The sequence below is a fragment of the Microbacterium sp. JZ70 genome (genome assembly GCF_053903225.1).
The window spans coordinates 282,351-338,475 of the sequence record NZ_CP096405.1 but is presented as its reverse complement, the minus strand read 5'-3'; the positions used below and the strand labels follow the sequence as shown (position 1 = coordinate 338,475).

The window sequence follows — 56,125 nt, the reverse complement described above, 5'->3', positions numbered from 1 at the left end:
TCTCGCCGAAGGCGGAGAGATCGAGCGTGACCGAAGCCGCATCCGCGCTCGTGTTGCGGTGGACGACGGTCGCGCCCGTTCCGTCACCGCGGATGGCCGCGGTGCTCGAGGTGTCGTCGACGGGCACGAGGCGATCGCCCTCGTGGATGAACTTCGTGAAGTTGCGGATGGTGTTGAACTTCGAGTTGACCTCGACGCCGCACGGCTCGACGGCGGTCGAGTCGCCGCCCGCGTCTGCGACGCGTCGCGCCGACTTCCACACGGTGCGGCCATCCTCCTCGTAGGGCTCGCAGTCGAGGTCGATGAAGACCGAGCCCCAGTTGAGGTCCTCGCCCTGCGGCTGCATGTTGTAGAGGTCTTCGACGGGCTGCCAGAGCACCCACGCGCTCGGCTCGAGCTCGCGCAGGTCGTCCATGATCCGGCCCGCGATGCCGAGACCGTTCTCGATGTCGACGGGGTCGTAGCCGTCGACCCAGCTGCCCTCGATCTCGCTCATCCAGAGCGGGGTGTCGGCCTGCTTCGCGAGGTCGCGCACGACGAGGCGTCCGCTCGTGCCATACGTGTGCACGTTCATGCGGTTGACGTCCTCGCGCGTCTCCGCGGGGTATGCCGCCCAGTTCCGCGCGAAGATCCCGGGGTTCGTCTCGTCCATGGCCGAGATGCGCGCATCCGTCTCGGCCCCGTCGAGCACGGCGGCGAGCGCCTCGACGACCTCGACCTGGCGCTGCGGCCCGACGTGCATGCCCTCCTGGCGACCGCCGACCGGAACGCCGTTCTCGAGCCGCGTCCCCCAGTAGTTCGTGTTCGGCTCGTTGAACGGGTCGATCGTGTCGACCTCGATCCCGTGCTCGGCTTCGAGGTGCTCCGTGACGTTGACGAGGTACTGGGCGAACGCCTCGTCCGCCTCGGGCTTGAGCTGCTCGGCTGCCGCGTCGAACCCGCCCGAGACGTAGCCGCTCTCGGTCATGAAGTAGGGCGCCGAGTTCGCGAAGGTCTCCCAGTGCGTGATCTGCCCGTCGGCGACCAGCCGGTCGACCCACCAGCGCTGCGTCTCGTCGGCGTCCCAGTCATAGTGCGCGGGGTCATCCGCGTCGAACGCCTCGAGAACCGCGTCGCGATCGGCGTAGGTCGTCGCCGCTCCGCCGTAGATCCCCTCGGAGCCGTCCGGATCCGGTGCCCACCAGCCCTCGACGGCGCCGCCTGCGCGCAGGTAGTCGGCCACGTCCGAGGCGTTGCCGCCGCCGATGTTGTAGCGGGCGATGTTGAGGTCGAGCCCGTCCTCGCCGAAGACCGCCTGGTAGAGCTCCTCGCGGAGTTCCTCGGGGTAGTTGCCGGTCGCATTCGCGAACCAGACGAGGCTCGTGCCCCACCCCTCGAACGCCTCGCCCGCGTAGGCGGGGTTCGGCGTGATCGTGACGGATCGCTCCGCCGCCTCGGCCGCGCTCGCGGCGGGTGAGGCGACCGCCGCCCCTCCCACGAGCGCGGCGCCCGTCGTGAGCGCCGCGGCGCGCCGCAGCGTGTGCGATGTCGGCATCGACACTGCCCCTTTCGTCGTCGAAAGCGTCGCGCGGCGCCCGGCTGGGTCGTCCGCTGCGACAGACCATGTTTGCGCAACCATAGCGGATACGGCGCGACCGTCGCAGGGCGCGTCCACGCCACGACCTCGCGATTGGCCCGAGACGGAGGGCCCACTTCTCTGCGAGCCTGCTCGGATGGGCGTGCCATGCACACGCGAGAAGGGAACGAGATGACGACGACGGCGACCGGATACACGGCAGGCGACTTCGCGGTGCGGCGGAATGCCGCCCCGACCTCGGTCGGCGAGCGTGAGCGCATCCTCGAGGACCCGGTGTTCGGCCAGCGTTTCACCGACCATATGGCGATCGCGGAATGGAGTGCCGACAGCGGCTGGCACGACCTGCGCGTGGAGCCCATGGGGCCGCTTCCGCTCCATCCGGCAAGCGCCGTCCTGCACTACGGCCAGGAGATCTTCGAAGGCCTCAAGGTCTATCGCCATCCGGATGGCCGGCTCGTCACGTTCCGCCCGGAGATGAATGCACGGCGGATGGCGCGCTCTGCGGAGCGGCTCGCCCTGCCGGTCCCGCCGGAATCGCTGTTCCTCTCGGCGGTCGACGCGCTCCTCGCGCAGGACGCGGAATGGGTTCCCGGGCGCCCCGGCGCGAGCCTCTACCTGCGTCCGTTCGTCATCGCATCGGAGGCGTTCCTCGGCGTGCGACCGGCGAAGCAGGCGCTCTTCGGAGTGATCGCCTCGCCCGCGGGCGCCTATTTCTCGGGCGCGAGCGAGGGCGTCTCGCTCTGGCTCTCGACGGACTTCTCGCGCGCGGGGCGCGGCGGCACGGGAGCCGCGAAGTGCGGAGGGAACTACGCGGCGTCGCTCGCCGCCCAGCGCGAGGCCGAGGCGCACGGCTGCGCACAGGTGCTCTTCACCGACGCCGAGACGCACACCTGGGTCGAAGAAGCCGGCAGCATGAACATCTTCTTCGCCTTCGCCGACGGCTCGATCGTCACGCCCCCTGCCGAGGGGACGATCCTCGAGGGCGTCACGCGCGACAGCGCGCTCGCGCTCGCGGCCGACCTCGGCCACCGGGTCGAGGAGCGCCCCGTGAGCGTCGACGAGTGGGCCAGGGCGGCCGCGGACGGAACCCTCGTCGAGGTGTTCGCGACGGGAACCGCCGCCGTCGTGACGCCCATCGCCCGCCTCGTCTCGCCCGCCCGCGTCATCGAGACGCCGACCGCGGGCTTCGGCCCGATCGCCGCCCGGCTGCGTGACGAGCTGACCGGCATGCAGTTCGGCATCGTCCCGGATCGATTCGGATGGCTGCGGGAGGTCGGTCGCGCGCCGGCCGCTTGACGGCGGGCCATCCGCCGCGCGTCTCGCGAGCGGCGGATGACCCGATGCGCGTCAGGCGCGCTCGACCGGGAGCCAGAGCTCGCAGCGGGCCTGCGTGAACGCGGCGTCGTGCTCGAGAACGGCCACGATGGAGGGCCCCGGGCGCAGGCGCCAGGGGTTCGACGGGAACCACTCGGCGGCGGTCGCGGCCCACATGTCCTGCAGGGCCTTCGGATGTGGGCCGTCGCTCGTGAAGACGGCCCAGCTGCCGGCGGGCACCGCGATCGCATCGAGGTCGTCGGGAGCGTCGACCTCGTTCGAGATCGCGACACCGTGCAGGTAGGTCAGCTCGCTGCCCTCCGCGCTGTCCTGCTCGATGTCGTCGGTCACCTGGAGGATGCCCGCGGGCTCGGTGTCGCCGAGCGCCTTGAGACGCACGTGCTCTTCCATCGGGATGCGGGCGATGTGCTCCTGGATGTGGGGGTTGACCCCCTCGTAAATGAGCGGCACGCGCGTGGCGTGGCCGACCAGCCGGAGTGCGGGGCGTTCGATGAGGCGGACGTGCATGGGGGTGCTCCCTTCGACGGTCAGGCGGAACCTGAGGTGCTGTTGACTGCGGAAGGGGCCGCCGTCGCGACGGGCCTCGCTCGGGCCGACGCCGTGCACGCTGCGGAACGCCCGCGCGAACGCCTCGGTCGATCCGTAGCCGTACCGCACCGCGATCGCGAGCAGGTCGCCCGACGACTCCGCGACATCCGCCGCGGCCAGGGTCATGCGCCGCCGCCGGACGTATTCCGACACCGGCATGCCCGCGAGCGACGAGAACATCCGTCGCAGGTGGTGCTCCGTCGTGCCTTGGGCGTGCGCGACGGCGGCCACGTCGATCTCGTCGTCGGGCGTGCGCTCGACGGCGTCGATCAGGTCGTTGAGTGCGGCGATCATGGCCCCTCCTTCCGCATCGAGTCTCGTTCGCACGACCGCTGCTCCGCCCGACCGTTCCGGACCGATCCGGTCGGGTGCTACCGCAGCGCCTCGCGCGCGAAGAGGGCGATGTCGGCGCTTCCCTCGCGCGTGAGTCGCTCGCGCCATCCGAAGAGCACCCCGAGCAGGTCCTCCGTCCGCCCGGCGACGCTCGCGATGTCGTCGCGGTCGAACTCGCCGCTCGGGTGCTGCCATCCCGCCATCGTGAGCCCGAAGGCGATCGCGCGCCACCGCTCATCCGCCGGGGTGCCGTCGGCGAGCGAGAGGAACAGGAGCACGGCCGCGTCGACCTCGGCGTCCTGCAGCTTGCGGTAGAGCCCGCGCGCGACGAGTCGCAGCAGCCGCCGCGGATGGCCGAGCGCCTTCTTCGCCTCTGCGCCCAGCAGCAGGCGCCCCTTCTGCACCCGCACGAGCCCGAGGCGCTGCGCCGTCTCGCGCAGGTTCGCGATCGGCGGCGTGAGGTCCTCGCGGTTGCCCTTGCCGATCCAGTCCTCGATCCAGCCGAGCGCGGTCATGCCGTCGAGCACGACGTCGGGCGGCAGCCAGCCCGCCGAGGTGAGGTCGATGCCGCCCGCGCCGACGGCATCCACGAGCCACGCGAAGGGGCGGATCAGCCGCTCGGCCGTCGCATCGTCGAGGTCGGTGGGCGCGAGCACGCCGGTGCGATAGAGATGCTGGCGGAGCTCGGAGCGGATGGCCGGAGGGAGCGTCCCCGCGAACGCGACGATGGGCGACTCGAGGTCGACATCGCCCGGCGGGCGCAGCTCGTCCGCCTTGACGAGGCCCGACATGTCGTACGGGTGGACGCCCGAGCCGCTGGGGTTGAACAGCAGGTTGAGCTCGGCCTGGATCGACGGCGGGTCGAAGAACGTGGGGTCCGCGGGCGCCCAGGGACCGACGGTGTCGGCCACCCACTGCCGGATCTCGTCGTGCTCGGGATGGTCGGGGTCGGCCCAGATCGCGCACTTCTCCTGGTACCCCTCCGCGCCGCCGGAGTCCTCCCACGGCCCGCGATTGCGCCCCGTGCGCAGAAGCACGGGCGGGGCCTCGGCGATCGGCGTCATCTCGTGGTTGATCTCCACGAGGTGGTGCCACGTGTCGCCGAAATCGTAGATGTAGGCGAGCGGTGACTCCTCGAGGGCCCCGAGGATGGTCCACTCGTCCTCATCGAGGATCTCCGGATCGTCGGACGACGGCTGCCCCCACCGCAGGGGCGGGCGCGGGGTCAGGTCCTCGGTGAGGGGCAGCCCCTCGAAGGTCTCGTGTCGGTGGGTCTCGCGCCAGCCCAGCATCACCTGGATCGCCATATGCAGCTGGCGGATGGTCATCTGGCCGTCGATCTCGAACTCGCGCCAGATCTCCGGCTCGACGTCGCGCAGGGTGACGCGGAGGTAGAGGCGCTCGTCCGGTTCCATGGGTCGATCGTACGGACAGCCCGCGGCCCAACGTTGGGCCGCGGCCCTTGCCGCTCGTGCGCCGCGGCCCTACCGTGCTGTGCGAGAAGCCGACGCGCTCGACGCCGGAGGAGGGCCCATGACCGCCATCACGCCCCGGAGCCGGCCCTGGCTGCTGCGCCGCTGGGCCGCCCTCGCCGGGATCGTGTTCGGAGGGGCGCTCGCCCTCGCCTTCGCGCGCGGCTTCTCGGACTCCGCCGAGGTCGCTCAGGTGCTCACGGCGGCCGGCTTCGTCTACCTCGGCGCCGCGGCGCTCGGCCGGCCCAGCCTCGCGTGGCCGCTCTTCGGCGTCACCTTCGTGCTCATCGGCGCAGGAGCCCTCATCGACGGATTCGGCCCGTTCTGGGCCCTCGTCGTCCTCGCGATCGCGCTCGCCGTCGTCGGCGTCGTGCGCGGGGCCATCCGGCCGCCGTGGGGGCTTCCGCTGCAGGCCGCTGCGATGGCGGTGATCATCGGGATCGCGCTCGTCGTCGCGGCGCTCGGTCAGCCGTGGGCGGGAGTGCTCGTCGGGCTCGGGCTGCTGGGGCACGCGGCGTGGGATGCGCGGCACCTGCGCGCCCGGCGCGTTGTCGCGCCATCCATGGCCGAGTTCTGCTGCGCTCTCGACGTGCTGCTCGGCGTGGCGGTGATCGGGATGTCCGTGGCCGCGTGAGTCACGGTGACTCGGACACGGTGGTCGACGCGCGCACGAGGAGCTCGGGCGTCAGCAGCGAGGACTCGGGTGTCTCGCCGGCGACGACGCGCAGGAGGGTCTCGAGAGCACGTCGCCCCATCTCGTGCATCGGCGAGCGGACGGTCGTGAGCGGGATGCCCACGGAGGCCGCGAGCGGCGTGTCGTTGTAGCCGACGAGGGCGACGTCGTCTGGCACCGACATACCCCGCGTGATGAGGGCGCCGAGGCTTCCGATCGCGGCGAAGTCGTTGGTCGCGAAGACCGCGTCAGGGCGGATCCCGGCGTCGAGCGCCGCCATCGTCGCCTCCTGCCCGGCGGCCGCGTCGAATCCGCGATAGACGATGCGCTCGGGCGGCACGTCCACGCCCGCGTCATGGAAGCTGTCGATGAGCCCCTGCGTGCGGTCGCGGGCGGTGGAGGCGAACGTGAGGCCGGCGAGGATCAGGACGTCGGTGCGGCCGATCTGGAGCAGGTGCTCGCCGACGAGGCGGCCTCCCAGATAGTCGTCGCACGTGACACCCACGTGCGGAGGGCGTCGTCGCGAGGTCACGACGAACGGCACTCCCTGCTCCGCGAGCTCGTCGAGGAACGGGTCGTCGAGGTGGGCGTCTCCGAAGATGATCCCGTCGACGCGGCGGTCGAGCATCTGCTGGGTGCGGATGCGCTGCTGCGCGACGTCGTCGAGCGAGTTCGTCACGAACGTCGAGATGCCGCGCTCTCCGGCGGCCTCGTCGATGCCCTCGTAGATCGTGGCGAGCACGTAGTCCTGGAGTCGGGGGACGATCACGCCGATCTGGTTCGATCGCGCCGTGCGCAGGCTCGCCGCGTGGGGGTTGCGGCGGTAGCCGTGCTCCTCGGCGATCTGCCGGATCTCCGCGACCTTGCCCGGTGAGGCCCAGCGGAGGGCCTCCTCGCCGGGGGCGCCCAGGACGCGGGAGACGGTCGTGATGCTCACGCCGGCGAGGTCGGCGATGCCGCGCTGGGTGATGGGGCGCCGGCCCGGTGGTGGTGTCACGCGTGCTCCTCGTGGGACGAGTCCATTGTGGCGCACGGCGCCGTCGCCGCCGACGCGATGTCGCGTCGGTTTGCCGCAAACTCCTGTAACACGATCTTCACACAAACGATTGCGTTTAACGATTGTGTGGGAGCAGTATGGACGGCAACCCGCTCGCTCGACCCTCGGAAGAAGCTCATGCCCCACCTCGTGCTCCTCGGTACCGGAGGCACCATCGCCTCGCGGCGCATGCCCTCCGGCGGGTCGAAGGCGACCGACTCCGCGGCCGAGCTCGCCGCCGCCGCGGGAGATCTCGACGGCGACATCACGGTCGAGGTGCACGACGTGCTGGCGGTCAACTCGTTCAACCTCGAGCTGTGCGACCTGCGAACCATCTCCGACGCGGTGGCTCACGCGCTCTCCCGAGACGACGTCGACGGCGTCGTCGTCTCGCACGGCACGGACACGCTCGAGGAGACGGCTGCTCTGCTCGACCTCGTCCACGACGATCCCCGCCCCGTCGTGCTCACCGGTGCGCAGCGCTCCGCCGACGCGCCGGACACCGACGGTCCGCGCAACCTGCGAGACGCCCTGGTCGTGGCCGCCTCGCCCGACAGCCGCCGTCGCGGGGCCCTCGTGGTGTTCGCGGGCGAGGTCTTCAGCGCGTTCGGGCTTCGCAAGGCGCACACGCTCGCGGCCCAGCCGTTCGCGAGCGTCTTCGGAGGGCCGATCGGGCGTGTCCTCGAGCGACCGGAGTACGCGTTCCGCCCCGACGCCCGCGCACCCCTCGCCCGACCGGGTGCCGCCTTCGACGCCGTCCGCGTCGACCTCGTGCTCGCCTATCCCGGCGCCGACTCCGCGCTGCTCGACGCTGCGGTGCGTGCGGGGGCGCAGGGCGTGATCGTCCTCGGCGGCGGCGCCGGAAACCCGGGGACCCGACTGACCGAGGGGATCGCGCGCGCCTCGAGGGCGGGCGTCGTCGTCGGGCTCGGAACGCGGACGGGGGCAGGCGCCGTCGTTCCGCTGTACGCGGGAGGCGGCGCGGTCGACGCCGTCCACGCCGGCGCGGTGCCCCTCGGCGCGGTGCCGGCGACCCAGGCGCGCATCCTCCTCGCCCTGATCCTCGCGGAAGCCCAGGACGCGGCGGACGACGGCGCCGCGGAGACCGCGCGCAGCCGATTCGCGCGCATCTGCACGCATGCGGACGCGCGGTCTGCGCCGTCCGCTGCCCTCTGACCACCCACACGAAGGACATCCGTCCTCACTGAGAAAAGGAGATCCACCATGGCCAAGGAAATCTTCGTGGCTTTCGGAGTCGACGTCGACGCCGTCGGCGGATGGCTCGGCTCGTACGGCGGGGAGGACTCGCCCGGCGACATCTCGCGCGGCCTCTTCGCCGGCGAGGTCGGCGTGCCGCGGCTCAACCGCCTGTTCGAGCGGTACGACCTGCCGAGCACGTGGTTCTGGCCCGGGCATTCCATCGAGACGTTCCCCGAGCAGTTCGACCAGGTCGTCGCCGCGGGCCACGAGATCGGGGTCCACGGCTACAGCCATGAGAACCCCATCGCCATGACGCGCGAGCAGGAGTCGGAGATCCTGACCTACTGCATCGACCTCATCGAGCGGCGCGCGGGCAAGCGGCCCACGGGCTACGTCGCGCCGTGGTGGGAGTTCTCGCCCGTCACGAACGAGCTCCTCATCGAGCAGGGCATCCGCTACGACCACTCGCTCATGCACCGCGACTTCGAGCCGTACTACGTCCGCGTCGGGGACACCTGGGACAAGATCGACTACGACAAGCCCGCGAGCACGTGGATGAAGCCGCTCGTGCGCGGTCAGGAGACCGATCTCGTCGAGATCCCCGCCAGCTGGTACCTCGACGACCTGCCTCCCATGATGTTCATCAAGTCGAGCCCGAACAGCCACGGCTTCGTGAATCCCCGCGACATCGAGCAGATGTGGCGCGACCAGTTCGACTGGATCCACCGCGAGAACGACTACGCGGTCTTCACCATGACCATCCACCCGGATGTCTCGGGGCGCCCGCAGGTGCTCCTCATGCTCGAGCGCCTCATCGAGTACATCAACTCGCACGACGGCGTGCGCTGGAGCACCTTCGACGGCATCGCGACCGACTTCCTCGCCCGTTCTCCGCGTCAGCACTGACGCGCACCCGAAGGACACGACATGTCAACCATCACCCCCGCGCTGCGCAGAGTCGGCGTGAGAGAGACCCGCCGGGCGACCGGCATCGCCTTCTTCGCCTGGACCATCGCGGTCTACGACTTCATCCTCTTCGGCACCCTGCTGCCGCGCATCGAGGAGGGATTCGGCTGGGAGCCGAGCTTCGCCCTCCTCGTCTCGACGTTCGTGAGCATCGGGACGTTCATCGTCGTGATCCTCGTGGGTCCGCTCGTCGACCGGCTCGGGCGCCGCAAGGGCATGGTGATCTCGGTCGGCGGCACCGCCGCCTCGTCTGCCGCGACCGCGATCACCCAGGGCGCCGTCTCGCTCGTCGGCGTCCGCGCGATCAGCGGCCTCGGCCTCGCCGAGCAGTCGGTCAACGCGACCTACCTCAACGAGCTCTACAGCGTCACCGACGACGAGAAGATCAAGCGCAACCAGGGCTTCGTGTACTCCATGGTGCAGACGGGCTGGCCGCTGGGCGCCCTGCTCGCTGCGGGCTTCGTGGCGATCATGACCGCGATCGTCGGCCCCGAGAACTGGCGCATCGTGTTCCTCGTGGCGACCGTCCCGGCGATCATCGTCGCCCTCCTGTGCCTCACGCTCAAGGAGAGCCCCCAGTTCGTGGCGATGCGCCACATCAAGAAGCTCAGCGCGGCCGGCGACCACGAGGGCGCCGAGCAGTTCGCCCGCAGCGTCGGCCTCGACGTGCAGAAGCACGCCCCGTTCCGACGCATCTTCCAGGGCCGTCACCTGCGGAGCACGATCGTGCTGTCGCTCGCGTGGCTGTTCAACTGGTTCGGCATCCAGACCTTCTCGGTGCTCGGCACGACCGTGCTCGAGAGCGGCAAGGGCTTCGACGCCTCGAACGCGCTCATCATGATCGTCCTGTCGAACATCGTCGGCGCGCTCGGCTACCTCACGCACGGATGGCTGGGCGATCGGCTCGGCCGACGCAACGTCATCGTCGGCGGATGGCTGCTCGGCGGCATCATGTTCGCCGCGATGCTGCTCGGGCCGAGCAACCCCGTGTTCGTACTCGTGACGTACATGCTCGGCCTGTTCTTCCTGCTCGGCCCGTACGCCGCGATCATGTTCTTCCAGGCGGAGTGCTACGACGCAGACTGCCGCGCCACGGGCTCGACGTTCATCGGCGCGATGAGCCAGCCCGGAGCCGTGATCGCGGGGTTCATCCTCACCGGCCTCGTCGCGGCCGCCGTGCCCTTCTCGATGGCGGCGTTCATCGTCGGCGCGCTCGGAACGTTCCTCTCCGGCCTCATCATGCTCTTCGTCAAGAAGGGCGCGGGCGCCGTCGAGCCTCGCGCGGGGGAGGTGCCCGCATGACGGACGCACCGGTCACGATCATCTCGGGTGCCGCCAGCGGCATCGGCCGGGCGACGGCCGTGCGTCTCGCGGGCGACGGGCACCGCGTCGTCATCGGGCGCTTCCCGGGCGACCCGCACGACGCTCACGAGACCCTGCGCGGCGCGGAGTCCGCGGGTGGCGAGGGGATCGTCGTGGACCTGGATGTCGCGAGCACCGCGTCGACCGACGCCTTCGCCGAGGCGGCGCTCGCGGCCTTCGGGCGGATCGATCACGTCGTCGCGAACGCCGGCATCCTCCGTCGGGCCGCCTTCGCGGACATGACCGACGAGGCCTGGGACGCCATGCTCCAGGTCGACCTGCACGGCGTCATGCGGCTCGTGCGCGCGGCCATCCCGCACCTCTCGGAAGGCAGCTCGATCGTCGCCATCTCGTCCATCGCGGGCGGCGTGTACGGCTGGGAGGAGCACGCGCACTACGCGACGGCGAAGGCGGGCGTCCTCGGACTCGTCCGGAGCATCGCGGTCGAGTTCGCTCCGCGCGGCATCCGCGCGAACGCGATCATCCCCGCCCTCATCGAATCGCCGCAGTCTCTCGACGCGGCGAACTCGCTGGGCCCGGACGGCCTGCGCGCCGCGGGCGACTACATCCCCTGGGGGCGCGTCGGTCGCGTGGAGGAGGTCGCGAGCGTCGCGGCGTTCCTGCTCTCGCGCGACGCGGCCTACGTGAGCGGCCAGTCGATCACCGTGGACGGCGGGCTCACCGTCGCGATGAGGAGCTGAGGATGACCCTTCCGGACTACGGCGGAGTGCTCGCCGGCCGCACCGCGCTGGTCACCGGCGCGGCGAGCGGGATCGGCCTGGCCACGGCCATCCATCTCGCCGCAGCGGGGGCACGCGTCGCGCTCGCCGACCGCAGCCCTCGTGTCGCAGACGCAGCGGCCGAGATCTCGCGCGGCGGGTCGGCCGAGCACGTCGGCCTGACCTTCGACGCGGCGGAGGAGGCGAGCATCGTCTCCGTTGTCGCGGAGGCGGAGCGCGCGCTGGGGCGCATCGACGTGCTGGTCACCTCGCACGGGATCCTGACCGAGTCGCCGGTCGAGAGCATGGGCCTCGCGCAGTGGAACGAGACCCTCTCGATCGATCTCACCAGCGTCTTCCTGCTGTGCCGCGAGGTGCTCCCGGGGATGCGTGCGCGCGGGCGCGGTCGCATCATCAACGTCGCATCGCAGCTCGGGCAGAAGGGCGGAACGGGCATGGCGCACTACGCGGCGGCCAAGGCCGGCGTGATCGCTCTCACGAAGTCGCTCGCTCTCGAGGTGTCGCGCGACGGCGTGCTCGCGAACTGCATCGCGCCGGGCCCGATCGAGACGCCGCTCGTGGCCGGCATCAGCGATGACTGGAAGGTCGCCAAGCGCGCCGAGCTGCCCCTCGGGCGCTTCGGGCAGGTCGACGAGGTCGCACCCACGGCCGTCATGCTCGCGTCCTCGCCGTTCGGAGACCTCTACGTCGGCCAGACGCTGGGGCCCAACAGCGGAGACGTGATGCTCTGATGTGCGGAGGGTGCGGGGCAGCGCAGGCATCGTGGGCCGATGCCGTGCTGTCCCGCGCCCACGCGCGCGGCGTGGTCGCGCGGATCGCATCCGCACTCGGACATCGCCTGAGCGTCCGCGCGTCGCCGAGCGGATGGACGGTGTCGCGCGCCGGATCCGCGCCCGCCGTCTGCAGGACCGCTCGCGAACTCGCGCACGCCCTCCGGCCGGAGGTCGAGGTTCTGCACGCACGGGATGGCGCCGACGGTCTCCTCCAGTGGATGCTCACTGAGGGCGAGCACCGGCCGGTGACCGTCGCCCGCGGGGACGTGCCGGCCGGGATGGTCCAAGCCGCGCCGGATGATCGCGCTCGCCCCGTGCGCCCCGAGGCGGTCATCCCCTCGGTGCTCCATGCGTGCCTTCTCGAGGTCGCGGGCGTCGCCGCTCCGCGTCTCCTGCTCTCCGACGACGAGGGCCGCTGGATTCTGGACCCGTCGTCACATGCGGGCGGCTGAACGGCGATCTGTGACGAACTCCCCTGCTGCAGGGGGGGCTGACCGCCGTTCGGAAACACAGGGCCCTGCTCGGTCAGTGCGCCGATATCGTCGGTGGTCACGGTGCCTTGGCCGAGCGGTGAGGCAGCGGCCTGCAAAGCCCCGCAGGCGGGTTCGACTCCCGCAGGCACCTCGTCCCCGTCGAAGGAGAAGCCCGTGAAGCGCGCGATCATGACCGACCCCGAGCAGCTGCGATCGCTCGAGGGCCAGCAGTACGTCGTGCTCTGCCCGACGGGCCCGGTGGCAGCGTTCTTCGACTCGACGCAGGAGGAGCTCCGCGCGTCGGTGCCGACGGCGCCCTTCCCGACGGTCGGGCACGTGACGCTGCGCGGCTTCTCGGAAGCGCGTCGCGTCGGAGAGCTCCGCGATGAGATCCGGGCCTGGGCGGCGGGGATCCCTCCCATCGAGCTGCAGGTGGACGCCGTCGACGCCTTCCCTGCGCCCTTTCAGATCGTCATCACGCGGCTCGCCCGGACCGCGTCGCTTGTCGACGCCTACTCGAGCCTCACCGATCGCCTCGACGCCACGGACTTCAGTCGGATCGGCGAGCTGCCCCTCGAGCAGTGGGTCTTCCATCTCTCGCTCATCTACGGCGCGGTGCTCTCCGCGGAGGAATGGGAGGCGCTGCGTCGCGGAGCCGTCCGCGACATCCCCTCGGGCCCCAGCGAGACGGTCGCGAGCGTCGAGTTCGTGTGGTTCGAGGGCGGTGCCGAGCACTCCGAGACGATCGCGCTCGGGGCCTGACCGCCCTGACTCACGCGCCGCCCGCGGACGTCAGACCGCGACGAGCCGTCGCAGCCCCTCGACCGTCTCCCGCTGATGGTCGAGCGTCTCGATGCGCTCGTCGATGGACTCGAGATGATCGCGCAGGTAGTCGGCGACGCACGCGTCGAGTCTGACGCCATCGCCGATGAAGCAGGGCAGGATCTTCGCGACGATCGCGAGCGGCAGGCCGGCGTCGAGCAGACGCCGGATGCGGAGCACCGTCTCGACGGAGGCGCGATCGAAGCGGCGGTGCCCCGCCGCGGTGCGAACCGAGGTGATCAGGCCCTGCTGCTCGTAGTAGCGGATCGAGCGGACGCTTGAGCGCGTGCGCTCCGCGAGCTCGCCGATCCCGATCGCATCGAGACGCTCCATGTCGATCTCCTCTTGCATCTGACACTGATGTCAGGTCCTACGGTCGCCCCATGACCACGACACACGACGCAACCGCTGCCCTGACGCAAACCTTCCCGCTCGGAGGCGACCTCGCCATCCACCGGATCGGGTTCGGCGCGATGAGGCTCACGGACGCGACCGGTGATGGCACCCAGGCCGGAGCGCGGATCTGGCAGGCACCCGCTGATCCGGCTGCTGCCATCGCTGTGCTTCGCCGGGCCGTCGAGCTCGGGGTGCAGTTCATCGACACGGCCGATTCCTATGCCCTGGGCGAGAACGAGGAGCTGATCGCCCGGGCCCTGCACCCCTACGGTGAGGATCTCGTGATCGGAACCAAGGTCGGCAACCTCAGGCCCTCGCCGGATGAGTGGGTCCCGCTGGGGCATCCCGTCTACCTCCGTCAGCAGGTCGAGCTCTCGCTCCGACGGCTCCGTCTCGACCGGATCGATCTCGTCAGCCTCCACCGCCTCGACCCGGCGTACCCCGTCAGCGACCAGGTCGGGGCTCTCGCCGAGCTGCGCGCGGAGGGCAAGATCCGGCACATCGGTCTGTCCGAGGTGTCGGTCGCCGAGATCGACGAGGCCCTCGCGGTCGCGCCGATCGCCGCTGTTCAGAACCTCTACAACGTGGGCGCGCGCGATCACGACCCCGTGGTGGACTACACGGCCGCACACGGGATCGCGTTCGTGCCGTTCTTCCCGCTCGCGGTCGGCGCCCACACGCGCGCCTCCGGAATGCTCGACGAGGTCGCGCGCAGGAACGGCGTGCTGCCGGGTCAGGTGGCGATCGCCTGGCTCCTCCGTCGCTCTGCGAACGTCGTCCCGATCCCCGGGACCACATCCATCCGCCATCTGGAGGAGAACATCGCGGCCTCGAGCGTCGAGCTGAGCGATGACGACCTGATCGCGCTCGGCGGCTGAATCACCGTGATTCAGCCGCCGCGTGGATGACCTCCACGAGCGGTCGGGGCAGTTCGTCGGGGCGGAGGATCGCGACGAGAGCGGACGCGTAGCGGAGCTTGCGCCCGCCGATCGACCCCATGAAGCGGTGAAGCACCTCCTCGACGGGGTGCTCGCGGTGGAAGGGCTGGCCGCGCAGCGCGCGCCACGCGGGCAGGTCGCCCTCCGCCTCGATGACGTCGAGCACGCGGTCGGCTCCCGCCGCGCGGATCAGCTCCTCCTCGAGATCGCGCTCGCACGCGAAGAGAGCGGATGGCTGCGCCGACGAATGCGCGAGCGCGCGCTCGACACGGTGGTGCTCGGGCGCGTCGTAGAGCACGACGACGCGGTCGGCCGCGTGCTCCTCAAGGTGACGAAGGAGGTTCGTGATGCCGTACATGACGACGATCTCGGCCGAGAGCGGGCGACGCAGGGCCACCGCCGCGGCCTGCAGCGCCGCGCGGTCGCTCTCGCCCTCGACGAGGATCACGGTCCGCGACATGAGGGGACCGTAGCAGGGCCGGAGGGCTCTGTCGCGGCGCGACGACAGGCGGTCGGAACCTCCCTCTTGCGCCGACCGCGGCGCATCCGCTAGCTTCGAACCGGTTCGAAGTCGAACCGGTTCGAAGTGGAGGACAGCATGGTCACCATCGGGGACGTCGCCCGCGTCGCAGGCGTCTCGCGGAGCACCGCCTCGTATGCGCTGTCGGGGAAGCGGGCCATCTCGCCGGAGGTCCGCCAGCGCGTGGAAGAGGCGGTCCGGTCACTTGGCTTCACCCCGAACGCCGGAGCCCGTGCTCTGGCGACATCGCAGACGAAGGTGCTGGGGGTGCTCGCCCGGTTCCTCTCAGACGAGTTCGCGCCCGCCATGCTGCAGTACATCCTCGGAATCTCTGACTGCGCTCGCGCGCGCGGCTACGACACCCTGCTGATCTCCGAGGAGGACGGGGTCGCGGCTCTCAAGCGCATCTCGGACTCCCGCATGGTCGATGGGTTTGTCCTCCTCAACGTCGCCGAGAACGACACCCGCCTCGCGCCGCTGCGCGCTGCGCAGCAGCCCGGTGCTCTCGTCGGACTGCCCGCCGACACATCGGGCGTCGACGTGTTCGATCTCGACTTCGTCGCGACCGGCCGTCTCATGGTCGACCGTCTTCACGAGCTCGGTCATCGCGACCTGATCCTCGTCTCTCAGCCGGAGCACGTCGTGGAGCGCGGCGGCGCGTACGTATGGCGCCTCGCCGACGCTGCAGCTGGGCGCGCCGAAGAGCTGGGGATCACGCTGCACCGCTACTTCGGCGCATCGAGCCAGCCCGACATCGGGCGCGATCTGGTGTCGTTCCTCGACGCGCATCCGGACGTCACGGGGTTGCTGTTGAACAACGAGGCGGCGGCGGCGGCCTTGCCCAGCGTCCTGTGGGAGCGCGGTCTCAGGACTCCCGAGGACCTCTCCGTCATCGGACGCTACTCCGATGACTTCGCGCGCACGTTCTCCCTTCCGTTCTCTTCCGTCGACAGTGCGGCGGCCGAACTCGGCCGACGTGCCGTCGAGCAGCTCGTCGCCCGGATCGAGGGCGCCGACGTGCCCCACACCGTAGAGCTCATCCCACCCGTCATCCACGATCGCGGCTCCATCGCCGCACCCCCCGCTCGCGCCTGACAGCATCCGCCCGCACCCGACGGGCATCCCGTTCAAGGAGGAACCCCATGATCATCAGGAACCTGCGCAGGCCGCTCGCGCTCGCGAGCGCCCTCATCGCCGTCGGCGCGCTCGCCGGCTGCGCGGGCACGACCGGCACCGAAGCCGGCTCGGGCTCATCCGACACCTACACCTGGTGGGATCCGTACCCGCAGCACGAGGAGGGATCCGACTGGGCCGACCGCGTGCAGGCCTGCGGCACCGAAGCGGGCGTGACGATCGAGCGCACGGCGTACGACACGACGGCCCTCACCAACCAGGCGCTCCTGGCCGCTCAGGAGAACAATTCGCCCGACATCATCCTGCTCGACAACCCCGCCGTCTCGACGCTCGCGGAGACCGGCATGGTGTCCACCGTCGATGAGCTCGGCCTGGACGTTTCCGGCGTCGACGAGAACCTCCTCGCTGCGGGCGAGCTGGACGGCGAGACCTACGGCATCCCGATCGGGGCGAACACACTTGCCCTCTACTACAACGCCGTCATCCTGGCCGAGGCGGGCGTCGACCCCGCCTCGATCACCGACTGGTCGAGCTTCGAGGAGGCGCTGGCTGCCGTATCCGAGACCGGCAAGCGCGGCATCACCTTCTCGGCGCTCAACACGGAGGAGGGCTCGTTCCAGTTCCTTCCGTGGTTCTGGGGCGCAGGGGCAGAGCTCACGGAGCTGAACTCGCCGGAGGCAGTCGAGGCCCTCGAGCTCTGGAAGGGGTGGCTCGATGCGGGCTACGCCCCCAACTCGGTCATCACCAACTCGCAGAACACCGTCTGGGAGGAGTTCCTCACCGGTGAGTTCGCCTTCGCCGAGAACGGCACGTGGCAGGTGAACAGCGCTGCCGAGGCCCCCTTCGAGACCGGAGTGATCACGCTGCCTGCGAAGGACGGCGGTGCCGCTCCCGCTCCGACCGGCGGCGAGTTCATCATCGCCCCCGTCCAGGCGGACACCGCGCGCTATGAGGTGACGCGCCAGATCATCGAGTGCATGACGACGTCCGAGGGGTTCGTCGAGACCGCGACGACGTTCGCGTACTACATCCCGCCCACGGCCGAGGGACAGGAGGCGCTGCTGGAGGAGAACCCGGAGCTCGAGACGTGGGTCTCTGCGGTTCAGTCGGCGAAGGGCCGCACGAGTGACAACCTCGGCACGGACTATCCGATCATCTCGGAGCAGCTCTGGACCGCTGTCCAGAGCGCGCTCTCGGGAGTCGAGTCTCCGCAGGACGCCCTCGACGCCGCGCAGGAGGCCGCCGCGGCCGAGACCGGGGGCCAGTGACCCCGTGAGAGACGCCGGGGCGGAGCCTTCTCCGCCCCGGCCCGAAACGAGAGCATCATGACCCTCACAACCTCCGCACGCACCGCCGGCGCACCGCGCGACACGGCCGCGTTCGTCGTCCCCGATCCGCGCAGGCGCCGGCCTTCGCCGCTGCTCGGATCGCGCTGGGTCGCGTTCGCCTTCGCGTTGCCTCTGCTGGCGTACCTGCTGATCTTCTACGTCTTCCCGCTCGTCCGCAGCGTCGACCTGAGCGTCCACGATTACACGATCCGCGCGTTCGTCCAGGGCAATGCCGAGTTCGTAGGCCTCGCCAACTACGTCGACATCGTGCAGTCGCCGCTGTTCGCTACGGCACTCGCGAACACGGCAGCATTCGTCTTCGTCTCGCTGCTGTTCCAGTACGCGATCGGCTTGGCGCTCGCCGTCTTCTTCCGGACGAGCTTTCCGCTGTCAGGCATCCTGCGCGGACTCTTCCTCGTGCCGTGGCTGCTCCCGCTCATCGTGTCGGCCTCGACCTGGTCGTGGATGCTCAACAGCGACAGCGGCATCGTCAACTCGGTGCTCGCCGCGTTCGGCGGGCCCCAGATCAACTGGCTGACGTCGCCCGAGACGTCGCTCACCGCGGTGATCATCGCGAACATCTGGCTCGGCATCCCGTTCAACCTCGTCATCCTCTACGCCGGCCTGCAGAACATCCCCGGCGACGTCTACGAGGCGGCGTCGCTCGACGGAGCCGGCCCGTGGCGACAGTTCTGGAGCATCACGTTTCCGCTCCTGCGTCCGGTCTCGGCCATCACGCTCCTGCTCGGGCTCGTCTACACCCTCAAAGTCGTCGACATCATCTGGATCATGACGGCCGGCGGGCCCGCGAATTCCTCGACGACGCTGGCGATCTGGTCCTACCGCGAGGCGTTCGGGACCGGCCAGCCAGACCTGTCGCCCGCGGCCGCGATCGGCAACCTCCTCATCGTGATCGCCCTCATCTTCGGATTCCTCTATCTGCGCGTGCAGCGACGCGAGGTGAACTCATGACGGCCCGACACAACTGGTGGAAGGTCGCGCTGGGCGTCATCTTCACCGCCCTGATGCTCTTCCCCGTCTACTGGATGGTCAACGTCTCGCTGACGCGCACGAGCGACCTGCGCGCGAACCCGCCGCACGTCTTCCCGTTCGACCCGACGTTCGAGGGTTTCGAAGCGGTCTTCCGCCAGCAGCTCCCGAACCTCGGCACGAGCCTGCTCATCGGCCTCGGCTGCGTGGTGCTGACGGTCGTCATCGCAGCACCGGCGGCCTACGCGATCGCGCTGCTCAACCTCCGCGGAGGGCGCACGCTGAACTTCCTCCTGCTGGTGGCGCAGATGATCCCGGCCGTGGTCATGGCGATGGGCTTCTACGCGATCTACGTCCGCCTCGGACTGCTCAACAGCGTGTGGGGCCTCATCCTCGCCGACTCGACGGTCGCCGTGCCGTTCGGCGTGCTGCTCTTCAGCGCGTTCATGATCGGTCTGCCACGGGAGCTGCTGCAGGCGGCTCGCGTGGACGGCGCGGGAGCGTGGCGTACCTTCGTGTCGATCGTGATGCCGATGAGCCGCAACTCGGTGCTCACGGTGTCGCTCTTCGCCTTCCTGTGGGCGTGGTCCGACTTCGTCTTCGCATCGACCCTCGCGCGCAACAGCGACCTGCGGCCCGTGACGCTCGGCATCTTCGCATACATCGGCAACAACACCACGCAGTGGAACGCCATCATGGCGACCGCCGTCGTCGCTTCCATCCCCGCTGCCGTCCTCCTTGTGATGGCTCAGCGCTACGTCGCCGCCGGTGTGACCGCCGGCGCAGTGAAGGACTGATCCGTGACCTCATTCTCGACCTCGACCGAGCCGTCCCCGAATGGCCTCCGCGTCGGCAGTCGTCCCGTGGCACCCGCGAACGCGCGCATTCACGGCGTGGACGTCTCGTCATACGCGCTCGACGGGGCGGGCTTCTGGGGCTCGCGGCAGCGAGTGAACGGCACGGCGACCATCGCGCACTGCCTCGAGTGGATGGAGCGGCTCGGCTGGATCGAGAACTTCGACCGGATCGCCCGCGGCGACGTGACGCGCGAGCGAGCGGGATGGCAGTTCTCCGACTCCGAGGTGTACAAGCTTCTCGAGGCGATGGCCTGGGAGCTGTCGCGCCGGGCGGACGACGAGCTCGCGGGGGCTTACGCGCGTCTCGTCGCGCGGGTCGCAGCCGCCCAGGACGACGACGGCTACCTCTCCACGGCGTTCGGCCATCCTGGACTCCCGCCCCGGTACTCCGACCTGGCGATGGGGCATGAGCTCTACAACATCGGGCACCTGCTCCAGGCGGCCGTCGCGCGGGTGCGCACCTATGGCACCGACGATCTCGTCGCCGTGGCGCGCCGTGCCGCCGACCACGTCTGCACCCGATTCTGGGACGACGAGGACGGCCTCTGCGGGCACCCTGAGATCGAGGTCGCGCTCGCGGAGTTCGGACGTGCCCTCGGCGAGCCGCGCTACGTCGAGCAGGCCCGTCGCTTTCTCGAGCGACGTGGCAGGGGGCGGCTGCCCGTGCGACCGCTGCTGTCGGCCGATTACTTCCAGGACGACGCGCCGATCCGTGAGGCCGACGCGCTGCGCGGGCATGCCGTGCGCGCGCTGTACCTGTCCGCGGGCGCCGTCGACGTTGCGGTGGAGACGCACGACGGCGACCTCCTGGCCGCGCTCGAGCGTCAGTGGTCCCGCACGGTGGAGCGGCGTACGTACCTCACAGGAGGGATGGGGTCGCGTCATCAGGATGAGGGCTTCGGCGACGACTGGGAGCTGCCGGCCGACCGTGCGTATTGCGAGACGTGTGCCGGCGTGGCCTCGGTCATGTTCGCGTGGCGGCTCCTCCTCGCGACGGGCGATGTGAAGTACGCCGACCTCATCGAGCGCACCCTCTTCAACGTGGTGGCGACGTCACCGAGCGCGGACGGCCGTGCCTTCTTCTACGCCAACCCACTCCACCAGCGGGAGGAGGCCGGTGAAGCGGCGGACGGGGTCAATCACCGCGCGGAGGGCGGTGTCCGGGCGCCGTGGTTCGATGTGTCCTGCTGCCCGACCAACGTCGCAAGGACGCTCGCCTCCCTGCCGGCCTACCTCGCCGCCGAGGAAGGCGACGCGCTCATCCTCCTGCAGTACGCCGCCGGGGAGCTCACCGGGCGAGGGCTCGTGCTGCGGATCGAGACCGACTACCCGTTCGACGGTCGCGTCCGCGTGCACGTCGTCGAAGCTCCCGACGAGGAGCGCACGTTGCGGCTGCGCGTCCCGTCATGGGCCGAGCACGCAACGCTTGCGGCACCGGACGCCGCACCGACGTTCGTCGAAGCCGGATGGGCGCAGGTGCGGCGCGTCTTCTCTCCCGGGGACGTCGTCGAGCTCGTGCTGCCTGTCGGCCCGCGCTTCACGTGGCCCGACGCCCGCATCGACGCGGTTCGGGGGACGGTGGCTGTGGAGAGGGGGCCGCTGGTGCTCTGCGTGGAGTCGCTCGATCTCCCGCTGCAGACGCGCATCGACGGCGTCCGCGTCGATACCCGCTTCGAGCCGCGTCCGGACGCCGACGGCGCCGTCGTGAGCGTCGCCATGGCACCGGAACGGGATCCGCGCGGATGGGCGTATGGCCCGGTTCCGGCGGAGAGCCCACAGGAGCGTCGATCAGAGGTCCGCCTCATCCCCTACCACCGTTGGGCCGAACGCGGTCCGTCGACCATGCGGGTCTTCCTGCCCGCGCTCACCGCCCGCAGCTGACGGCGGGCGTCACCACGCTCTCCGCCATCGGAGGGCAACGCACATACACGAGACAGAGAGGTCTTCGACCATGCGCATCACCACCAGATCCGGGCCCGCCGTGTTCCTCGCGGCGGCCGCAGTGATCAGCACGGGGCTCACTGCTCCCGCGTCCGCAGCCGAGGACGGCCCCGCGCCCGTCCTCGTCTACACGATGGACGACGTCGCCGACGGGAACGTCCCCGACTCCTCCGGCAACGGGTGGGACGGAGTCATCGTCGGCGATGTCCCGACTGTCGAGGGTGCAGAAGGCGGCGCCATCGACGTGCGCTCGGGGAGCGTGCGGGTCCCACGGCCTGCGCTCGAGGGCGCAACCGACCTGACGGTGTCGGCGAGGATCCGTTGGGACGGATCCGGCGGAGCGTGGCAGTGGGTGTTCGGTCTGGGATCCGACACCACGCGGTACCTCTTCGCGACGCCGTCGAACGGAGAGGGCCGCATCCGCGCAGCCGTGACGACTTCGGGGGCCGGCGGCGAGGCGAAGGTCACCGGCTACGGCGCTCTGCCTGCAGATCGTTGGAGCACGCTGACGCTGACGCTCGACACCGAGGCCGACATCCTCACCGCGTATGTCGACGGAGTCGCCCTCTCCCGAGCTTCGACGACGGCAACGGCGAGCCAGCTCCTGTCGGCAGGGGCGGCAGACGCGGGCGCTATCGGCGGCTCGTTCTACCCGGATCCCGCTTTCCGCGGAGAGGTCGACGACTTCCGCGTGTACCACGACGCTCTCTCCGCCGAGGAGGTCGGCGCGCTGGTCGGCGGGGAGCTGCCCGGCCTCGACGCCCTTTCCCAGACGGCGTTCGAGGTTCGGACGGCTGTCGGCGTCGCGCCGGACCTGCCCGCGTCGATCCGCGCCTCGTTCACGGACGGCGTCGACCGCGACGTGCCCGTGGAATGGGAGCCGGTCGACCCCGCTCAGTACGGACAGACCGGCACCTTCTCCGTAGACGGGACGGCGGCCGGCCAGCCCGTCACCACAGAGGTGACCGTGCACCGCGGCGAGGTCCGCATCGACCTCGGAAGCAATACCGGTCCCGTTCACGGGGGCGCGTCGGGGGTCCTGTACGGCCTCTATGGCGATGGGATGCCGACGGACAACCTCCTCGAGGGCATGAACGTGCGCAGTGTCGCGACGAAGGCGCAGGACGGCTCCCAGCACCCTGGCTCGGACGCCCTCGAGATCCTTCCGGCGCTCTCCGAGACGACGGGCGGCGACGTCTACCTTCGCGTCACCGACTGGTATCGAGGGTTCCCCTATCAGTGGCCCGGCGACACTCCGGAGGAGAAGCTCGCGGACTATCGCGACGTGCTCCGGAAGCAGCTCGACATGATCGCCGAGATCCCCGACGAGCAGCGGGCGCACCTCGTCATCGAGCCGTTCAACGAGCCCGAGGGAAACATGTTCGGCACCGGGCAGTGGAGCCTCGACGGCACGAGCTGGCTTGACGACCCGACTGCCTACTTCGCGGCCTGGGACGAGACCTATCGGACGATCAAGGCCGCGTTCCCCGACATCCGCGTCGCCGGCCCGGGCACGAGCGTCCTCTTCGATCAGATGAAGGGCTTCCTCGCGCACACTGTCGAACAGGACACGGTGCCCGACATCATCACGTGGCACGAGCTGTCGCACCCCCAGGCCATCCGCGACTCGGTCGAGCGATTCCGCGCATGGGAGGCCGCCGCCTTCGAGGGCACGGCGCGCGAGGGGACCGAGTTGCCCATCAACATCAACGAGTACGCCTTCAACTACCACACGTCAGTCCCCGGCCAGATGATTCAGTGGATCTCCGCGATCGAGGACGCGAAGGTCGACGCCATGATCGCCTTCTGGAACATCAACGGCAACCTCGCCGACTCGGCTGTGCAGTCGAACCGGGGCAACGGCCAGTGGTGGCTCTACAACTCCTACGCGCAGCTGAGCGGGCACACCGTGGAACTCACCCCGCCCTCGCCGGGCGAGAACTACTCCCTTCAGGGCGTGGCCGCTCTCGATGAGGAGCGTCGCGTCGCGCGAGCGCTCATCGGGGGCGCGTCTGGTGCGGCACCCGTCGACTTCGCCAACATCCCCGCGGACGTCTTCGGCGATCGTGTCGAGGTCACGGTGCGCGAGATCGAGTGGACGGGTCAGCTCGGCGACTCGGAGGGCCCCGCAGTGATCGGCGATCAGGTGCTCGAGGTCGTAGACGGCGTCGCGACGCTGCAGTTCGGCGGTGACGAGCTTCCAGCTCTCGAGGAGTCGTCGGCGTACGAGCTCGTCGTGACCCCGGCGGACGAGGCCACGGAGGCGTCCGCGCCGACCGCTCCGTGGTCAGCCGTCTACGAGGCCGAGGACGCCGACTACGCCGGCTCGGGGTACAGCCTCAACGGCCCCGAGGGCTCGCCCTCGGACGTCAGCAAGTTCTACACCTCCGGCGGGTACAACGTCGGCGGCCTGCGCACGGGCTCGGATGGCCGTCTCTCCTTCACGGTGGAGGTCCCGGAGGACGGCTCCTACGATCTCTCGGTCTACGCGAACAGCCTCAACACATACAGCCTCGTCGCGGAGAACGGCCCGACCAACGTCTTCCTGACGGTCGACGGGGCCGCTGAGCAGGAGATCCTCCTCCCGCTCGGCTACAAGTGGGTCGTCTGGGATCACGCCGACACCACCGTCGAGCTTGCTGCCGGAACGCACACGATCACGCTCGCCGCGAAGAGCCTCGACGGCTCACGCGCGACGCAGGGCGACGCACTCGTGGACCGCATCGTCCTCACCCGCCAGGACAGCGGCGTCGACGAGTACGAGGCGACGCTGTCGGACCACGACGGCACGGCGACCTACACGGGCAACGGCACGGTCGCGCTTGCGGCGGATCAGACGGCGACGTTCTGGGTGCACGGTGCACGCGATGGTGAAGCGCTGCTCGAGGTCATCGGCTCGGGCGACGGCCGCGTCGCCGTGAACGGCGAGGAGGTGCTCGACCTCGCCCGGTCGACCGCCGGGGCTGTGCACCTGGCGGGCGGCATCAACAAGGTCACCGTGACGGGCGAAGCCACGATCGACGGCCTGCGGGTCTCGTCCGGGGCGGGAATGCTCACCGCGACCGAGTACCAGGCGGAGGACGCGACGCGGTCCGGTGTCGCTGAGATCGTCGACCTCGCGAACGCCGAGGGCGGAAAGGCCGTCTCGGGCGTCGGCGGCGAGCCGGGGAACGACAACACGCTGTCGTTCACCGTCCAGGCGGAGGAGGCCGGGCGCCACGCCGTGGTCGTGCGGTTCTCGAACCCCGAGCAGATCCCCGCGACGCACTACAACCCGAACCCCATGGCACGCCACGCCGACATCTCGGTGAACGGCGGTGACCCGCTGCGAGTGCTCTTCGTGCCGACCTTCCACCGGAACAGCTTCTGGGAGCGGACGATCGTGCTCGATCTCGAGGCGGGGGAGAACACGATCACGTTCGCCGCCGAGGAGCAGCCGAATTTCGACGGCGTGACCTACGCGGAGGACAACTGGCCGGGTATCCCGCTTCGCGCCCAGGACGCCCCCATCCTCGACCGGATCACGGTCTCGCCGCTCGCGGCCGAGATCGTGGAGGAGGAGCCGTCGGTGACCGCCCCCGAGCGCGCTCGGGCCGGCGAGACGATCCAGGTCGCGCTCGACGGTGTCCGCGAGGGGGCCGATGCCGTCATCAGCATCGGGCGCGGCGACGGCTCCCGGGCCGAGGAGATCGCGTCGGTGTCCGGAGCGGGCGCCCATGAGGTCGCCCTTCCCGGTGACCTGAAGCCCGGCAAGTGGACGATCGTCCTCTCGCTCGATGGCGAAGTCGTGGCGAGCACCCGGATTCACATCACGCGCTGATCCCCGGTCGGCGCGACGCGATCGCAGTTCCGTGATCCGGACGGTGCGGCGGCAGAGCTCCTGCCGCCGCACCGTCCGGATCTCTCATGCTGAGAAGGGCCGCGGCGGCCCCACCGACTCCCGCTCGATGAGCGGCATGGGCACAAGCTCGTGGCCGAGCTCGCGCTCGCCGAGGATCATCGACGCGCCGAGTGCGCCGATCTCGGGGTAGGGGAGCCGCGCGGTGGTGAGCCCTGGTCGCTGGTAGCCCGCGAGCACCTCGTCGTCGAACGAGATCACCGAGACGTCGTCGGGGATCCGCCGACCGCGCTCGAGGAGCACCTGGTAGACCCCGAGCGCGACCGCGTCGTTCGACGCGAGGATCGCCGTGAGGTCGGGTTCCCGCGAGAGAAGCGCCGCCGCGGCGTCGTAGCCGAGCGCAGGCTGCCAGTCGGCGATGTCCACGCGCGCAGGGACGACCCCCGCCTCGTCGAATGCGCGCTGGATGCCGTCGAAGCGCAGCGCGATGGTCGCGCTTCGCCGGAGGTCCGACACGATCTCATCGGGCAGGTCGCCGACGAGGCCGATCCTCCGGTGCCCGGCGTCCAGCAGGCGTCGCGCCACGGCGTACCCCGCTGCGCGCTCGTCGGGCAGAACGCTCGGATGATCCGAGGACGATCGCCCGTTCACGATCGCCACGGGCACGTTCGTCGAGGTCTCCGGCAGGTCGATCATGCGCGCACCCATGAGCCCGATGAGGATGCCGTCGACGCGGTGGTCGATCATCGTCTCGAACGCGTCGGCGAGGGCGCCGTCGCCACCGCCGGTCTCGGCGATGAGCACGGTGTGCTCGTGCGCCTTGGCGACCTCGAGCGCTCCGCCGATGAGCCCCGAGGCCTGACGCGTCAGCGTGACCTGATCCGAGATGAATCCGATCGTCTGGGTCCTGCCGCGGCGGAGCACGCGGGCAGCCGGATTCGGCCGGTAGTCGAGCTCGGCCGCGGCCGCCCGCACGCGATCCGCCGCGGCGGCGGAGAGTCTCGAGCCCGGCCGGTCGTTGAGGATCATGCTCACGGCGGCCTTCGACATGCCCGCGCGCTCGGCGACGTCCGCGAGCGTGGCGCGGCGGCTCTGCTTCGGCATGGCACTCCTCGCTGCGTCCTCACCGACGCCCGGTTGCTGAATTGTTTCAGCATATCCCTCGCACACGGTTCCCGACCATGCTACGGTGCATCTGCTGAACGCATTCAGCACCCCATTCACGGCACACGGTCTGCTCGCGCGAGCCGCCCGTGGCCCCATCCGCAGGAGCAACAACGTGGTTGAACTGAGTCGCAGGGCTGCGCTCGCCCTGCTCGGCCTCGGGATCGCCGGCACGGCGATCTCCTGGCCGCGCCTGACCGGCGCCGACATCCCCGGTCGCGGCGACGACGCGCTCACCGTCGCCCTCTTCGGGACCGCCCAGGACGCGGCCGCCCGCCAGTCGCTCGTCGAGGGCTTCCAGCGTCTCCATCCCGGCATCACCGTCCGCATCGTCGCGGTCCAGGGCCAGGACTGGAGCAACTTCTTCGCGAAGATCCTCACGATGGTCGCCGCGGGCAACCCGCCCGACGTCGTGTCGGTCGCGACCGAAGGCACGCAGCTCTTCGCCGAGCGGCTCGCCCACCCGATCGACGACTACGTCCAGCGTGACGCCGCCGACCTCCAGGAGTACTTCGACGACGTCCATCCCTCGCTCATCGAGTCGTTCATGTACAAGGGGAGCCTCTTCCAGCTGCCCGACAACTTCAACGCCGCGAATGTGTACTACAACACGGCTGCGCTCGAGCGGGCAGGTCTCGAGCGGCCGCGCGACGACTGGACGGTCGACGACTTCTTCACCGTCGCGCGCACGATGAAGGACTCGGCCGAGGGGAGCTTCCTCCCGTACTTCTGGAACAACCGCCTGTGGGGCGGCGTCGTGCCGTGGCTGTACGTCAACGACGCGAGCTTCCTCACCGAGGAGAAGGCGCCGGGCGGCGACTGGCTCTGGTCGCGGTTCTACCCCGGCGAGGCGCCGCGCGGCGGCGGCTATCTGTGGCAGAACGCCGACGCGCTGAACGAGCGCACGATCGAGAGCTTCGAGGTGCTGCAGCGGATGGTCGGCGAGGGCATCGCGGCGAACCCCGCGCAGGGCGGCGGCAACGAGCTCGTCTCGCTCTTCGCCCGCGGCTCGGTCGGGATGACGCCGGCCGGCGGGTTCTGGGTGCAGGGTCTGCATGACGCGGGCTTCGCCAACGACGAGTACGACGTCACGTACTTCCCCCGGATGCGCAGCCAGCGCCACCAGTTCGGCGCGGGTGGGTACGCCATCATGCAGACGTCGCCCCGCAAGGACGAGGCGTGGGAGTGGCTCAAGTACTGCATCTCGACCGAGGGCATGGCGCTCGCCCACCAGAAGCCCGACTCGTCGCTGCCGCGCCGCACCCTGAACGCCGAGCTGTACGGCGGCGAGATCGGACCGAAGCACTGGGAGGTGTTCTACGACACCCTCGACCGCCATCCCGACACCGGGCCCATGCCCGCTCCGCCGCAGCAGGCCGCTGTGGAATCCGCGCTCATCAAGAACGTCGTCTCGACGATCACGAACGGGCCCGGCGGCGTGCGCCGCGGGCTCGAGACGATGCAGCGCGACCTCGAACTCGCACTGAAGGGACGCTGATGTCCACCGTCGTCACTCCGCCGCCGAGCACGCGCGCGGCCGTCCTCCCTCGGGGCGTGAAGGGCGTTCGCCCCGAGGCCACGGCCAAGAAGGGCAGTCGCCTGCTCATCTGGGTCTTCCTCGCGCCCACCGTCATCGGCCTGGGCCTGTTCAGCTTCGTCCCGATCGTCGGGTCGTTCCTTCTCGCCTTCTTCCGCTGGGACGTGATCACGGCCCCCGAGTTCGTCGGCGTGGACAACTTCGTCGAGCTCGCCGCCGACCCGACCGTGCGCGTGTCGTTCCTCAACACGATCGGCTTCGTCGTCGTCGCGGTGCTGCTCCAGCTCGCGGTCGCCCTCTTCCTCGCCGTGCTCGTCCAGTCGAAGATGCCGAGCTGGCTGCGGACGTTCTTCCGCTCATCCCTCTTCTTCCCGCTCATCCTCTCCGCGGCGTCCGTCTCACTCGTCATGGCCTACCTGTTCAACCAGGAGTTCGGGCTCGTGAACCAGGTGCTCGGATGGTTCGGGGTCGCGAATATCGGATGGCTCACGACGGGGTTCGGCGCGAAGATCGTCGTCCTGCTCGTCTACGTCTGGCAGAACTTCGGGTTCACGTTCCTGCTCTTCCTCGGCGGCGTCTCGGCCATCCCGAAGGAGGTCTACGAGGCGTCCTCGCTCGACGGCGCGACCGGGTGGACGCAGTTCCGCCAGATCACGCTTCCGCTCGTGAGCCCGACCATGCTCGTCGCCTCGGTGATGGCGATCATCAACGCGCTGCAGATCTTCGACCAGCCGTACGTGCTCACCCGCGGCGGCCCCGGCGACGAGACCCGCACCGCGGTCATGGTGATCTACGAATCCGCCTTCCAGCAGCTCGAGTTCGGGCTCGCCTCCGCGATCGGCATCGTGCTGACCGTCCTGATCATGCTGGTGACGCTCGTGCAGTTCCAGCTCAGCAAGCGCTACGTCTTCTACGGATGAGGAACGACGATGTCCATCCACGCAGTTGAAGCCCGCTCCCCGCGGCAGGCCCTCGCCCAGGTCGGAAAGTACGCGGTGCTCGTCATCGCCGCGTTCTTCACGCTCGCTCCGGTCGTCTGGACGCTCATCACGGCGCTCACGCCGTCGAACCCGGAGACGAACGAGACCGAGTTCGGCCTCGGCGCCTTCGCCGACGTCTTCGCGCAGATCCCCGTCTGGCTCTACACCTGGAACAGCGCGCTCGTCACGCTGCTCATCGCGGCCGGGCAGATGCTCACCGCCGCGATGGCGGGCTACGTGTTCGCGCGGTTCGAGTTCCGCAGCAAGAAGGTCCTCTTCGCGCTCATCCTCGCCACGATGATGGTGCCGATGCAGGTCACGATCGTGCCCGTGTTCATGCTGATCCGCGGCATGGGCCTGGCCGACACGCTCCTCGCGCTGATCGTGCCGATGCTGCCGACCGCGTTCGGGACGTTCCTCATGCGGCAGTACTTCATGGGGCTCCCACCCGAGCTCGCGGAGGCCGCCGAGATCGACGGCGCCGGGCCGTGGCGCGTCTTCTTCGGGGTCTACCTGCCGCTCGCGGCACCGGGTCTCGCGATCGTCGGGATCCTCGCGTTCAACTACCACTGGAACGAGTTCTTCCGCCCGCTCATCCTGACGATCAGCGAGCAGAACTTCACGCTCCCGCTCGGGCTCGTCACTCTCCAGGGCAACCTCGGCACCGGCTCGATCGCGACCGTCCTCGCAGGCGTCGTGCTCTCGATGATCCCCGCGCTGCTCGTGTTCATCTTCGGCCAGAAGCCGCTCCGCGAGGGCCTCACGGCCGGCGCGGGCAAGTAGCAGCTCCGCGCGGCTTCCCGCGTCCTGCGGGAAGCCACGCGTCATCCCCTCACGAAAGGACCCCATGTCGGACATCCTCGCCCCGGCCGTCGACCACCCCGATCGAAGCTTCCCGCGGCTTCACCCCCGCCCCGCGCGCGGCTGGGTGAACGACCCCAACGGCATCCTCTTCACGGAGGGGCGGTGGCACCTGTTCTTCCAGTACAACCCCGATTCGGCGCGGCACGAGCGCATCTGCTGGGGCCACGTGAGCTCGCCCGACCTGCTGCGGTGGGACGAGCATCCGATCGCCCTGCGCCCGCAGGAGGGCGGGCCCGATGCCGCCGGCTGCTTCAGCGGCGTCGGCGCGCTCGACGACGGCGTCCCGACCGCGATCTACTCGGGCGTCGTCGGCTTCGACGGTCGCTCGGAGGTCGTGATCGCGCGCGGATCCTCCGACGCCGAGACGTGGGAGCAGACCGGACACGTCGCGGCACGGATGCCGGCCGACCCCGCGATCACGATGGTGCGGGATCCGTTCCTCTTCGAGCTCGGCGCCCGCCGCTGGGCCTTGCAGGGATCGGGTCTCGCGGGGGATCGCGGCGCATTGCTGCTCTATGCCGCCGACGACCTCGACGCGTGGGAGGAGCACGGCTTCCTGCTCACCTCGGACGACGAGGTGGCGGCGCAGCTGCCGGCGTGCGAAGGCTGGGAGTGCCCCCAGCTCGTGCGCAGCGGCGACGACTGGGTCGTGCTCGTGTCGCTGTGGCGCGACGGCCAGCCGCATCTCGGTGTCGGCTACATCATCGGCGCGCTCGCCATCGATCCCGCCTCGGGCCTGCCCGCGTTCCGCGGGCGCGCTTCGGGGATCCTCGACGAGGGGGCGGCGTTCTACGCGCCGCAAGCCGTGCAGGATGAGCGCGGCGACCGCGTGCTCCTGTGGGGATGGGCGCAGGAGGTCGCGGAGGACGGCGCCCGCGCGCGCACCCAGGAGGACAGCGACGCGCAGGGATGGTCGGGGCTGCTCACGTTCCCGCGCGAGCTGAGCGTGCGCGGCGACGACGTCGAGCTCGCACCCGCACGCGAGCTCGACGCGCTCCGGGCCCAGGAGGTCGACCCCGCAGCGCTCCCGGATCAGGCGGAGATCCGGCTCTCGGGGGAGGGGGCGGCGGACCTGCGCCTGGGCGAGCAGGTCGTGTGGCGGGGTGAGCTCGAGGGCGACGACGTGCGCATTCTCATCGACGCGTCGATCGTCGAGGTGCACCCGCGGGGACGCGCATCCGTCACCCTGCGTGCGTATCCCGCGGAGGGGGAGCACTACGCCGTGTCGGCTGAGCCGGGGGTGTCGACGACCGCGTGGCGGCTGGCGCTGCCCCAGGAGTGAGGGCGGGCCACCGTGGCAGACAGAGAGACGGCCGGCCATCCTCTCGGATGACCGGCCGTCTCTCATCGGGTCAGGCCGCGTCGCGCTCGCGACGACGGCGGACGACTATCAGGGCCGCACCGCCGGCCGCGGCGACGAGCGCCGCCAGGAGCGCGCCCACCGTGATCGACACGCCCGTGGGCGACAGCGAGCCGTCGTCCTCCGGCTGCGGGGCCGGCGTCGGGTCCGCCGGCGCACTCGGCGCGGGGTCGGCGGGGTCGGATGGCGCGGGCTCCGCGGGCTCGCTCGGCTGAGGCTCCGCGGGCTCGCTGGGCTGAGGCGCCGGGTCCGTCGGTGTCGGCTCCGGGGTCGGCTCGGGTGCCGGGTCGGTCGGAGTGGGCTCCGGGGTGGGCTCGGGTGCCGGGTCGGTCGGAGTGGGCTCCGGGGTCGGCTCGGGTGCCGGCTCCGTCGGCGTCGGCTCGGGCGTGGGCTCGGGTGCCGGGTCCGTCGGAGTGGGCTCGGGGGCCGGGTCCGTCGGCGTCGGCTCCGGGGTGGGCTCGGGGGCCGGGTCGGTCGGAGTGGGCTCCGGGGTCGGCTCGGGCGTCGGCGTCACCGTCGGGTGCTCCGTGCACAGGCGCGAGTCGGCGTCGCACGCGGTCGGCGGCTCCTCGCCCGTCCGGGTGAGGTGGTTCGCCAGCGTGTGATCGCCCTGCTCGTCATACGGGCGCACCTCGACCGTGTAGGTCACCGCGGCGGTGGCCTCCGCGTCCAGCGTTCCCGTGACGTGCAGCACGTCTCCGTCGAGGACGACCGTGAGGCCATCCGCCGTCGGGCCCTCGACGAGCTCGGCGTCGTCCAGCACGTCGGCGAGCGAGTCAGCCCAGTCGACCGCGGTCGCTGCCTGGCCGTCGTTCGCGAACGACAGCGTGTACGTCACGCGGTCGCCGGCGTCGACGGCCGTGCCCGATGCCGGGTCGGCCGACTTCTCGGCCGTGATGCGGCCGATCGGCGTCACGGTGCAGTCGGCCCCGTCGCACGTCGCGGGCGGCTCCTCGCCCGAGGGCACGAGGAAGTTCGCCGCGACGTCGTTCCCGCGCTCGCCCTCGGCGTTGACGACGACCGTGTATCGCACGGTCACGATCTGGCCTGCCGCGAGCTCGCCGGTGATGGCGAAGGCGCCGTTCAGCACCTCCGTGACCTGCAGTGCGTCGTCGGAGGCCACCGGGGCCTCGCTGAGCGTGGCGTCGTCGAGCACGTCGGCCAGGCGGTCGACGTGCGCGACGGTCGCGGGGCCCTCGCCCTGGTTGTCGAACGTCAGGGTGTAGGTGAGCTCCGTGCCCGTCACGATCGGGTCGGACGACGCCTCGACGGCCTTGCCGGTGAGCAGGCGCCCGATGGGCGTCACCGTGCAGTCGGGGCGCTGGACGTCGGCCGGCTGGCACGTCGGCTCGGTCGGCGGCTCCTCGCCCGCCGGCAGCAGGAAGTTCGCGGCGATGTCGTCGCCGCGCTCGCCGTCGGCCTTCACGGTCACCGTGTACATCACGGTCTCGACTGAGCGCGGTGCCACCTCGCCCGTGATCGCGATCGTGTCGCCGTCGCGGATGGCCGTGAGGGCTCCCGCGGTCGGCTCGACGGTCACGTCGGCGTCGTCGAGCACGTGGACGAGGTGGTCGACCTCGTCGACGCTCGCGGGCGCCTCGCCCGTGTTCTCGAAGTGGAGCGTGTAGGTCAGCTCGGTTCCCGCGGCGACGGGCGTCGCGGATGCCTCGACCGACTTCCACGAGGCGAGCTCGGGAACAGGGTGCTCGGTGCACGACACGAGGGCGTCGTCGCACGACGGGTCCTCGAGGTCGCTCGGCGCGAGGACGTTGGCGAGGCGGTTGTCGCCGCGCGCGCCATCCTGCCCGACCTCGACCGTGTACTCGACGGTCGTGACCTGGCCCGGCTCGAGCGTGCCCGACACGCGCAGAGCGTCTCCGTCGATCACCGCGTCGAGCACGGCGGAGGACGGGTCGTCGACGAGGGCCGCGTCATCGAGCACACCGGACAGGTCGTCGACGTACTCGACGTCGCCGGCCGCCGTGCCGTCGTTGCGGAACTCGAGCGTGTAGGTCACGCGCTGGCCCGCGACGACCGTCTCGCCCGTCGCCGGGTCGGCCGACTTGGCGGCCGAGATCGCGGGCATCGGGGTCGACGTGCAGTCGTCGCCGCTCTCGCACGAGGTGCTCGGAGTCTCACCCGGCGCCACGAGGAAGTTGTCGGCGCGGTGGTCGCCCCGATCGGCCGCGGCCTTGACCGTGACCGTGTAGGTGATCGTCGCGGTCCTGCCCGCGCCGATCGTGCCGCCGATCGCGAAGCGGCCGTCCTGCACCTCGGTCACCGTGACCGACTCCGTGTCGGACGACGGCTGGGTCGTCAGATCGGCGTCGTCGAGCACTCCCGAGAGGTCGTCCTCACGGGCGACGGGCGCGGTCGTCTCGCCCGTGCCCGTGACGGTGATCTCGTAGGTGAGCACCGTTCCCTCGGCGACCGGATCGGTCGACGCGGTCACCGACTTCGCGTACTCGACGGCCGCGATGGGCGTCGTCGTGCAGTCGGGGAAGCGCGCGGCGTCGGACTCGCACACGGGCTCGGTCGGCGGCTCCTCGCCCGCGGGCAGGAGGAAGTTCGCCGCGATGTCGTCGCCGCGCTGCCCATCCGGCTTCACGGTCACGGTGTACCGCACCGGAACCGTGGCGCCGGGAGCGACCGTGCCCGTGATGGCGATGCGGTCGCCGTCGCGCACGACCGTGAGCGTGTCGGACGACGGCTCGACGGTCACGTCGGCGTCGTCGAGCACGTGCACGAGGTGGTCGACCGCGTCGACGGTCGCATCGGCCTCGCCGTCGTTCGCGAACCACAGCGTGTACTCGAGCGTCGAGCCGGCGACGACGGGGTCGTCGTCTGTCTTGACGGTCTTCCACCACGTGAGGTTCGCCGCCGGGATCTGCGCGAAGTCGCAGCTCGGTGCGCCGGACGCGGTGTCGGCCTCGGGCACGCACGCGGTGTTCCGGAGGACGTTGTCACCGGTGCCTCGGAAGTCGACCGTGTACTCGATCGTCACCGTCTGGCCCGACGCGAGAGCGCCCTGCCACGTGAGATAGCGCTCGCCGTCGAAGACCGGCTGCGGGTCGACATCGGACGTCGCGGTGCCGAAGACCGCGTCGTCGAGCACATCGACGAGGTCGTCCTCGACGCGCGCGGGCTCCTCGGCCGTGAAGGCGCCGGGGCCCACGTTCGTGAGCTCGATGCGGAACGTCGCGGTCTCGCCGACGGCGGGGAGCTCCTCGGTGACCGCGGTCTTCACGACCTTCAGCTTCGGGAGCAGGTGCACGGCCTCCGCGCAGGGCTCGCCCGTCGTCGGGTCGACGCCGCCGTCGTCGGGGTCGCAGCTCGGGGTCGCCGGGTTCTCGGGGTCGTTCGGCTCCCACGCGACGTTGCGCGCGGTGCCGTCTCCGCCGGTCTTCACCGTGGTCGTGTAGGTGATCTCGACGGCGTCGCCCGCGGCGAGGGGCCCGGTCCACGACAGCAGCGGCTCGGCGTACGCGAGGTCGCCCTCGCGGTCGGCTCGCGCGTCGTCGCTGTACGCGGCGTCATCCAGCACGCCCGAGAGATCGTCGAAGACGACGGCCGGGTACGCCTCGGTGTACGCGGTGGCTCCCGTGTTCCGCGCGCGGACCGTGTAGGTGACCGTGTCGCCGGGGCGCGTGTCCGCGGTCGCGTCCGAGATCTTCTCGATCGCGAGGTGGGGCAGGGCGATCGAGAGCGCGTGGTCCTCGACCTCGCCCGTCGTCGTCATCCCCACGGGCGAGGCGACGCCATCCGCCGTCTGGGCGATGCGGATGCGCGCGAAGCTCGCGCCGTCCTGCGCGTCCATCGGCACGGTCCACGCCAGGTCGACGGACGCCCCGACGCACTCGACCGCTCCCGAGCGCTCGCCGTCGTCGAAGGCGCCGTTGCGGTTCCAGTCGATCCAGGCCGCGACGAACCCGGGCCCCGTGCAGGACACGTCCTCGAGCACGTAGGGCTCCCCGGGCGTCACGTCGATCGATCCGATCGCGCCCACAGCGTCCTCATCGGCCTGGGCGGTGCGGTCGTCCGCGTCGGCGGCCGCGCTGAACTGGTGGCCGTTGTCCGAGTCGACGATCGCGCCGAGGCGCGTGCGGGGCTGGCTCTGGGTCGCCAGCGCGAACGACGACGAGGAGACGTTCGTCTCGCCCACCGGCACCTCGCCGCCGGTCCAGGCGCGCTCGAAGAGGGCGCCGGCCGCGCCGTAGCTCTCGGGGGCGTCGCCGAAGTCGGCCTCGAGGACGACGCCGAGCGCGACGGCGCTCTTGCCGCCGCCCTTGACCGTCACGGCGGCGCCGGTCGCGCCGTCCATGTAGCCGATCGCCATCGGGCCGCTGCCGCCCCGCTGTCGCGAGGAGCACTGCTCGGCATCCGGGTGCAGGCGCAGGGTCTTGTCGGTGGCGAGGGTCGCCAGCACGTTCGTGTCGCAGCTGCGCGCCCGCTCGATCACGCGCCAGGTCGTGGCGGCCTCGTCGGGCTTGGCCTGGACGTACTCGCCCTGGCTCCGGTTGCTCGACTCCGCATCGGCGACGACGAGGCCGCCGAGCGGCACGAGGGCGCCGTTCAGGCGCGTCTCGCACGAGAAGTGGAAGCTCACCGTCGCGCCGTTGTCGCGGTTCACGAGGCCGTACACCATCTGGTTCGCGGAGCCCGCGCCGCCGATGTTGTACAGGTCGTCGAGCGAGTCGCCGCTGTAGTCGCCCGAGCGGTACGCCGCGACGCTGCCGACGACATCCGTGATCGTGCACGTCGTCGTGAGCTCCTGACCCGCGATGTCGCGCGTGCTCGTCGCAGTCGTCCCGTTCGTGATCGGAGCGCCGCTCGCGCCCCATTCGATCCAGTCGATCGCGCCGATGTGCCGGCCCGATCCGCCCTCCGCATACGTCGCCGCAGCGGGCTCCGCGACGACGAGCGCGCCCGTCGCTCCGACCAGCCCTGCGACGAGCGTCGTGATGACCGCCATCGCGCCGCGTCGCGTCCTGCGTCGTCGTCCGTCGCGGCGCCTTCCGCGCACGCCGAACGTCGGTGTCTCCGTTTTCACCGGTGCCTCCCCAGACAGCCTCTTTTTCGAGAGGGCAGGAGACACGGCGCGCTCCAAGAGCGCACGGCACCAAGCCGAGATGACCGTCGGCCCCAGACCGAACGATCGCATGGGCGTGCGAGCACGCCGAGATTCCCCAACCCCGCCTTCGACCTTATGGGGACTTCTGCCCGGTCATTGTCCGCACTCAGCGGATCTGCAGGTTCGCCCCGCTTTTTCGCCCGCGCATTCACCCCGCCTCGTCCGCGGGCGTGTCGGGAAGCGCCTGCGGCCGTCGCGCGTTGCCGCTCGTGCCGCCATCCGCTCGACAGGAGGACTCCCATGACCTCGGCCATCCCGCTGCCCGCCGACCCCGCGATCGACGACGCGGTCCTCGACAACCCGGCCTGGTCATCCCTCACCGGCCCGCACGCGCACTTCGCGATCGGCAACGAGCTCGTGAAGCACTACCCGGCCGACGTCTCGCCGTTCGTCGGCGTGCGCTCGTGGAGCGACCGCGACGTGTGGGACGCGCTCATCGACGTGTTCGGGCCCGGCGCGCCCGTCACGATCTCGAACGCCGACCCCGAGCTCCCGAGCGGATGGGCCGAGCTCGGCCGCGGCTCGGGCGTCCAGCTCGTCGAGACGGATCGGCTCGCGCCCGTGCCCTTCGACGAGGCCGTCGAGCTCGGCGCGGGCGATGTCGCCGACATGCTCGCGCTCGTCGAGCGCAACCAGCCCGGCCCGTTCCTGCCGCGCACGCACGAGCTCGGCCGCTACGTCGGCGTGCGGCGGGACGGCCGCCTCGTCGCGATGGCGGGGGAGCGCCTGCACCCGGCTGGCTGGACCGAGATCAGCGCCGTGTCGACCGACGAGGCCTACCGCCGGCAGGGCCTCGCGTCGCGGCTCGTGCTCGATGTCGCCTTCCACATCCGCGAGCGCGGCGACCGGGCCCTCCTGCATGCGGCGGCCGACAACGTCGGCGCGATCCGCGCCTACGAGAGGCTCGGGTTCGCGCTGCGCCGCACGTCGGAGTTCCGCACGGTGCAGACGCCCGAGCACTGACCGGGCCTCCCCGACGGCACCGCGGCGACCTACACTGGTGGCCATCCGCTTCCTCGACGAGGAAGGAGCCCCATGTCGTCGCCGTGGCTGCGCAGCGAGGGCGTCCGCGCCTCGCGGCTCCTCGTCGAGCGCGCGCACGATGAGCTCCTCGCCGGCAACAGCGCGGATCCGCGCCTCGCGCAGGTGCGGCCGCTCGTGCGGGAGTCGTGGCGGAGGTCCGTCGGCAGCGCGGTGGGAGCGGAGGCCCTGCCCGCGCTCGAGCTGACCGGAGCCGCCCTCGAGGAGTACCGGCGTGCCCATCCGCTCGCGGGCGCGCTCGCGCTCATCCGCGGACTTCTCCTCCCCGGCGAGGCCGACGAGGCGGGCGTCGTCGTCGCGGTCGGCGATGCCGCCGGACGCCTCCTCTGGGTCGAGGGCGACCGCCGCGTGCGCGCGCTCACGGGCGACATGGGCTTCGTCGAGGGCGCGAACTGGGCCGAGGACCGGGTGGGCACCGCGGCACCCGGCACGGCGCTCGCCCTCGGGAGGTCGGTGCAGGTGCGCGGCGCCGAGCACTTCAACCGCTTCGTGCAGCCGTGGTCGTGCACGGCCGCCCCGGTCAGAGACCCCGAGAACGGCCGCCTCATCGGGGTCATCGACGTGACCGGCGGCGACGAGGCGGCGACCCCGCAGGCGCAGCTGCTCGTCGACGCCACGGCGCGCGCGGTCGAGGGCGAGCTCCTGGTCGCCCGGCTGCGCGCGGAGAAGGCGCCGTCGCGGAAGCCGCGTCGACGCGTCGAGACGGCGCAGCGGGCGACGCTCAGCGTGCTCGGCCGCGATCGCGCGCTGCTCACCCTCGCCGGAGACGGCGGCGAGCGCGTCGTCGAGCTCGGCATGCGCCACGCGGAGCTCGTACTCATGCTCGCGACCCACCGTCAGGGGCTCACGGCCGAGCGGCTCGCCGAGCTCGTCTACGGCGACCCCGCCGCGATCGGCACGCTGCGGCCCGAGATGGTGCGGCTGCGCAAGCTGCTCGAGCGGATGGCGCCGGCGCTCGTCCCCGAGTCCCGCCCGTATCGGATGGCCGGCGAGATCGAGACCGACGCGCAGCAGGTGCTCTCGCTCCTCGACCGCGGCGCCCACCGCGTCGCGCTCGCCGCCTACCGGGGCGACGTGCTGCCCGACTCGGCCGCACCGGGCGTCGAGGAGCTGCGCGAGACCATCCGCTCGTCCCTGCGGGAGGCGCTCCTCGCGGAGGCCGGCGTCGACGTGCTCCTCGCGTACACCGACACCGCGGCGGGCGCCGACGACGTCGAGGCGCTGCGGCAGGTGCTGCGGATGCTCCCGGCCCGGTCGCCGCGGCGCGCCGGCGTCGTCGCCCGGCTCGCGCCGCTCGAGTAGCCCGCCCGCGCGCAATCCGATGCAACCTCCGCCGACGTAGCGTGACGGCACAGCCACGCGGGGGCATCCCCGCGACGTCGCGCAGTCGAAGGAGACAGCAATGACCATCGTGGAAGAGGGCGTCTCGAGCGTCTACGCCGCCCCGGGCGAGAAGGGCTCCGTCGCCCAGTACCGCGCTCGCTACGGCCACTACATCGGCGGGGAGTTCGTCGCCCCGGTCAAGGGCGAGTACTTCGAGGACATCTCGCCCGTCAACGGCAAGCCGTTCTGCGAAGTCGGCCGCGGCACAGCCGAGGACATCGACCGCGCCGTCGAGACGGCGTGGAAGGCGTTCGCGTCGTGGCGGCACACGAGCCCCGCCGAGCGCAGCGTCATCCTCAACCGGATCGCCGACCGCATCGAGCAGAACCTCGAGGCGATCGCCGTCGCCGAGACGTGGGAGAACGGCAAGCCCGTGCGCGAGACACTCGCGGCCGACATCCCGCTCGCGGTCGACCACTTCCGCTACTTCGCGGGCGTGCTCCGCGCGCAGGAGGGCGGGATCAGCCAGCTCGACGAGAACACGGTCGCGTACCACTTCCACGAGCCGCTCGGCGTCGTGGGCCAGATCATCCCGTGGAACTTCCCCATCCTCATGGCGACGTGGAAGCTCGCGCCCGCGCTCGCCGCGGGCAACTGCGTCGTCCTCAAGCCCGCCGAGCAGACGCCCGCGTCGATCCTGTTCCTCTTCGACCTCATCGGCGACCTCCTGCCGGCGGGCGTCGTGAACATCGTGAACGGCTTCGGCATCGAGGCCGGCGCTCCGCTCGCGTCGCACAAGCGCATCCGCAAGGTCGCGTTCACGGGCGAGACGACCACAGGGCGCCTCATCATGCAGTACGCGTCGCAGAACCTCATCCCCGTGACGCTCGAGCTCGGAGGCAAGAGCCCCAACATCTTCTTCGAGGACGTCGCGTCGGCGCAGGACGCGTACTACGAGAAGGCGAAGGAGGGCTTCGCGATGTTCGCCCTGAACCAGGGCGAGGTCTGCACGTGCCCGTCGCGCGCGCTCATCCAGCGGTCGATCTACGACGCGTTCCTGGCGGATGGGCTCGACCGCGTCTCGAGGATCCGGCAGGGCAACCCGCTCGACCCTGAGACGATGATCGGCGCCCAGGCGTCGAACGACCAGCTCGAGAAGATCCTGTCGTACATCCAGATCGGCAAGGACGAGGGCGCGAAGGTCCTCGCGGGCGGCGAGCGCGTCGACCTCGGCGGCGACCTCACGGACGGGTACTACGTGGCTCCGACCGTGTTCGAGGGGCAGAACAGCATGCGGATCTTCCAGGAGGAGATCTTCGGCCCCGTCGTCTCGGTCACCGGCTTCGACACGTACGACGACGCCATCGCGACCGCGAACGACACCCTCTACGGCCTGGGCGCGGGGGTATGGAGCCGGAGCGCCGACCTCTGCTACCGTGCTGGTCGCGCGATCGAAGCAGGGCGGGTGTGGACGAACACCTACCACCAGTACCCGGCGCATGCCGCCTTCGGCGGCTACAAGCAGTCGGGTATCGGCCGGGAGAACCACCTGCGTATGCTCGATCACTACCAGCAGACGAAGAACCTTCTCGTCTCCTATGCGGAGGGGCCCATGGGCTTCTTCTGATCCGATCGGATCCGCCCGGGCGGGATGACCCGAATCCCCGCCCGGGCGTCGGATCCCCGCGACGACGACGTCGCGGGTGCACAGGGAAGGAGGAGGGATGTCCGAGGAGCTCAGCAGGGTCGCGGTGACCGAGGAGGCGGCTGCTCTCCTGCGCACGCTCACGGCCCAGCACGGGCCGCTCATGTTCCACCAGTCGGGCGGGTGCTGCGACGGCTCGTCGCCCATGTGCTATCCGGTCGGGATGTACCTGACCGGCACGGGCGATGTGCTGCTCGGGACGATCGACGCGGGTCTCGACGACCCGATCGAGGTCTACATGTCGGAGTCGCAGTTCGAGTACTGGAAGTACACGCACCTCACGATCGACGTCGTGCCGGGGCGCGGGGGAGGGTTCAGCGTCGAGTCGCCCACGGGCATGCGATTCCTCATCCGGTCGCGCATGCTCACGGAGCCCGAGCTGCAGCACTTCGGCCTGACGCCGCGGGCGTAGCCGCATGCCGGTAGCGCGCCCCAACTCACGCCGCCCCCTGCATGCATGTCTCGCTCACGGCGGGTATCGGGGCGCCGAACCCACGGCGAGTGAGACATGCAGATCTGGGCTGCCGTTACCGGCGTCGCGTGAGGGAGCCGAGGGCGCGCACCGCGAGGACGCCTGCGAGCACCCACGGCCCGACGACGATGATCGGGTCCATCCAGGCGTGGCGGAGGTCGATGCGGCCGCGGCCGATGCGCGACCCGACCGGCCGCCGGCTCCACTCTCCCCGCACGCCCGTCTGCGTGATCGGGTTGTCGGGATGGCGCGACGCGAGCGAGCGCACATGCGCGCCGATCGATTCGACGCGGTCGCCGAGCACGAGCAGCAGCCAGTGCCGCAGCTTGCCCTCGCTGTACCGTGCGTAGGCGATGCGGCGGATCCTGCCCGAGAGCCCGTGCAGCGGCTGGGCGGTGCCGAACACGGGCGGCAGCTGCGGATGCTCGATCGAGTGCTCGCGCGCGGGGTCGGACATCCGCTCCTCGAGCGCCCAGGGGGCGGCGAGATCCTGCGGGTCGAGCTCGTGCTCCTCGCGCCATCCGTCCTCGAGTTCGATCCCCCAGCCGGGGATGCGCGGGCGGAGCGCGTCGACGGGCTGCGTCATGTCCATCCTCCTCAGTCGTCCGAGACCTCGACGACGGTCTTGATGCAGTCGTCGAGCTTCGCCGAGACCATGTGGTAGCCGTCGACGATGTCGTCGAGCGGCAGCCGGTGCGTCACGAGCTCGCGCGGCGCCAGCCGGCCGGCGCGCACGTGGTCGAGCAGGGCGGGCCACATCGCGCGCACGGGCGTCTGGTTGGCGCGGATCGTGAGCCCCTTGTTCATCGCGTCGCCGAACCGGACGGCGCTGTGCAGCGGGCCGTACGCTCCGATCACGGCGACGTTGCCGCCCTTGCGCACGCCGTCGATCGCCCAGTTCAGCGCGACCGGAGAGCCGCCCTGGAGCTTGAGCTTCGAGGCGGTCACGTGCTGCAGCCATCCGCCGTCGGCCTCGGCACCCACGGCGTCGATCACGACATCGGCCCCGAGGTGGTCGGTCTCGCGCTTGAGGTGCAGCACGGGATCGCCGATCTCCGACAGGGCGTGCGTCTCGGCGTACGCGAACGAGCGCGCCTTCTCGAGGCGGTAGTCGAGGTGGTCGAGCACGAGCACGCGGCCCGCGCCCATGAGCCAGGCCGAGCGCGCCGCGGCGAGCCCCACGGGGCCCGCTCCGAAGACCGCGACGGTGTCGCCCTCCTCGATGTGCCCGAGCCGGGCGCCGAAGTAGCCGGTCGTGAACGCGTCGGTGAGCATGAGCGCGTCCTCGTCGCTCAGCCACTCGGGGATGACCATGGGCCCGACGTCCGCGAACGGCACGCGCACGCGCTCCGCCTGCCCGCCGTCGTAGCCGCCCGCCGTGTGGGAGTACCCGTAGATGCCGCCCACGGCCGTCGCGTTCGCGTTCACGCTGTGGCAGTTCGAGAAGAGGCCCTGCCGGCAGAACGCGCACGACCCGCAGAAGATGTTGAACGGCACCATGACCTTGTCGCCGACCGCGAGGCGCTGCACCGAGCCGCCGACCTCCTCGACGACGCCGATGAACTCGTGGCCGAACGTGTGCCCGATGCGCGTGTCCGGGAGCATCCCGTGCAGCAGGTGCAGGTCCGACCCGCAGATCGCGGCCCGCGTCACGCGGACGATCGCATCGTTCGGATGCTCGATGCGCGGGTCGGGCTTTTCCGTCACCTGGAGCTTGTACGGACCTCGGTACGTCAGCGCCTTCATGTGTCCTCCTCGTCGCGTCGAGTCTGCGCAGGGCGCTCGGATGGCGCGAGGGGGTTGCGGATGGCTCGGCACTGTGCGACGCCGCGCGTAGCACGACGGGTCGGCGGATGTCCATGGCTTGGATGGCGACGGCGCACGCGAGAGCGTCGGAGCATGGCCGGATCTCCTGACCCCCGGACCCTGTGGGCCGCGCGCGGCACGTACGCGACGCGCACCGCGTGGGCCGGTGCGCTCTTCGGCATGGGCCTCGTCGCGTTCGTCGACGAGGCCGTGTTCCACCAGATCCTGCACTGGCACCACTTCTACGACCGCGGCACCCCCGCGGCCGGCCTCGTGTCGGATGGGCTCTTCCACGCCTTCAGCTGGTTCGGCACCGTGGCCGGGCTGTTCCTCCTCGCGGATGTCGCGCGGCGCGGGGCGCTCTGGACGCCGCGCTGGGTCGGCGGAGCCCTGCTGGGCGCCGGCGCCTTCCAGCTGTACGACGGCACGATCCAGCACAAGGTGCTCGGGCTCCACCAGATCCGGTACGTGGACGACGTCCTGCCCTACGACATCGCCTGGAACGCAATCGCCGTCCTGCTGCTCGCGGCGGGCCTCGTCCTCGTCGTCCGCACGCGCCCGGCCGCCGCGTGGGCGCACGTCGAGCGATGACGCCGATGTCCGACGGCCACGCGCACGCCCACGGGGCGGGAGTCCCGCTCGACGTCGTCGTCCTCGCATTCGCCGCGCTCGCAGTCGCGTCGTACGCGGCAGGAGCGATCGCCTCGCGGCGAGGCGGGCGGCCGTGGCCCGTGCACCGGATGGCCCTCTGGTGCGTCGGCATCGCGGCCGCGGCCGCGCCGGTCGTCGAGCCGCTCGCCTCGACCGTTCACGGCAGCTTCGTCGGACACACGTGGGGCCATGTCGTGGGCGGCATGCTGGCCCCGATCCTGCTCGTGCTCGCCGCGCCCGTCACCCTCGCGCTCCGCACGCTCCCCGTCACGCCCGCGCGGCGGCTGTCGCGCCTGCTGCGCAGCGCGCCCGTGCGCGTGCTCGCGCACCCCGTGACCGCGGCGCTCCTCTCCTCGGGCGGCCTGTGGCTCATCCACCTCACGCCGCTGCACGAGGCGATGCAGGCGAGCCCGTTCGTGCACCTCGTCGTGCACGCGCACACCGTCGCGGCCGGCTACCTCTTCGCGGCCGCGCTGATCGGCGTCGACCCGAACCCGCATCCGAGCCGATGGACGACGCGCGCGATCGTGCTCGTCCTCGCGATGGCGTCGCACGCGGTTCTCGCGAAGCTCCTCTACGCGCATCCCCCGGGGGCGACCTCCGTCGCCGACGAGCGGCTCGGCGCGCTCACGATGTACTACGCGGGCGGGGTCGTCGAGCTCGGGCTCGTCGTGCTCCTCTGCGCCCGCTGGTATCGCGAAAGCGGGCGCCGCGTCGCGATCGGCGCGGATGATCCGCTCAGTCGAGCACGCCCATCACCTGCAGCACGAACTGCAGGATCACGAAGGCGATGATGACGACGCCGAACCACGAGAACCGGCGCTTGAGGCGCCGACCCGGCTCGGCGACGCCGCGCGGCGGAGGCGTGAGGGGCGCGGCCGCCGAGAAGGCCGGCGCCTCGTGGTGCCCCGAGGCGATCGGACGCGGCACCCCCGTGCCCGCCGCGAGCCGCTCGTCACGCCAGCGCCCCCACTGATCGAGCTTGTGGATGAGGGCGGCGACGACCGAGAAGAGCCACGCCCAGGTCGCGGGATCGAGCGTCGAGACCTCGCGCCGCGTGTAGAGGAACAGCCAGTCGTCGACGATCTCGACGTCGAGCTGCCCGGCGTGGTCGAGGAAGCGCGCCATGATGTCGGGCGTGAAGAGGTAGAGCGCGTCGGCCTCGTAGCCCTGCGGGCAGTACAGCGCGAAGTGCCGGTCGAAGTCGCCCTCGAGCGACAGCCGCTGGTCCTTGTCGAAGCCGACCGGGAGGTTCGAGCCGAAGATCGTGTTGTTGCCCACGGCATCGAGCACGATGTGGGGCAGCGGTGCGTCGAGTCGGATGGCCACGTAGCCCCAGCGATGCGTGGTCTGGTTCTTCCCCGAGCCGGTCGTGTACTGGTAGTTCGCGAACTCCGCGAACCGCGGCGCCTCGCCCCGCACGAGATCGTTCGAGCGGCGGGCGCGACCGAGCCCGAAGATCATGCCGGGGAGGGCGGGGTCGCCGAGCGACGGGAGGTAGCTCATGCCGTTCGCGCGCGCGAAGCGGTCGAGCCGGTACTGCCGCTCGCGGCGCTGCCCCTGGAACGCCCGGACGCCCCAGACGACCGCGCCGGTGATGAGGGCCGCGATGCCGAGCGACACCCAGAATCCGGCGCCCGAGCCGCCGTCGGCGTCCGTGACCATGAACAGGATCGACAGGATGAGGCCGCCGAACCCGAGGATCATGACGCCGACGAAGACGATCGCGATCACCGCGATCACCGCGCCGGCCCCGGTGCCGCTCGGGAAGCGTCGCGAGAGCTCGTCGGCGAACCGCTTCACGTCGGCGCGGTCGACGGGCTCGGTGAGGGGGCGCGCGTCGAACGGCACGCTCTGCTGCGTCGTTCCGGACATGGCCTTCACGCTACAAGAGCGCGCGGATCACCCCACGATGACGTCGAGCGCGACCTCGCCGCAGGAGACGCGAGGCAGCGTCGCGAGGCGGCTCCCGCGCACCGAGTCGCCGGCCCCGGAGCGATGGTCGGTCGACACGACGACCCGGCCGACGCCGTTCACGAGGGTCACCGGGAGCCCCACCTCCTCGAGGCGCGGCGTGAGGTCGCGCTCGATCGAGTCGACGAGCAGGTCGAGCGCGGCCACGCCGGCGAACGCGCCACGGGAGGCGACCGGCGCCGCGATGGTGACCGTGTACTCGTCGCTGCAGAGGTAGTCGACGTAGGGGCCGGCGACGTGCGGGCGGCCCGTCGCGTGCGGCACGCGGAACCACTCCATCTCGCTGTAGTCGATGCGCTCCTTGCCGAGCGATTGCGCCGCGAGGACGAGGCGCGACCGGTCGCTGCCCTGCCACCAGGCGAGGTGGCTGCGTGCGTCGTCGAGCAGGTCGATCGCCGCGACGTAGCCCGCGCCGTACACGGCGAGGTCGGGCAGCGCCAGCAGCGTCATCGCGTGCGGCTGGACGAGTGCGTCGAGCTCGGAGACCGTGAGCGGCGCGGCCGCGCGCACGGCGTCGAGATCCCGCGAGACGGCGGCGGCGGTCTCGACGAGGCTGTCCACGGGCGCGCGGAAGTAGCTCTCGACGATCGACGCGGCACGGTCGACGGCGGTGTCGGTGTCCTGGTGCATGCTGACCTCCTCCTTGAGGTTCACGGGACGTCGTCCGCGCTCGCGGCGGGTCGCGAGCGCAGCTCGATGAGGGTGTCGATCACGGCGGCCGTCATCTCCTCGACCTCGCGGCCGGCGCCGACGTCGTCGCCGGCCTCGATCGCCGCGACGACGCGCTCGAGGCCAGCGCGGTAGGCGTCGCGCGCGGACGCGTCGGCGTCGATGAGCCGCAGGTACGGGGAGAGCTCGGCCTGCAGCTGCATCTGCACGCGGGTCAGCCGCGCCGACTGGCTGAGCGCGACCAGCTCGAGCTGAGCGTCGTCGAGGATGCGGCGCCAGGCCTCGATGTCGGCCGGGTCGAGCCGCTCGAGGTGGCGCGCGACGAGGCGCGCCTCGCTGGGGTCGGCACGCCGTGCGGCGAGACGGACGGCCGCGCCCGTGATGGCGGCGTAGTGGACGCCCATGTCGCGCAGCGCGGTCCGCGTCGCGCGACGGACCGCGTCGCGCGCGTGGGCGAGCGGGTCGGCATCCTCCGCGACGAAGCTGCCGCCGCCCCGGCCGCGCCGCGTCACGACGAGGCCGCGCGAGCGCAGCGAGAGGAGCGCTTCGCGGACGGTGACCGGGGCGACCCCGAAGCTCTTCGCGAGATCGGTCTCGCTCGGCAGGCGCTCGCCCGCGCGCAGGTGCCCGCCGGTGATCGCCTCATCGAGGCGTCGCTCGACGAGCGCGGCGCGCCCCTCGTCGCCGATCGGCTGGAACAGCGCGCCCTGCAGGCGACGCGGGCCCGAGGAGGCGACGGCGTGCGGCGGCGCCTGTGCGGCCATGAGCGGTCCTCCCTCGAGAGCGGTCGTCCCAACGTTATGCCTTCGAGACTTGAAATATGAACTATGGGTTCATATGTTAAACCTCAGCTTCCGTGTTCGACGATGATCCGAGGAGGAGCGATGAGCTCATCGCCCGCTGCCGCACCCGCCCGCCCGCAGTCCGGCGACCCGCACGTGGGTGCTGTCTCGCTCCGCGGTGTCACGAAGACGTTCGGCGAGTTCGACGCCGTGAAGGATCTCGATCTCGACGTCCGCCCGGGCGAGTTCCTCTCGATGCTCGGGCCGTCCGGCTCCGGCAAGACGACCGTCCTGCGCATGATCGCCGGCTTCGAGGACGCGACGTCGGGCGCCATCTCGCTGAACGGCGTCGACGTGACCCGGGTGCCGCCGCACCGACGGCAGGTCAACACGGTCTTCCAGGACTACGCGCTGTTCCCCCATCTCACGATCGAGGAGAACGTGGGGTACGGCCTGCGAGTGCGGGGCGAGGGGAGGGCCGCGCGCCGCGAGCGGGTGGGCTCCGCACTCGAGCAGGTCCGGCTGGCCCACGTCGCGCAGCGGCTCCCGCACCAGCTGTCAGGCGGCCAGCGTCAGCGCATCGCCCTCGCCCGTGCGCTCATCCTGCGCCCGCAGGTGCTCCTGCTCGACGAGCCGCTCGGCGCGCTCGACAAGCAGCTGCGCGAGCAGATGCAGATCGAGCTCAAGCAGATCCAGCGCGAGGTCGGCATCACGTTCATCTTCGTGACGCACGACCAGGAGGAGGCTCTCACCCTGAGCGACCGCGTGGCGGTCTTCAACGGCGGTCGGATCGAGCAGATCGGCACGCCGCGCGAGGTGTACGAGTACCCGCAGACCGAGTTCGTCGCGCGGTTCCTCGGCCTCTCGAATCTGCTGCCCGCAGACGCGGCCGAGCGCATCGCCGGCCGCCGCGAGGCGCTCAGCATCCGGCCCGAGCGCGTGCGGGTGCTCGGGCCGGACGAGCACCCGCGCCCCGGCGAGGTGACGGTCGCGGGCGTCGTGGCGGAGGTCGTCTACACAGGGCCGTCGACCCGGTACCTCGTCGACGTCGAGGGCGGCCTGCAGCTCATCGCCGAGCGCCCCAACGCCCACCATCCGTCCGCGGCCGAGGCCGTCGAGCGCGGCACCGCCGTGCGCGTCGGCTGGCTCGCCGACCACGCCGCGCGCCTTCCCTGACCGCGGCCATCCGCCATCCACCCATCACAGAAGAACCGAACGAGGAGCGATCACATGCGATCCAGGATGATGACCCCAGCGGCGCTCGTCGCCGTCTCGCTGCTGGCCGTGACCGGCTGCAGCAGCACGTCGGAGGCCGCGGGCGGCGAGGAGGCCGCCGGCGGGCTCCAGATCGACGTCCCCGACGTGCCGATGCAGGAGGAGCTCGGCGACTACGAGGGCGAGGTGAACATCGTCGCGTGGAGCGGGTTCGTCGAGCCCGCATGGAGCGACGCGTTCACGGAGGAGACCGGCTGCGTCGTGAACCGCCGCGTGGCGGGCACGAGCGATGAGATGGTCCAGCTCATGCGCACCGGCGACTACGACCTCGTGTCGGCGTCGGGCGACGCGAGCCTGCGCCTCATCGCCGGCGGCGACGTGGCGCCCCTCAACCTCGATCTCATCCCGAACTTCGGAGACGACATCGTCGAGGGCATGAAGGGGCAGGTCTACGACACCATCAACGGGAAGTCGTACGGCGTGCCGATCGGGCGCGGTGCGAACATCCTGCAGTACAACAGCGAGGTCGTCACCGAGGAGCCCACGAGCTGGGACGTCGCATGGGAGGCCGACAGCCCCTACGCCGGCAAGGTGATCGCGTACGACGCGCCCATCTACATCGCCGACGCGGCGGTGTACCTCATGGCGCACGAGCCCGAGCTCGGCATCACCAACCCGTACGCGCTCGACCAGACCCAGCTCGACGCCGCGATCGAGCTGCTCCAGCAGCAGAACGAGATCGTGTCGGAGTACTGGGCCGACCCGGCCGCGCAGATCACCTCCTTCGTCGGCGGCACGACCGTGCTCGGCACGTCGTGGGAGGTGCTGCGCAAGCTCACCGAGGACGAGAAGTTCAAGAGCGTTCTGCCCGAGGAGGGCTCGACCGGATGGTCGGACGCCTGGATGCTCGCGGCCGAAGCCGAGAACCCCAACTGCGCGTACGCGTGGATGGATTACACCTCGTCGCCCGAGGTGAACGGTGCGATCGCGATGAACTTCGGCATGGCCCCCGCCAACGCCGCCTTCTGCGAGACGAGCGACGAGGCGAAGGAGCACTGCGAGTACTACCACGCGACCGACGAGGAGTACTTCGACAAGGTGTGGTTCTGGACCACGCCGATCGAGCAGTGCGTCGACGGCCGCACGGATGTGACGTGCACCAACTTCCAGCAGTGGACGGACGCCTGGCTCTCCGTCAAGAGCTGACCAGCCCGGCGGGGCGGACCCCAGCCGCCCCGCCGTCTCCTCTTCACGACAGGACGACCATGAAACGGCGACTCCAGCTCGCGGGCCTGCTCGCGCTCCCGATGGCCTGGCTCATCGGCATCTACATCTTCTCGCTCGTCATGCTGCTCGTGACGGCGTTCTGGGTGACCGACCCCTTCACCTCGAAGGTCGAGCCCGGGTTCACCCTGCGCAACTTCGAGCAGCTCGTCGCGAATCCCGCCTACCTCTCGACCGCGCTGCGCACCCTCGCGATCGCCCTCGCAGTCACCGTGCTCTGCATCCTCATCTCGGTGCCGCTGGGCATCTTCATGGCGAAGATCGCGCCGACGTGGCTGCGCGCCGTGCTCGCGGTCGCGATCACGCTCCCGCTGTGGGCGGGCTACCTCGTGAAGATCCTCGCGATGCGCATCACCTTCACGGAGGACGGCTTCTTCAACGCCGTGATGGCGCCGCTCGGGATCACGGGCCCCGGGTTCAGCGTGATCACGGTCGTGCTCACACTCACCTACCTGTGGCTGCCGTACATGGCCGTGCCCGTCTACACGGCCATCCGCCAGCTGCCTCCGAATCTCTTCGACGCGTCCGCCGACCTCGGCGCGGGCGCGGGCCGCACCATCCGCACGGTCGTGATCCCGCTCGTGAAGCCCGCGATCATCGCCGGCTCGATCTTCACGTTCTCGCTGAGCCTCGGCGACTACATCGCGGCCAAGTTCGTCGGCGGGTCCACGCAGATGATCGGCAGCGTCATCGCCTCGAACATCAACCTCAACCCCCCGATCGCGGCGGCCTTCTCGGTCGTGCCGATCGCCTTCGTCGTCATCTACCTGATCAGCGTGCAGCGCACCGGCGCGCTGCAGCGGATGTGAGGCCGTCATGCTCAGACTCTCCCTCGGCGCGCGGATCGCGCTCGGCGCCATCGTCGCGGCCGTCCTCGCGTTCATGTACGTGCCGCTCCTCCTCGTCGTGCTCAACTCGTTCAACGAGGCGCGCATCGCGAGCTGGCCCATCCGCGGCTTCTCGCTGCAGTGGTGGGGAGCCGCGCTCGCGAGCGAGCCGGTGCGCGCCGCCGTGGGCAACTCGGTCGCGGTCGGGCTCGGCGCGACCGCGATCGCCCTCGTGCTGGGGACCCTCGTCGCCTTCGCGCTGCAGCGCCACGCCTTCTTCGGCAAGCAGACCGTGAACCTGCTCGTCGTGCTGCCGATCGCGCTTCCCGGCGTCGTCACGGGTGTCGCGCTCAACAACACCTACAACCAGCTGCTCGAGCCGATCGGCATCCACGTCGGCTACTTCGGCATGATCATCGCGCACGGCACCTTCTGCATCGTCATGGTGTTCAACAACGTGCTCGCGCGACTGCGGAGACTGAGCCCCAACGTCGAGGAGGCCTCCGCCGACCTCGGCGCGACGCCGTGGCAGACGTTCCGCATGGTCACGTTCCCGCAGTTCCGCAGCGCGTTCGCCGCGGGCGGCATCCTCGCGTTCGCGCTCAGCTTCGACGAGGTCGTCGTGACGATCTTCACGGCGCCCGCCGGCGTCGACACCCTGCCCCTGTGGATCATGAACCAGATGGCCCGGCCGAACGAGGCGAGCGTGGTCAACGTGGTCGCGACGGTCATCATCGTGCTGTCGTTCATCCCCGTGTGGATCTCGCAGCGGCTCGCGAGCGACCGCGACGGGGTGTGAGGGGGCGGGCGCGCCGTCACGGGATGTTCACCTCGGATTCCCTTCCGGGTACGGCGGTCTCGTAATTCGGCGTCACCTCGACCGGGTTGCCTTTCGATATCGCCCGTCGCGATATCTCCTCCCGAAAGGACACCCGCCATGCGCGCCCGCGCCCTCCCCGCCCTCGGCCTCCTCGCCCTCGGAGCCGTCGTCCTCTCCGCGTGCTCGAGCTCGTCACCCGACGATGCCGCGGCCGCCGCGTCCGACGCGCCCATCACGTTCGCCACGACGCCCCTCGGCGACGACCCGACCGCCGAGAACCCCATCGAGGCGTTCGCCGGTCTCGTCGAGGAGGAGACCGGCCGCGCGGTCGAGATCGTCGACGTGCCCGACTACACGGCCGTCGTCGAGGCGATCCGCAACCACCACGTCGACATCGGGTTCATGAGCGGCTTCCCGTCGGCGCTCGCCGTCAACACGGGCGAGGTCGACGCGCTCGTCGCGTGGCCGGGCAGCGACGAGCCCGTGTCGACGTGCCTCGTGCTCGACGACTCGCCCCTCCAGTCGCTCGAGGACATCACGCCCGAGACGGTCGTCGCGTTCGCCGACCCCGCATCGAGCTCGGGGTACTTCATGCCCGTCGCGATGCTCGACGCCGCCGGCCTCGAGAAGGACGCCGACTACACGGCGATGTTCTCGGGCGGCCACGACATGAGCTTCATCGCCCTCAAGGAGGGCCAGGTCGACGTGGCGTGCACGTCGACGATCTTCCCCACGATGACGGGGACCGATATGTTCCCGTTCGCCGAGGGCGAGACGCGCTCGATCGGCGAGAGCGACTCGATGCCCGTCGCGGTGACCGTGCTCGCCGACCAGGGCATCGCCGACGACAAGCGGGAGCTCCTGCTCGAGGCGCTTCCGAAGGTCTTCGTCGAGGAGAACGCCGAGGCCCTCGGCGCGATGTTCGAGGCGATGCAGGGCACCGAGCCGATCCTCGAGCCCGAGGACGAGCTCTTCGAGCCGTTCGTGGATATCGCCGCGATCGCCGACGTCGACATCTCGGACCTCGGATGAGCCGCGCGGACACGGCCGTCGAGCCGACCACGGCCGAGCTGCGCCAGCGGCTGCCGCTCGTCTCGGTGCGCGGGCTGAAGGTCGCGTACGGAGACGGCCCGCTGGTTCTCGACGGCGTCGACCTCGACCTCTTCCCCGGAGAGATGGTCGCGCTGCTCGGCTCGTCGGGCTCGGGCAAGTCGACGCTCATGAAGAGCCTGACGGGCTTCACGCCCATCACGGATGGCGCGGTGCGCGTCGGCGGGTACGACATGGCGAACCTGCGCCGCGGGCAGCTGCGGCGGGTGCGCGCGTCCGTCGGCCAGGTGTTCCAGCAGTTCAACCTCGTCGGCCGGCTCAGCGTGCTCACGAACGTCCTGACCGGCGCGCTTCACGACGCCGGGCCGCTCAACCTCGTGGGCGGCTTCTCGAGCGCGCACCGGCGCCGCGCGCTCGAGCTGCTCGACCGCGTCGGCATCGCGCACAAGGCGCAGGACGAGGCGCGATCGCTCTCGGGCGGCCAGCAGCAGAGGGTCGCGATCGCGCGCGCCCTCATGCAGGCGCCTAAGGTCATCCTCGCCGACGAGCCGGTGGCATCCCTCGACCCGCGCATGTCGCACCAGGTGCTCGAGCTGCTGCACGAGATCGCCCGCGAGGACGGCATCCCGGTGCTCGTGAGCCTGCACGTCATGCCGCTCGCGCTCGCGCACTCCGACCGCATCGTCGGGCTCCGGCACGGCGAGATGCTCGTGTCGGCGCCGACCGCCCACCTCGACGCGACCGCGCTCGAGCCGATCTACGCGCACGACGAGGAGGAGCAGGATGTCGACGGCATCGCCTGAGCGCACGGCGCGGGCCTCGGGCTCCGCGAGGGCCGCCAGCGACCGCGCCCCGCGCAGCCCGCAGCTGGACCCGCGGGACCGGGAGCGGATGGAGCGGGCCTTCCGCGTGCCGCGCGCGCGGTTCCTGCTCGGGCTGCCCGTCGCGGCCCTCCTCCTCGTGTGGTCGTTCACGGGTGCGGGCTTCGACGTCGGCAAGCTCGGCGAGGGCGCCGTCAACATGGGCGCCTTCCTCTCTCGCCTCTTCCCGCCGACCTGGGACAAGTTCGGCACGATCGCGGAGCTCCTCGTGGAGACCCTGCAGATGGCGATCGTCGGGACCGTGCTCGGCGCCGTGCTGTCGCTCCTCGTCGCGTTCGGCGCCGCGTCGAACATCGCCCCGCGCTGGCTGTACTACCCCACGCGCTGGGTCATGAACGTCATCCGGTCGCTGCCCGACCTCGTGTTCGCGCTCATGTTCGTCTCGGCCGTCGGCCTCGGGCCCTTCGCCGGCATCCTCGCGATGACGATCGGCTCGATCGGGTCGATCGGCAAGGTGTTCGCGGAGGCCATGGAGTCGGTCGACCGCGGACCGGTCACCGCGATGCAGGCGGTCGGAGCCTCGCCGCGCCAGGTCGTGCAGTACGGCGTCCTGCCGCAGGCGGCCCCGCTCCTCGTCTCCTACACGCTGCTCCTGTTCGAGGGCAACGTCCGCGGCGCCACGATCCTCGGCATGGTCGGGGCGGGCGGCATCGGCCTCGAGCTCACCACCGCCATGAAGATGTACGACTACGGCCACCTCTCCGCGATCGTCATCTGCATCATCGTGCTCGTCACGGTCATCGACCAGGCGAGCGCCGTCATCCGAAGGAAGATCACATGACCGTCGTCGACGCCCCCGCCATCGCGCTCTCCGCGCCCGTCAACCTCCGCGACCTCGGCGGCATCCCCGTCGCGGGGGGAGCGGTGCGCGAGGGCTTCGCGATCCGCGCCGACGACCTCTCGATCGTCACCGAGGAAGACGCCGCCCGCCTCGTCGCCGCCGGCCTGCGGGCGGTGGTCGACCTGCGCTCCTCCGACGAGGTGGCGCTCACGGGCCGCGGGCCGTTCGGAGCGCTCGCCGACGTGAACTACCACCACGTGCCGTTCCTCGCGTCGATCGGCGACGGCATCGACGACATCGAGCTCGACCAGTCGTCGTTCGCGGGCATGTACGTGCGGATGTTCGAGGGCGCCGCCGCGCAGATCGTCACGGCGCTCGCGATCATCGCGCACACCCCCGGAACGGTCGCGTTCCACTGCGCCGCCGGGCAGGACCGCACGGGGGTGCTCGCGGCGGCGATCCTGCTGACGCTCGGCGCCGAGCCGGACGACATCGTCGCGGACTACGCCCGCACGGGCGAGAACACCGCAGCGATCATGCGGCGGATCGCGCCGGTCATGCAGCCGCTCATGGCGCGATACGGATTCGATCTCGATGACGCGGCCCGCGCGGCCGCTCGCGCCGAGTTCTCGCCGGCGCCCATGCGGGGCCTGCTCGGCGCGCTCGCGACGCGCCACGGGGATCCGCTCGCTCCGCTCCGCTCCGCCGGCCTCACCGACGCGCTCATCGGCCGCCTGCGCGAGCGCGCGCTCGCCGCATGAGCGCGACCGCAGCCTCCGTGCGGGCCGGCGCCGCGCCATCCGCTCGTCGTGTCGAGCGGAGCGGGATCGCGGAGGGCGGCGCGACGTCGGCTCGACGGCCCGGTCGCCCGCGTGCCGAGGGACACGACGCGCGGATCCTCGCCGCCGCGGTCGAGCTGCTCGAGCGCGGCGAGGAGGTGACCGTCAGCAGGGTCGTCGAGCTGAGCGGCGTCAGCCGCGCCGCGCTCTACCGGCGGTGGCCGAGCATGACCGATCTGCTCGCGGCGGCCCTCGACGTCGGGCGCGAGGCGCCGCGCATCCCGCTGGGTGACGACCTGCTCGCGGCGCTCCTCGCGGCGTACACGACCGGATCGGCGGGGCCGGGCTACACCGAGGAGCGCTTTCGGATGCGGCTGCGGCTCGCGATGACGGACCGCAAGCTCGCGCAGGCGTACTGGCGCTCGCACGTCGCGCGACGGCGCGGCGGCGTCGCCGCGCTGCTCGCCGAGGGCGTCCGCCGGGGCGAGCTGCGCGACGATCTCGACATCGACGCGTGCATCGACCTCATCAACGGCGTCTTCTACTATCAGTTCGTCGTGCGGGGTGTGAACTTCGACGATCCCGCCGCCGTCGCGCGCTGCGAGAACGCCGTCCGCGTAGCCTGGCGGGGGATGGCCGCAGACCCTCCGGCCGCCGACGCCGCCCACGAGGAGGACGAATGAGCATCCGCGAGATCCCCCGAGGCCTGGTGAACCTCCGCGACGTCGCATCGTCGACCGCGCGCGTGCGGCCGGGCGTGCTTCTGCGCAGCGACGCCCCGCACTCGGGCGACGACGCCCCCGAGGTGGGGGAGTGGCCGCCCGTCGTCGTCGTCGACCTCCGCGACGACGCCGAGAAGAGCGAGGACCATCCGCTGCTCGGCGTGTGCCGGGTGGTGGACCTGCCGCTCCTGGGCGGCCGCGCCACCATGGACGCCGACGAGGAGGAGGTCGCGGCGTTCCTGCGCGCGGGGCTCGGCGGGATGTACGCCTCGATGCTCGAGGGCGAGGCCGCGGCGCTGCTCGTGCGCGCGGTCGAGGAGATCGCGCGGGCGGATGGCCCCGTCCTCGTCCACTGCACGGCGGGGAAGGACCGGACGGGCGTCACGGTCGCGCTCGCTCTCGCCCTCGTCGGCGTGCCGGGCGATGAGATCGTCGCGGACTACGTCCGCACGGCCGAGAACATGCCGCACGTGCACGCCCGCGCACGGCGCACGGTCGCGGCGCGGACCGTCGGCGTGCAGCTCGCGCTCGACATCCCGAAGGAGATCCTGTCGGCGCCGGCGGCGGCGATGGAGGGGTTCCTCGACGACCTCGCCTCGCGAGGCGGCGCCGAGGCGTGGTTCCTCGCGGCGGGCGGCACTCCCGAGACCGTCGCCGCGCTGCGCCGCCGCCTCCGCGCGTAGCCGCCCGCGGACATCCGCCGGGATCGCCGTGGCGCTCGCGGTGCGCGCGCCGGAACGGCCGCTGCTCGCGGTGCGTGCGCCGGGTGTCTCGCTCGCATGCGGATGCCGCGGCCCGATCGTCCCCCGATGATCGAGCCGCGGCATCCGTGCCGACGCGAAGGAGCGCGCCGGCGGGTCCGCTCAGACGGCGGGCGGCTGCGGCGGCAGCTGCGTGCCCGGCTCGGGCGGAAGGGTCGTCGCCTCGCGACGGGTCGGCGGCGTGGTGCTCGGCGGGCCGGGCACCGACGTCGCGGCCGTCGTGTCGGCCCTGCCCAGCTCGCCCTCGACGGCGCC

General features: G+C 71.0%; 50 protein-coding genes and 1 tRNA gene (2 of these 51 only partly in view). 37 read left to right on the top strand and 14 right to left on the bottom strand.

Features of this window, described 5'->3' with window-relative positions; all coding sequences use genetic code 11:
• Positions 1-1,534, bottom strand: the start of a protein-coding gene (locus M1D46_RS01530) for a glycoside hydrolase (protein WP_456286378.1). The gene continues 2,102 nt to the left of window position 1, outside the view; 1,534 of the gene's 3,636 nt are visible here — the first part of the coding sequence; it begins with the start codon at positions 1,532-1,534; its stop codon lies beyond the left edge, outside the window.
• Positions 1,535-1,747: 213 nt separating this feature from the next.
• On the opposite strand from M1D46_RS01530, the gene M1D46_RS01525 reads away from it, so the two are divergent.
• A complete protein-coding gene (locus tag M1D46_RS01525; RefSeq protein WP_456286377.1) occupies positions 1,748-2,872 on the top strand; it encodes a branched-chain amino acid aminotransferase in 1,125 nt (374 codons plus the stop codon).
• 51 nt (positions 2,873-2,923) lie between these two features.
• On the opposite strand, the gene M1D46_RS01520 is transcribed toward M1D46_RS01525, so the two are convergent.
• Both M1D46_RS01520 and M1D46_RS01515 read right to left on the bottom strand, forming a co-directional pair.
• A complete protein-coding gene (locus tag M1D46_RS01520; protein ID WP_456286376.1) occupies positions 2,924-3,793 on the bottom strand; it encodes an AraC family transcriptional regulator in 870 nt (289 codons plus the stop codon).
• Between the two features lie 77 nt (positions 3,794-3,870).
• Positions 3,871-5,247, bottom strand: a complete 1,377-nt coding sequence (locus M1D46_RS01515; RefSeq protein WP_421075921.1) for a plasmid pRiA4b ORF-3 family protein — start codon at positions 5,245-5,247, stop codon at positions 3,871-3,873.
• Between the two features lie 118 nt (positions 5,248-5,365).
• On the opposite strand from M1D46_RS01515, the gene M1D46_RS01510 reads away from it, so the two are divergent.
• Positions 5,366-5,938 (top strand): hypothetical protein, encoded by a 573-nt coding sequence (locus M1D46_RS01510; RefSeq protein WP_456286375.1) that lies wholly within the window; start codon positions 5,366-5,368, stop codon positions 5,936-5,938.
• 1 nt (position 5,939) lies between these two features.
• On the opposite strand, the gene M1D46_RS01505 is transcribed toward M1D46_RS01510, so the two are convergent.
• Positions 5,940-6,974 carry a LacI family DNA-binding transcriptional regulator gene (locus M1D46_RS01505; protein ID WP_456286374.1) on the bottom strand — a complete coding sequence of 345 codons (1,035 nt, stop codon included), beginning with the start codon at positions 6,972-6,974 and terminating at the stop codon, positions 5,940-5,942.
• Positions 6,975-7,151: 177 nt separating this feature from the next.
• Between M1D46_RS01505 and M1D46_RS01500 the strand changes: the two genes are divergently transcribed.
• The 8 genes from M1D46_RS01500 (at position 7,152) to M1D46_RS01465 (ending at position 13,289) form a co-directional block, all read left to right on the top strand.
• Positions 7,152-8,189 (top strand): asparaginase, encoded by a 1,038-nt coding sequence (locus tag M1D46_RS01500; RefSeq protein ID WP_456286373.1) that lies wholly within the window; start codon positions 7,152-7,154, stop codon positions 8,187-8,189.
• Between the two features lie 48 nt (positions 8,190-8,237).
• A complete protein-coding gene (locus M1D46_RS01495) occupies positions 8,238-9,119 on the top strand; it encodes a polysaccharide deacetylase family protein (RefSeq protein WP_271174126.1) in 882 nt (293 codons plus the stop codon).
• 21 nt (positions 9,120-9,140) lie between these two features.
• A complete protein-coding gene (locus tag M1D46_RS01490) occupies positions 9,141-10,481 on the top strand; it encodes an MFS transporter (RefSeq protein WP_324013509.1) in 1,341 nt (446 codons plus the stop codon).
• Entirely contained in the window at positions 10,478-11,242 is a 765-nt protein-coding gene (locus M1D46_RS01485) for an SDR family NAD(P)-dependent oxidoreductase (protein ID WP_456286372.1), read from the top strand. Before M1D46_RS01490 ends, M1D46_RS01485 begins: the two co-directional genes overlap by 4 nt.
• A gap of 2 nt (positions 11,243-11,244) precedes the next feature.
• Positions 11,245-12,012, top strand: a complete 768-nt coding sequence (locus M1D46_RS01480) for an SDR family NAD(P)-dependent oxidoreductase (protein WP_456286371.1) — start codon at positions 11,245-11,247, stop codon at positions 12,010-12,012.
• A gap of 44 nt (positions 12,013-12,056) precedes the next feature.
• Positions 12,057-12,506: a hypothetical protein gene (locus tag M1D46_RS01475; protein WP_456286370.1), complete on the top strand. Its 450-nt coding sequence runs from the start codon at positions 12,057-12,059 to the stop codon at positions 12,504-12,506.
• A gap of 101 nt (positions 12,507-12,607) precedes the next feature.
• Positions 12,608-12,678: transfer RNA gene (locus M1D46_RS01470), tRNA-Cys, on the top strand.
• A gap of 23 nt (positions 12,679-12,701) precedes the next feature.
• Complete coding sequence (locus M1D46_RS01465; protein WP_456286369.1) at positions 12,702-13,289, top strand: 2'-5' RNA ligase family protein; 588 nt, start codon at positions 12,702-12,704, stop codon at positions 13,287-13,289.
• A 30-nt stretch (positions 13,290-13,319) separates the two neighbouring features.
• Here the strand turns inward: M1D46_RS01465 and M1D46_RS01460 are convergent, their stop codons facing one another.
• Complete coding sequence (locus M1D46_RS01460; protein WP_456286368.1) at positions 13,320-13,682, bottom strand: MerR family transcriptional regulator; 363 nt, start codon at positions 13,680-13,682, stop codon at positions 13,320-13,322.
• A gap of 50 nt (positions 13,683-13,732) precedes the next feature.
• Here M1D46_RS01460 and M1D46_RS01455 point away from each other — a divergent pair, with 50 nt between their 5' ends.
• Positions 13,733-14,623, top strand: coding sequence for an aldo/keto reductase (locus tag M1D46_RS01455; protein WP_456284114.1), 891 nt, complete (start codon positions 13,733-13,735; stop codon positions 14,621-14,623).
• A gap of 1 nt (position 14,624) precedes the next feature.
• Here the strand turns inward: M1D46_RS01455 and M1D46_RS01450 are convergent, their stop codons facing one another.
• Positions 14,625-15,143: an ATP-dependent endonuclease gene (locus tag M1D46_RS01450; protein ID WP_456286367.1), complete on the bottom strand. Its 519-nt coding sequence runs from the start codon at positions 15,141-15,143 to the stop codon at positions 14,625-14,627.
• Between the two features lie 138 nt (positions 15,144-15,281).
• On the opposite strand from M1D46_RS01450, the gene M1D46_RS01445 reads away from it, so the two are divergent.
• The 6 genes from M1D46_RS01445 to M1D46_RS01420 all read left to right on the top strand — a co-directional run bounded on the left by M1D46_RS01445 (position 15,282) and on the right by M1D46_RS01420 (position 25,273).
• Positions 15,282-16,298 (top strand): LacI family DNA-binding transcriptional regulator, encoded by a 1,017-nt coding sequence (locus tag M1D46_RS01445; RefSeq protein ID WP_324013520.1) that lies wholly within the window; start codon positions 15,282-15,284, stop codon positions 16,296-16,298.
• A 47-nt stretch (positions 16,299-16,345) separates the two neighbouring features.
• A complete protein-coding gene (locus M1D46_RS01440; RefSeq protein WP_456286366.1) occupies positions 16,346-17,605 on the top strand; it encodes a sugar ABC transporter substrate-binding protein in 1,260 nt (419 codons plus the stop codon).
• A gap of 57 nt (positions 17,606-17,662) precedes the next feature.
• Complete coding sequence (locus M1D46_RS01435) at positions 17,663-18,637, top strand: carbohydrate ABC transporter permease (RefSeq protein ID WP_456286365.1); 975 nt, start codon at positions 17,663-17,665, stop codon at positions 18,635-18,637.
• Entirely contained in the window at positions 18,634-19,452 is an 819-nt protein-coding gene (locus tag M1D46_RS01430) for a carbohydrate ABC transporter permease (protein WP_456286364.1), read from the top strand. Before M1D46_RS01435 ends, M1D46_RS01430 begins: the two co-directional genes overlap by 4 nt.
• A 3-nt stretch (positions 19,453-19,455) precedes the next feature.
• Positions 19,456-21,393, top strand: coding sequence for a glycoside hydrolase family 127 protein (locus tag M1D46_RS01425; RefSeq protein WP_456286363.1), 1,938 nt, complete (start codon positions 19,456-19,458; stop codon positions 21,391-21,393).
• 70 nt (positions 21,394-21,463) lie between these two features.
• The gene (locus M1D46_RS01420) at positions 21,464-25,273 is read left to right on the top strand and encodes a LamG-like jellyroll fold domain-containing protein (RefSeq protein WP_456286362.1); all 3,810 of its coding nucleotides are present in this window, start codon (positions 21,464-21,466) and stop codon (positions 25,271-25,273) included.
• A gap of 84 nt (positions 25,274-25,357) precedes the next feature.
• Here M1D46_RS01420 and M1D46_RS01415 read toward each other — a convergent pair whose 3' ends face one another.
• Positions 25,358-26,395, bottom strand: coding sequence for a LacI family DNA-binding transcriptional regulator (locus M1D46_RS01415; protein ID WP_456286361.1), 1,038 nt, complete (start codon positions 26,393-26,395; stop codon positions 25,358-25,360).
• A 175-nt stretch (positions 26,396-26,570) separates the two neighbouring features.
• On the opposite strand from M1D46_RS01415, the gene M1D46_RS01410 reads away from it, so the two are divergent.
• The 4 genes from M1D46_RS01410 (at position 26,571) to M1D46_RS01395 (ending at position 31,118) form a co-directional block, all read left to right on the top strand.
• Positions 26,571-27,953: an ABC transporter substrate-binding protein gene (locus M1D46_RS01410; RefSeq protein ID WP_456286360.1), complete on the top strand. Its 1,383-nt coding sequence runs from the start codon at positions 26,571-26,573 to the stop codon at positions 27,951-27,953.
• Positions 27,953-28,912, top strand: a complete 960-nt coding sequence (locus M1D46_RS01405; RefSeq protein WP_456286359.1) for a carbohydrate ABC transporter permease — start codon at positions 27,953-27,955, stop codon at positions 28,910-28,912. Before M1D46_RS01410 ends, M1D46_RS01405 begins: the two co-directional genes overlap by 1 nt.
• Positions 28,913-28,921: 9 nt before the next feature.
• Positions 28,922-29,755, top strand: coding sequence for a carbohydrate ABC transporter permease (locus tag M1D46_RS01400; protein WP_421075914.1), 834 nt, complete (start codon positions 28,922-28,924; stop codon positions 29,753-29,755).
• A gap of 64 nt (positions 29,756-29,819) precedes the next feature.
• Complete coding sequence (locus tag M1D46_RS01395; protein ID WP_456286358.1) at positions 29,820-31,118, top strand: glycoside hydrolase family 32 protein; 1,299 nt, start codon at positions 29,820-29,822, stop codon at positions 31,116-31,118.
• Positions 31,119-31,188: 70 nt separating this feature from the next.
• Here M1D46_RS01395 and M1D46_RS01390 read toward each other — a convergent pair whose 3' ends face one another.
• A complete protein-coding gene (locus M1D46_RS01390) occupies positions 31,189-36,168 on the bottom strand; it encodes a CshA/CshB family fibrillar adhesin-related protein (RefSeq protein WP_456286357.1) in 4,980 nt (1,659 codons plus the stop codon).
• 399 nt (positions 36,169-36,567) lie between these two features.
• On the opposite strand from M1D46_RS01390, the gene M1D46_RS01385 reads away from it, so the two are divergent.
• The 4 genes from M1D46_RS01385 to M1D46_RS01370 all read left to right on the top strand — a co-directional run bounded on the left by M1D46_RS01385 (position 36,568) and on the right by M1D46_RS01370 (position 40,808).
• A complete protein-coding gene (locus tag M1D46_RS01385; protein ID WP_456286356.1) occupies positions 36,568-37,290 on the top strand; it encodes a GNAT family N-acetyltransferase in 723 nt (240 codons plus the stop codon).
• Between the two features lie 72 nt (positions 37,291-37,362).
• On the top strand, positions 37,363-38,670 hold the full coding sequence (locus tag M1D46_RS01380) for a GAF domain-containing protein (RefSeq protein WP_456286355.1): 1,308 nt from the start codon (positions 37,363-37,365) through the stop codon (positions 38,668-38,670).
• Between the two features lie 100 nt (positions 38,671-38,770).
• A complete protein-coding gene (gene exaC / locus M1D46_RS01375; RefSeq protein ID WP_324013539.1) occupies positions 38,771-40,318 on the top strand; it encodes an acetaldehyde dehydrogenase ExaC in 1,548 nt (515 codons plus the stop codon).
• Positions 40,319-40,415: 97 nt separating this feature from the next.
• Positions 40,416-40,808, top strand: coding sequence for a DUF779 domain-containing protein (locus M1D46_RS01370; RefSeq protein WP_456286354.1), 393 nt, complete (start codon positions 40,416-40,418; stop codon positions 40,806-40,808).
• A gap of 115 nt (positions 40,809-40,923) precedes the next feature.
• Here M1D46_RS01370 and M1D46_RS01365 read toward each other — a convergent pair whose 3' ends face one another.
• Both M1D46_RS01365 and M1D46_RS01360 read right to left on the bottom strand, forming a co-directional pair.
• Positions 40,924-41,454: a hypothetical protein gene (locus tag M1D46_RS01365; RefSeq protein WP_282979881.1), complete on the bottom strand. Its 531-nt coding sequence runs from the start codon at positions 41,452-41,454 to the stop codon at positions 40,924-40,926.
• A gap of 11 nt (positions 41,455-41,465) precedes the next feature.
• Complete coding sequence (locus M1D46_RS01360; protein WP_324013541.1) at positions 41,466-42,614, bottom strand: zinc-dependent alcohol dehydrogenase; 1,149 nt, start codon at positions 42,612-42,614, stop codon at positions 41,466-41,468.
• Positions 42,615-42,767: 153 nt separating this feature from the next.
• On the opposite strand from M1D46_RS01360, the gene M1D46_RS01355 reads away from it, so the two are divergent.
• Positions 42,768-43,265, top strand: a complete 498-nt coding sequence (locus M1D46_RS01355) for a DUF2243 domain-containing protein (RefSeq protein WP_455969741.1) — start codon at positions 42,768-42,770, stop codon at positions 43,263-43,265.
• Positions 43,266-43,270: 5 nt separating this feature from the next.
• Positions 43,271-44,119, top strand: a complete 849-nt coding sequence (locus M1D46_RS01350; RefSeq protein ID WP_456286353.1) for a cytochrome c oxidase assembly protein — start codon at positions 43,271-43,273, stop codon at positions 44,117-44,119.
• Here the strand turns inward: M1D46_RS01350 and M1D46_RS01345 are convergent.
• Genes M1D46_RS01345 through M1D46_RS01335 form a run of 3 tightly spaced genes read right to left on the bottom strand, consistent with a single transcriptional unit; the run spans position 44,064 to position 46,732 of the window.
• The gene (locus M1D46_RS01345) at positions 44,064-45,200 is read right to left on the bottom strand and encodes a hypothetical protein (RefSeq protein WP_456286352.1); all 1,137 of its coding nucleotides are present in this window, start codon (positions 45,198-45,200) and stop codon (positions 44,064-44,066) included. The two genes, M1D46_RS01350 and M1D46_RS01345, sit on opposite strands and share 56 nt — an antisense overlap.
• A gap of 27 nt (positions 45,201-45,227) precedes the next feature.
• Positions 45,228-45,929, bottom strand: a complete 702-nt coding sequence (locus M1D46_RS01340) for a cache domain-containing protein (RefSeq protein ID WP_421075906.1) — start codon at positions 45,927-45,929, stop codon at positions 45,228-45,230.
• A gap of 20 nt (positions 45,930-45,949) precedes the next feature.
• On the bottom strand, positions 45,950-46,732 hold the full coding sequence (locus M1D46_RS01335; RefSeq protein ID WP_324013550.1) for a FadR/GntR family transcriptional regulator: 783 nt from the start codon (positions 46,730-46,732) through the stop codon (positions 45,950-45,952).
• A 120-nt stretch (positions 46,733-46,852) separates the two neighbouring features.
• On the opposite strand from M1D46_RS01335, the gene M1D46_RS01330 reads away from it, so the two are divergent.
• The 10 genes from M1D46_RS01330 (at position 46,853) to M1D46_RS01285 (ending at position 55,792) form a co-directional block, all read left to right on the top strand.
• On the top strand, positions 46,853-47,926 hold the full coding sequence (locus tag M1D46_RS01330) for an ABC transporter ATP-binding protein (RefSeq protein ID WP_456286351.1): 1,074 nt from the start codon (positions 46,853-46,855) through the stop codon (positions 47,924-47,926).
• A gap of 54 nt (positions 47,927-47,980) precedes the next feature.
• A complete protein-coding gene (locus M1D46_RS01325; RefSeq protein WP_455969672.1) occupies positions 47,981-49,171 on the top strand; it encodes an extracellular solute-binding protein in 1,191 nt (396 codons plus the stop codon).
• Positions 49,172-49,230: 59 nt separating this feature from the next.
• On the top strand, positions 49,231-50,058 hold the full coding sequence (locus M1D46_RS01320; protein WP_271174100.1) for an ABC transporter permease: 828 nt from the start codon (positions 49,231-49,233) through the stop codon (positions 50,056-50,058).
• A gap of 7 nt (positions 50,059-50,065) precedes the next feature.
• A complete protein-coding gene (locus M1D46_RS01315; protein ID WP_456286350.1) occupies positions 50,066-50,875 on the top strand; it encodes an ABC transporter permease in 810 nt (269 codons plus the stop codon).
• A gap of 138 nt (positions 50,876-51,013) precedes the next feature.
• Complete coding sequence (phnD, locus tag M1D46_RS01310) at positions 51,014-51,928, top strand: phosphate/phosphite/phosphonate ABC transporter substrate-binding protein (RefSeq protein WP_456286349.1); 915 nt, start codon at positions 51,014-51,016, stop codon at positions 51,926-51,928.
• The gene (locus M1D46_RS01305; RefSeq protein WP_456286348.1) at positions 51,925-52,749 is read left to right on the top strand and encodes a phosphonate ABC transporter ATP-binding protein; all 825 of its coding nucleotides are present in this window, start codon (positions 51,925-51,927) and stop codon (positions 52,747-52,749) included. Before phnD ends, M1D46_RS01305 begins: the two co-directional genes overlap by 4 nt.
• A complete protein-coding gene (phnE, locus tag M1D46_RS01300; RefSeq protein ID WP_456286347.1) occupies positions 52,730-53,608 on the top strand; it encodes a phosphonate ABC transporter, permease protein PhnE in 879 nt (292 codons plus the stop codon). Before M1D46_RS01305 ends, phnE begins: the two co-directional genes overlap by 20 nt.
• The gene (locus M1D46_RS01295) at positions 53,605-54,369 is read left to right on the top strand and encodes a tyrosine-protein phosphatase (protein ID WP_324013556.1); all 765 of its coding nucleotides are present in this window, start codon (positions 53,605-53,607) and stop codon (positions 54,367-54,369) included. The genes phnE and M1D46_RS01295 overlap by 4 nt, the downstream gene beginning before the upstream one ends.
• Positions 54,366-55,070, top strand: a complete 705-nt coding sequence (locus tag M1D46_RS01290) for a TetR/AcrR family transcriptional regulator (protein WP_456286346.1) — start codon at positions 54,366-54,368, stop codon at positions 55,068-55,070. Before M1D46_RS01295 ends, M1D46_RS01290 begins: the two co-directional genes overlap by 4 nt.
• Positions 55,067-55,792, top strand: coding sequence for a tyrosine-protein phosphatase (locus M1D46_RS01285; protein WP_456286345.1), 726 nt, complete (start codon positions 55,067-55,069; stop codon positions 55,790-55,792). The genes M1D46_RS01290 and M1D46_RS01285 overlap by 4 nt, the downstream gene beginning before the upstream one ends.
• A 180-nt stretch (positions 55,793-55,972) precedes the next feature.
• On the opposite strand, the gene M1D46_RS01280 is transcribed toward M1D46_RS01285, so the two are convergent.
• A protein-coding gene (locus M1D46_RS01280; protein ID WP_456286344.1) for a membrane protein crosses the window boundary here: on the bottom strand, positions 55,973-56,125 show its 3' end. The gene runs 642 nt beyond the window's last position; only the last 153 of its 795 coding nucleotides appear in the window; its start codon lies off the right edge, out of view — the gene reads right to left on this strand; it ends in the stop codon at positions 55,973-55,975.

Excerpts from the sequence above, each read along its gene's own strand:
- M1D46_RS01435 (WP_456286365.1), top strand. The coding sequence starts at position 17,663 with ATGACCCTCACAACCTCCGCACGCACCGCCGGCGCACCGCGCGACACG.
- M1D46_RS01480 (WP_456286371.1), top strand. The coding sequence starts at position 11,245 with ATGACCCTTCCGGACTACGGCGGAGTGCTCGCCGGCCGCACCGCGCTG.
- M1D46_RS01400 (WP_421075914.1), top strand. The coding sequence starts at position 28,922 with ATGTCCATCCACGCAGTTGAAGCCCGCTCCCCGCGGCAGGCCCTCGCC.
- M1D46_RS01430 (WP_456286364.1), top strand. The coding sequence starts at position 18,634 with ATGACGGCCCGACACAACTGGTGGAAGGTCGCGCTGGGCGTCATCTTC.
- M1D46_RS01305 (WP_456286348.1), top strand. The coding sequence starts at position 51,925 with ATGAGCCGCGCGGACACGGCCGTCGAGCCGACCACGGCCGAGCTGCGC.
- M1D46_RS01390 (WP_456286357.1), bottom strand. The coding sequence starts at position 36,168 with ATGGCGGTCATCACGACGCTCGTCGCAGGGCTGGTCGGAGCGACGGGC.
- M1D46_RS01495 (WP_271174126.1), top strand. The coding sequence starts at position 8,238 with ATGGCCAAGGAAATCTTCGTGGCTTTCGGAGTCGACGTCGACGCCGTC.
- M1D46_RS01515 (WP_421075921.1), bottom strand. The coding sequence starts at position 5,247 with ATGGAACCGGACGAGCGCCTCTACCTCCGCGTCACCCTGCGCGACGTC.
- phnD (WP_456286349.1), top strand. The coding sequence starts at position 51,014 with ATGCGCGCCCGCGCCCTCCCCGCCCTCGGCCTCCTCGCCCTCGGAGCC.
- M1D46_RS01330 (WP_456286351.1), top strand. The coding sequence starts at position 46,853 with ATGAGCTCATCGCCCGCTGCCGCACCCGCCCGCCCGCAGTCCGGCGAC.
- M1D46_RS01360 (WP_324013541.1), bottom strand. The coding sequence starts at position 42,614 with ATGAAGGCGCTGACGTACCGAGGTCCGTACAAGCTCCAGGTGACGGAA.
- M1D46_RS01510 (WP_456286375.1), top strand. The coding sequence starts at position 5,366 with ATGACCGCCATCACGCCCCGGAGCCGGCCCTGGCTGCTGCGCCGCTGG.
- M1D46_RS01450 (WP_456286367.1), bottom strand. The coding sequence starts at position 15,143 with ATGTCGCGGACCGTGATCCTCGTCGAGGGCGAGAGCGACCGCGCGGCG.
- M1D46_RS01285 (WP_456286345.1), top strand. The coding sequence starts at position 55,067 with ATGAGCATCCGCGAGATCCCCCGAGGCCTGGTGAACCTCCGCGACGTC.
- M1D46_RS01460 (WP_456286368.1), bottom strand. The coding sequence starts at position 13,682 with ATGGAGCGTCTCGATGCGATCGGGATCGGCGAGCTCGCGGAGCGCACG.
- M1D46_RS01315 (WP_456286350.1), top strand. The coding sequence starts at position 50,066 with ATGCTCAGACTCTCCCTCGGCGCGCGGATCGCGCTCGGCGCCATCGTC.
- exaC (WP_324013539.1), top strand. The coding sequence starts at position 38,771 with ATGACCATCGTGGAAGAGGGCGTCTCGAGCGTCTACGCCGCCCCGGGC.
- M1D46_RS01455 (WP_456284114.1), top strand. The coding sequence starts at position 13,733 with ATGACCACGACACACGACGCAACCGCTGCCCTGACGCAAACCTTCCCG.
- M1D46_RS01320 (WP_271174100.1), top strand. The coding sequence starts at position 49,231 with ATGAAACGGCGACTCCAGCTCGCGGGCCTGCTCGCGCTCCCGATGGCC.
- M1D46_RS01405 (WP_456286359.1), top strand. The coding sequence starts at position 27,953 with ATGTCCACCGTCGTCACTCCGCCGCCGAGCACGCGCGCGGCCGTCCTC.
- M1D46_RS01420 (WP_456286362.1), top strand. The coding sequence starts at position 21,464 with ATGCGCATCACCACCAGATCCGGGCCCGCCGTGTTCCTCGCGGCGGCC.
- phnE (WP_456286347.1), top strand. The coding sequence starts at position 52,730 with ATGTCGACGGCATCGCCTGAGCGCACGGCGCGGGCCTCGGGCTCCGCG.
- M1D46_RS01345 (WP_456286352.1), bottom strand. The coding sequence starts at position 45,200 with ATGTCCGGAACGACGCAGCAGAGCGTGCCGTTCGACGCGCGCCCCCTC.
- M1D46_RS01340 (WP_421075906.1), bottom strand. The coding sequence starts at position 45,929 with ATGCACCAGGACACCGACACCGCCGTCGACCGTGCCGCGTCGATCGTC.
- M1D46_RS01485 (WP_456286372.1), top strand. The coding sequence starts at position 10,478 with ATGACGGACGCACCGGTCACGATCATCTCGGGTGCCGCCAGCGGCATC.
- M1D46_RS01440 (WP_456286366.1), top strand. The coding sequence starts at position 16,346 with ATGATCATCAGGAACCTGCGCAGGCCGCTCGCGCTCGCGAGCGCCCTC.
- M1D46_RS01525 (WP_456286377.1), top strand. The coding sequence starts at position 1,748 with ATGACGACGACGGCGACCGGATACACGGCAGGCGACTTCGCGGTGCGG.
- M1D46_RS01380 (WP_456286355.1), top strand. The coding sequence starts at position 37,363 with ATGTCGTCGCCGTGGCTGCGCAGCGAGGGCGTCCGCGCCTCGCGGCTC.
- M1D46_RS01415 (WP_456286361.1), bottom strand. The coding sequence starts at position 26,395 with ATGCCGAAGCAGAGCCGCCGCGCCACGCTCGCGGACGTCGCCGAGCGC.
- M1D46_RS01335 (WP_324013550.1), bottom strand. The coding sequence starts at position 46,732 with ATGGCCGCACAGGCGCCGCCGCACGCCGTCGCCTCCTCGGGCCCGCGT.
- M1D46_RS01290 (WP_456286346.1), top strand. The coding sequence starts at position 54,366 with ATGAGCGCGACCGCAGCCTCCGTGCGGGCCGGCGCCGCGCCATCCGCT.
- M1D46_RS01295 (WP_324013556.1), top strand. The coding sequence starts at position 53,605 with ATGACCGTCGTCGACGCCCCCGCCATCGCGCTCTCCGCGCCCGTCAAC.
- M1D46_RS01350 (WP_456286353.1), top strand. The coding sequence starts at position 43,271 with ATGTCCGACGGCCACGCGCACGCCCACGGGGCGGGAGTCCCGCTCGAC.
- M1D46_RS01395 (WP_456286358.1), top strand. The coding sequence starts at position 29,820 with ATGTCGGACATCCTCGCCCCGGCCGTCGACCACCCCGATCGAAGCTTC.
- M1D46_RS01325 (WP_455969672.1), top strand. The coding sequence starts at position 47,981 with ATGCGATCCAGGATGATGACCCCAGCGGCGCTCGTCGCCGTCTCGCTG.
- M1D46_RS01355 (WP_455969741.1), top strand. The coding sequence starts at position 42,768 with ATGGCCGGATCTCCTGACCCCCGGACCCTGTGGGCCGCGCGCGGCACG.
- M1D46_RS01385 (WP_456286356.1), top strand. The coding sequence starts at position 36,568 with ATGACCTCGGCCATCCCGCTGCCCGCCGACCCCGCGATCGACGACGCG.
- M1D46_RS01365 (WP_282979881.1), bottom strand. The coding sequence starts at position 41,454 with ATGACGCAGCCCGTCGACGCGCTCCGCCCGCGCATCCCCGGCTGGGGG.
- M1D46_RS01520 (WP_456286376.1), bottom strand. The coding sequence starts at position 3,793 with ATGATCGCCGCACTCAACGACCTGATCGACGCCGTCGAGCGCACGCCC.
- M1D46_RS01490 (WP_324013509.1), top strand. The coding sequence starts at position 9,141 with ATGTCAACCATCACCCCCGCGCTGCGCAGAGTCGGCGTGAGAGAGACC.
- M1D46_RS01445 (WP_324013520.1), top strand. The coding sequence starts at position 15,282 with ATGGTCACCATCGGGGACGTCGCCCGCGTCGCAGGCGTCTCGCGGAGC.
- M1D46_RS01500 (WP_456286373.1), top strand. The coding sequence starts at position 7,152 with ATGCCCCACCTCGTGCTCCTCGGTACCGGAGGCACCATCGCCTCGCGG.
- M1D46_RS01370 (WP_456286354.1), top strand. The coding sequence starts at position 40,416 with ATGTCCGAGGAGCTCAGCAGGGTCGCGGTGACCGAGGAGGCGGCTGCT.